Raw genomic sequence first — 56,305 nt, forward strand, 5'->3', positions numbered from 1 at the left:
CCTCGGCGGCCACGGTGGCGGTCCTGCCGGAGGTGGAGGACGTGGACATCGAGATCCGCGAGGCGGACCTGCGCATCGACACCTATCGGTCGTCGGGAGCCGGCGGCCAGCATGTCAACAAGACCGACTCCGCCGTGCGCATCACCCACATCCCCACCGGGATCGTCGTGACGTCGTCGGAAAAGTCGCAGCACCAGAACCGGGCCCGGGCGATGAAGGTCCTCCAGGCCCGCCTGTACGACCAGAAGCGCGAGGCCCTCGACGCCGCGAGGGCGGACTCCCGCCGCAGCCAGGTCGGGTCCGGCGACCGGTCCGAGCGCATCCGCACCTACAATTTCCCGCAGGGTCGGGTGACGGACCACCGGATCAACCTGACCCTCTACAACCTGGCCAAGGTGCTGGAAGGCGAGTCCCTGGACGACATCATCAACCCGCTGATCGCCGAGGACCAGGCGGCGCGGCTGGCCAGCCTGGAAGCGGAGTTCGCCTGATGGAAGCCCTCATCACCGGCCTCTTCCGGTATCCGATCAAGGGTTTCTCGGCGGAAGCCCTGGCCCAGGCCGACCTGGTTCCAGGACGCGCCATCGCACAGGACCGCCGCTGGGTGGTGGAGAACGGACCCTCCGGCTTCGACCCGGAAGCGCCAAGATACGTCCCGAAGATGAAGTTCGCCGTCCTGGCGGCCCACCCCGTCGTGGCGGCGGCCCGCACCCGCGTCGTCGGGACCGCCCTGTCCGCCTCGGCCCCGGGCCGGCCCGATTTCCATGGCGACCTCGGCGCCGACGCCGGCCGTGCAGGTTTCGCCGGCTGGGTCCGGGACCTCCTTGGCGAGGACGCCCGGGAGGGGGTGCGGGTGCTTCAGGCTCCGGACTATCAGTTCCTTGACCACCCCGCCGGGCACGTCTCCATCGTCAACTTGGCGAGTGTCCGCGACCTGGAGGCGCGGATTGGCCGTCCGGTGGATCCCCTGCGTTTCCGCGCGAACCTCTATGTGGAGGGCTGGCCGCCCTGGGTCGAGAACGGCTGGAAGGGCCGGAACCTGCTGCTCGGCTTCGCCCGGGCGACGGTCTTCGCCCCCATCGTCCGCTGCGCCGCCACCGAGGTGGACCCGGAAACCGCCGAGAGGGACATGCCCCTGGTGGAGCACCTCTTCGAGCAGTACGGCCACCGGGACTGCGGGATCTATGTCCAGGTCACCCACGGGGGGACCGTGCGGGTGGGCGACGCCTGCAGTACGCCCGGCGAACCGGAGTGAGCCGCAACCTCCTCCAGGCCTGGCAGGGCGCGCGGGCCCGCCTGGAGGCGGCGGGCATCCCGGGGCCGGTCATCGACGCCCGGGTCCTGGTGGAGGCCGCCTGCGGCGTCACCCGGGCGGATATCGTCGGGGATCCCTACCGCGAACTGGACGCCGGACAGGTCGAGCGTCTGGATGACTACCTCGAGCGGCGCATCCGCCGGGAGCCGGTCAGCCACATTCTGGGCCGACGCGGCTTCTGGAACATCATGCTGGGCGTAACTCCGGATGTCCTGACGCCCCGGCCCGAGACCGAGGTCATCGTCGACCATGCCCTGCGCCTGTTTCCCGAGGGCCGCCCCTTCAGCCTCCTCGACCTGGGCGTCGGCTCGGGCGCCATCCTTCTGGCGATCCTGGCTGAGCGCCCGGCGGCCCGCGGCCTGGGTGTGGACGCCTCGGAGGAGGCGCTCGCCGTCGCGCGCGACAACGCCGCCCGCCTGGGCATGGGCGGCCGGGTCGCCCTCCTGCGCGGCGACTGGACGTCCGGCCTTGGTGACGCGGGCTTTGACCTGGTGGTCTCCAACCCGCCCTACATCGCCACCCACGTGATCGAGACCCTGGACCCCGAAGTGCGGGTCTACGAACCCCGGCTGGCCCTGGACGGGGGCCCTGACGGGCTGGACGCCTACCGGACCCTGGCCCCCGAGATCCTCCGCGTGCTGAAGCCCGGCGGGAGGTTCCTGGTGGAAATCGGCTTTGACCAGAGGGTGGCGGTCGAGGCCCTGTTCCGGCAGGCGGGGGCCCTTGAGGTCGAGACCCTGCCCGACCTGTCGACCCACGACCGCGTTGTGACGGGCGTGAAAAACCCCTTGGAAACTCACGACTGAGCCGCTAGACGGAGTCCCGGTCTCCACCCAAACCGTCGACGCCATGGACCGCCTGACCCTCAGGATCGGGCCCCAGGCCGGCAGGCCGTTCGTCGCAGGCGAAACGCCAGGCTCGGGGTGGGACGACGGGAACCTTTTCAACTTCGGATGATCCACGCCGGGACGAGCCCTGCGGACAGACCAGAAGAACAGCCCTAGCCCGCCCAATGGCGGCGGGTCGGCGGAACGGCAGGACATGAGAGATTTCAAGGGCATGAAGCGTCAGCGCGGTCGCAATCGCAGCGCCGGTGGCAAGCCTCAGCAGCACAATGCGAACCGGGCCCTGGAGTCCAACGGCCCCGAGGGGGTCAAGGTCCGCGGGAACGCCCAGACCGTCTTCGAGCGCTACCAGCAGCTGGCCCGCGACGCCGCCTCCGCCGGCGACCGGGTCCTGGCCGAGAACTTCCTGCAACACGCCGAGCACTATTTCCGCCTGATCCGGGCCATGCAGCCCACCCGGCCGGCCTCGGAGATCATCGGGCGCGACCAATACAATTCGGGCTTCGACGTCGACTTCGAGGAAGAGCCCGGCGAGGGCGCCGCCGAAGCCGAACCGGCCGAAGCCGAAACCGAATCCCGCGACCGGGGAACCTGGCGCGACCGTGACGACCGCCGGGAACGCTTCCGCGACCGCGATGACCGCCAAAGGGACGACCGGCCCCGCGAGGAGCGACAGCGTGACGAGCGTCCAAGGGAAGACAGGCCCCGTGACGATAGGCCCCGTGACGACAGGCCCCGGGGCGAGCGCTTCGAGGGCGGGCGCCGGGACCGCTGGCGCGACCGTGAGGACCGCCCGGAGCGGAACCGCGAGGACCGTCCGGAGCGCGACCCCATGGCCGTGGTCGAGCCCAGCGGCGGCGCCATTGCCGCCCCGGCCGACGACAGGCCGCCCTCGCCCACCCTCCGCAGCGAGGATGGCGCCGAGAGCCAGGCGCCGGACTTCCTGCGCCCCCGCCGTCCGCGGGCCGAGGCGGATACCGAGGAGGCGCGCCCCCCGCGCCGTCGTCGGGCGCCCCGCAGTTTCGAGGGTGACGAGGGCCAGGGCGGCGGTTCGGGCGGCGAAGGCTGACCACGGCGCAGTTGCGCCCGCCCGGCTTCAGGGCTAGCCCTTGGCCATGGCGCACGATTGCGGACACGACGACGGCCCCGGACAGGGCCTGGCCGGACGGGGGCTTGCAGAGGCCCTGGCCGACGCTGAGGTGCGCTGCACCGCGGCGCGCGAGCGCCTGACCGCGCCCCGCCGCCGGGTCCTGGAACTGCTGCTTTCGGCGGACGCCCCGCTCAAGGCGTACGACATGATCGCGACCTTCGGCGGCGATGGCGCGCCGGCCAAGCCACCCACCGTCTACCGGGCCCTCGATTTCCTGGAGAAGCAGGGCTTCGCCCACCGAATCGAAAGCCTGAACGCCTATGTGCCATGCCGGATGCGGGGCGACGCCCACCGCGCCGCCTTCCTGATCTGCGACTGTTGTGGCGCGGCGCAGGAGTTCGAGCCTGGCCTCGACGCTGGGTTCGCGGCGGCGGCGGCGGCCGGCTACTCGGTGCGCAGCCTCACCCTCGAAGCCCGCGGGCTCTGCCCCGCCTGCCGCGCCGCCTGAGCCCTGGCGCCCGCCATGATCGAGGTGACCCCCGAAATCCTCATCTCCGAGGACGAGATCACCGAGCGCTTCATCCGCGCGGCGGGACCAGGCGGCCAGAACGTCAACAAGGTCTCCACCGCCGTCGAGCTGCGCTTCGATGTCCGCCGGTCCCCGTCCCTGCCCAATGACGTGGCCGTCCGCCTGATGAAGCTTGCGGGCCGGCGGCTGACCCAGGACGGCGTGCTGGTGCTCAGCGTCATGACCCACCGCAGCCAGGAGCGGAACCGCGCCGAAGCCCTGCAGCGCTTGGTGGAACTCATCCGCAAGGCCGCCGAGCCGCCGCCGCCGCCGCGCAAGCGCACCCGCCCCACACTGGCCTCGAAGGTCCGGCGTGTGGAGGGCAAGGTGCGTCGTGGCGGCGTGAAGTCCCTTCGGGGGAAGGTGCGGGGCGAGGACTGAGCCCCGCCCCGCCTCCGGGTCAGTGGACCTGGGGCCGGCCGATCACCAGGCCATCGGCGCCCGTCGTCACGGCGATCACCGAGCCATCCACCAAGTCGCCCTGCAGCAGCTTGCGCGCCACGGGGTCGACGAGGTCCTTCTGGATCACCCGCTTGAGCGGCCGGGCGCCGTAGACCGGGTCGTAGCCCTTGTCGGCCAGCCAGATCATGGCGGCGTCGTCCAGGGACAAGGTCATCCGCCGGTCGGCCAACAGCTTCTCAAGGCGCTTCAGCTGGATGCGGACGATGTTGTCCATCTCCGCCCGGCCAAGCCTGCGGAACAGGATGATCTCGTCCACCCGGTTCAGGAACTCGGGCCGGAAGTGGCCGCGGACCACGCCCATGACGTCGCCCCGCACCGCCTCGACATCCTCGCCTTCCTTCTGGCCGGCCAGGAATTCCGAGCCGAGGTTGGAGGTCATGATCAGGAGGGTGTTGCGGAAGTCCACGGTCCGGCCCTGGCCGTCGGTCAGGCGACCGTCGTCCAACACCTGGAGGAGGACGTTGAAGACGTCCGGATGGGCCTTCTCGACCTCGTCGAACAGCACCACCTGGTAGGGCCGGCGGCGCACCGCCTCCGTCAGGGCCCCGCCCTCGTCGTAGCCGACATAGCCGGGAGGCGCCCCGATCATGCGGCTGACCGAGTGCTTCTCCATGTACTCGCTCATGTCGAGGCGGGTGATGGCGGACTCATCGTCAAACAGGAACTCAGCCAGGGCCTTGGTCAGCTCGGTCTTGCCCACGCCCGTCGGGCCGAGGAAGAGGAAGGAGCCGATCGGCCGGGCGGGGTCCTGCAGTCCGGCGCGGGCCCGGCGAACGGCGTCAGAGACAGCCTCCAGAGCCTCCTCCTGGCCGACCACCCGGCCGCGCAGGGAGTCCTCCATGCGCAGCAGTTTCTCGCGCTCACCCTCCAGCATCCTGTCGACGGGCACGCCCGTCCAGCGGGAGACGACCGCGGCGATCTGGGCGGCGTCCACCACCTCGGGGCTGACGGCGTCGCCGGCGGCCTTCTGCTCGGCCGCGGCGAGCTGCTTCTCCAGGGGCGGGATCTCGCCGTAGGCGATCTCGGAGGCCCGCTGCAGGTCGCCCCGGCGCTGGGCGGCGACCAGTTCGGCGCGCAGCCGGTCGAGGGCCTCGCGCACCTGGGCGGCGGACGAGACCTTCTCCTTCTCGGCCTTCCAGCGGGCGGTCATCTCGGCGGACTGGCCCTCGAGGTCGTCGAGCTCGTCCTCCAGCTTCTCGAGACGCTGGCGGGAGGCCTCGTCGCTTTCCTTGGTCAGGGCCTCGCGCTCGATCTTCAGCTGGACGACCCGGCGATCGATCTCGTCGAGTTCCTCGGGCTTGGAGTCCACGGCCATGCGCACCCGGCTGCCGGCCTCGTCGACCAGGTCGATGGCCTTGTCGGGCAGGAAGCGGTCGGTGATGTAGCGGTTGGACAGGGTGGCGGCGGCCACGATGGCGCTGTCGGTGATCCGCACCCCGTGGTGCACCTCGTACTTCTCCTTCAGGCCGCGCAGGATGGAGACCGTGTCCTCCACCGTCGGCTCGGAGACAAAGACGGGCTGGAAGCGCCGCGCCAGGGCGGCGTCCTTCTCCACGTGCTTGCGGTACTCATCCAGGGTCGTGGCGCCCACGCAGTGCAGTTCGCCCCGGGCCAGGGCCGGCTTGAGCAGGTTGGAGGCGTCCATGGCGCCCTCGGTCTTCCCGGCGCCGACCAGGGTGTGCATCTCGTCGATGAACAGGATGACCGAGCCCTCGGCGGCGGTGACCTCGTTCAGCACCGCCTTGAGGCGCTCCTCGAACTCGCCGCGATACTTCGCCCCGGCGATCAGGGCGCCCATGTCGAGGGCCAGCAGCTTCTTGTCCTTCAGACTCTCGGGCACGTCGCCGTTGACGATGCGCTGGGCCAGGCCCTCGACAATGGCCGTCTTGCCGACACCGGGCTCGCCAATCAGGACGGGGTTATTCTTGGTCCGGCGCGACAGGACCTGGATGGTGCGGCGGATCTCCTCGTCCCGGCCAATGACCGGGTCGACCTTTCCGTCCCGGGCGGCCTGGGTCAGGTCGCGGGCATAGCGGTTCAGGGCGTCGTATCCCTCCTCCGCAGAGGCGCTGTCGGCGGTCTTGCCCTTGCGCAGGGCCTTGGCGGCGGCCTCCAGGGCGGCCTCGGTCGCGCCGGCGTCGCGCAGGGCGCGGGCGGCCTCCCCGCCTTCCTTGGCGATGGCGATCAGGAGGCGCTCGGTGGTGACGAAGGCGTCGCCCGCGGCCTTGGCGCCGGCCTCGGCCGCGGCGAAGACGCTGGCGGATTCAGGGGCCAGGTAGATCTGGCCGGACCCGCCCTCGACGCGCGGGCGCTTTGTCAGGAGGGCGTCCACCGCCTGGTCGACGGCGTCCGGCCGTCCGCCGGCGCTCTGGATCAGGGCGCGGGAGAGCCCGTCCTTCTCCTCAAGCAGGATCTTGAGCAGGTGCTCAGGCGCGAATTGCTGGTGACGGCGGGCCAGGGCGAGACTCTGGGCCGACTGGACCGCCTGTTTGGCGCGGTCGGAGTACTGTTCGATGTTCATGTGTCCCCTCGTAAGGCGGATGGAGGACGGTCGCCTTGATCAAGCGCAACCGCCGTCCCGGGATGTAGTGTTGCCCTTGCGCAACACAAGTCCTGACCGCCCCGCGAGGACGCGCGGATCAGTTCCGCGCGTAGAGCTTGACGACCTCGTAGAGGTAGTCCCGGCCCTCATACAGCGCCTGGACGCCGATACGCTCGTTCAGGCCATGGGCGCCGCTGTCGCCGGGCGGACTGAACATGCCCGAGAGGCCGTAGGTCGGGGTTCCCGCCGCCAGCAGGAAGCGGCCGTCCGTGGCCCCGGTCGCCATGGCCGGCACGATCGGCACGCCGGGCCACATGGCCGCAGCCACCTTGGTCGCGGGGCCCATGATGCGGGCGTTCAGCGGGGGCGGGGGCGAGACCGGGCTGGGCTTGCCGACCGTTTCCACGGAGATCCCGGGATCGTTGATGACGGAGGCCAGGGTCTGGCGGACATCCTCGACCTTCTCGCCGGGCAGGATGCGGCAGTTGACGTTGGCCTCGGCCCTCTGGGGCAGGGCGTTCGGCGCATGGCCCGCCTTGACCTGGGTGGGCACGCAGGTGGTCCGCATCATGGAATTGCGACCCGGCGAACGCGCCAGGTAGGCGGCGGCGGCGACGTCCGAGGGATTCGCCGCCAGGGCCTTCATGGCCGCGCCGGTCTCGCCGCCCTCGATCTCGGCCATCCGGGCGTAGTGGTTGCGGGTGGCCTCGTTCAGGGCGATCGGGAAGTCATGGGCGCCGATCCGGGCCAGGCCCTGGGACAGGCGGACGATGGCGTTGTCCTTGACGGGACGCGAGGAGTGGCCGCCCGGGTTGGTGATCCGAAGGGTGAAGTCCTGATAGACCTTCTCGCCGGCCTGGATGCCCAGGAAGACCTTTTTGCCATTGGCGTCGATCTGGCCGCCTGCGCCCTCGTTCAGGGCGAACTCGGCATCCAGAAGCTGGGGCCGGTTGGCGATCATCCACTCCACCCCGTTGAAATGATCCGGCGTCTCCTCGCCGCAGGTCAGGGCCAGGCGGAGGCTGCGCTTCGGCTTCAGGCCCTCGCGCTTGTAGCGGATCATGTTGTCGGCGAAGGCGGCGGCCATCGCCTTGTCGTCGCTGGCGCCCCGCGCATAGAAGTAGCCGTTCTCCTCCACCAGGGTGAAGGGATCGCGCTCCCAGTCCGCCCGGTTCGCCTCGACCACGTCGATGTGGGCCAGCAGCAGGATGGGCTTCAGCTTGGGGTTCGTCCCCGCAAGGGTGGCGACCAGGGCGCCCTGCTTGGGCTGCTCCGGCGGAACCACGATCTCCATCTCCCGGTCCGTGTAGCCGGCCGCCTTCAGGCGCACGGCCAGTTTCTCGGCGGCCAGGGTGCAACTGCCGGAGGACAGGGTTGTGTTGGTCTCGATCAGCTCCCGGTAGAGCTCGCGGAAGGCGACCTGGTCCGGTCTCAGCCCCGCCGGGGCGGGCGGCGCGGCGAGGGCGGGCGCGGCGGCCATCAGGGCGACGCCGGCGATCAGCAGGGAACGGAACATGTGGCCTCCTTGTAAGGCGGCCATCCTAGACCCCCGCGCCCCCCGGCGCCTATGGCTTGAAGGGGCTTTTCAACCCCGGGAGGGAGAGGCATAAAGTTTTTGCTTTCTTTCAGTTGGGAGGCTGAAAATGAAAACCGCTGCACTCGCCCTGGCGTCCGCCATGTCCCTCGCCCTGGCCCCGGTGGCGGAGGCCTGTTCCCGGGCAACCTGGCTGGGGGACGACGGCTCGGTGATCACCGGCCGGTCCATGGACTGGCCCTATGACTTCAACACCCATTTCTACGTCATTCCGCGGGGGTTCCAGAACGAGGGGATCAAGGGCGGACTGACCTGGGCCAGCAAGTACGGGACCGTGGTGGCGGCGGGCTCCATGACCCCCGGCGGTCCGATCGACGGGGCCTTCGACGGCGTCAACGAGAAGGGACTCGGCGCCAACCTGCTCTACCTCGCCGAAGCCGACTTCGGCCCCGCGCCCGGCTCGGCCAAGCCGCGGATCTCCATGGGCGCCTGGGTGCAGTACGTCCTGTCGAACTACGCGACGGTCTCGGAGGTGGTCGAGGCCCTGAAGTCGGACCCGATCTACATCGTCCCGTCGAACTTCGGCCCGGGCGGCGCGGGACACCCCACCGTCCACCTGTCGATCAGCGACGCGACCGGGGACTCCGCGGTGATCGAGTACATCAAGGGCAAGCCGGTCATCCACCACAACCGGGCCTACCAGGTCATGACCAACAGCCCGACCTTCGATCGCCAGCTGACCCTGAACGACTACTGGAGCCGGATGGACGGCTCAAAGGTCCTGCCCGGCTCGCACCAGTCCGAGGACCGCTTCGTGCGGGCCAGCTACTACCTTAAGCGCCTGGGCACGAGCGAGACTGACACCCGAAAGCAGGTGGCCGGGGTCTTCTCGGTGATGCGCAATGTTTCGGTGCCCTGGGGCGCCCCGGACCCCGACCATCCGAACATCGCCCCCACCTACTGGCGGACAGTCATCGACCACACCCGCGGGGTCTACTACTTCGAGTCCGCTCTCAGCCCCTACGTGGTGGCCCTGGACCTCAAGTCCCTCGACTTCTCGCCCAGGGCAGGGGTGCGAAGCGTGGCCCTCGAGGGCAAGGACAGCTATTCCCTGGTCGGCCTGATCAACAAGTCCCTGAAGCCAACGGCGCCCATCGCCTACCTGGCGCCCTGAGGCTGGATCAGTTGAGGTCCTGTCGGTCCGGCGGGACCTGCGGCAGGGGCGCGACGGGAACCCCGTCCTCGACGAGGGCGCGGGCCTCCTCGGGCGTGGCCTCGCCGTAGATCCCGCGTTCCTCAGACCGGCCCTCATGGATGGCCCGGGCCTCGCGGGCGAAGGTGTCGCCCACATAGTCGAAGTTGTCCTCGACGTGCCGGCGGACCCGGCTGGCCATCTCCATCATCACCTCGCGCGAGGGGCCCGGCGCCCGCTTGGCCCTGCCCTTCGAGGTGACCACGGAGGGGGCCATGATCTGCTTGCGCACCTCAGCGGAGCCGCACATCGGGCAGGAGACAAGACCGCGGGCGGACTGGTCGTCGAAATCGACAGAGCTTCCGAACCAGCCCTCGAAGTCATGGCCGGCGGCGCAGGCCAGGGCGTAGCGGATCACGCCAGGGACTCCGGGCCGGAGAAGGCGCGGGCGTTGGCCAGGGCCGGGATGGCGCGCCGGGCGCGGGCGGCGGCCGTAAGGTCAAGGTCCACCACCAAGACGCCGGGCTCATCATGGTCGAGGACGCCCAGCACCTCGCCCCAGGGCCCGACCGCAAGGCTCCGTCCCCAGGTCCCGCGCCGGTCTTCGTGGAAGCCGCCCTGGGCCGCGGCCAGGACGAAGCTGCCGGTCTCGATGGCCCGGGAACGGAGAAGGATCTCCCAGTGCGCCTCGCCCGTCGGCCGGGTGAAGGCGGCGGGCACAGTCATCACCTCCGCCCCGGCCAGGGCCAGGGCCCGATAGAGGGCGGGGAACCGCATGTCGTAGCAGATCGACAGGCCCAGCCGGGCCTCTCCGGCCCGCGCCGTGACCGCGCGGTCGCCGGGGGCGTAGGCGGCGCTCTCGCGCGCCGTCTCGCCATTGGGCAGGTCGACATCGAACATGTGCAGCTTGTCGTACCAGGCCGAGACCTCGCCGTCGGGGCCGACGAGCAGGCTGCGGTTGGCCGCCTTCTCGCCGCCGGCGTCGACCAGGGCCGAGCCGACCAGGACGTGAACGCCCCGCTCCCGGGCGAAGCCTCGCAGGCCGCAGACCACCGGATCGGCGTCCACCGTCGTCAGGGCCGCGTTCAGGAGGTTTCGGTCCTTCTGCAGGATGTTGGTTCCTTCGGGAGTGAGTATCAGCTCCGCGCCGGCCTCCGCCGCCTGGCGAACCAGGGGCAGGACGTGATCCAGGGCGGCGACCTGGGTCGCCGGCGTCCGGGTCTGGACCAGGGCGACGCGCACGCGCCTCAGCCCGCCAGCAGGGCGTCGAGGCGACCCTGCGCCTCCAGGTCATGCAGGTCATCACAGCCGCCGACGTGCTGGCCGCCGATGAAAATCTGCGGATAGGTGGCCGCCCCTCCTGATTTCTTCAGCATTTCCTCACGCCGGGCCGGATCGAAGGCCGCCTCGATCTCGGTCACCTCCGCGCCCTTGCGCTCCAGGAGGCCCAGGGCCCGGACGCAGTAGGGGCAAAAGGGCTTGGTGTAGATGGTCACGGCGGCCATGCGCGTCTCCCTAGGCTCTCAGGGTGAAGTCTATATGGTGAGGCTTGCCGGGTCTTTAACCCTGGCGATGACGGCGGCGTCCACCCCCGCCGCGCCGGCGGCCTTCAGGGCCCGGGCGCAGGCCTCGAGGGTCGCGCCGGTGGTCATGACGTCGTCGATGAGGAGGATGCGCCGTCCTTCCACCTGGCGACGGCGACTGTCAGGGACCCGGAAGGCCGCGGCCACGTTCCGCCGCCGGCCGGTTCCTGAGCGTCCCGCCTGCGCGCCGGTGTCCCGCCGGCGGACCAGGGCGTCGGCCAGGTAGGCCCGCGACCAGAGGCGGGCCAGGGGCCGGGCGATCTCTGCCGCCTGGTTGTAGCGCCGCCGGAACAGGCGCGAGGGATGCAGGGGCACGGGGGCGACGGCGTCCGCCTCCGCCAGCAGGTCCCGGGACGAGCGCGAGATCCAGGCGGCGAACAGGCGTGAGAGGTCCGTCCGGTCGGCGTACTTGAGCTGGAGGACCAGGCCCCGGGAGGCGTCGTCGTAGAGACAGGCGGCGCGAGCGCGGTCGAAGGCCCGGGGCTTGGCCAGGCAGGCCGCGCAGCGGGCGCCGGGTCCCAGGCTGAACTCGAAGGGCGTACCGCAGCCGTCACAGGCCGGATCGTCCAGGAAGGTGATGCGGCTCCAGGCCTCGGCGGAGAGCCCGGGGGTCTGGACCGGTCGGTCATCATCCAGGGACCTGTGGGGATAGATGACGTCCAGCGCGGCCCGGCCCATCCGGGCGAGGGGCCCGGCGGGTTCCCAGGCCCGGCCGAAAGGTTCATTGTCGCGGCCCATGCCGCCCTCCGCCTCGCCCCCGCGAATCTTCGACCGCGATCTCCTGCGCCGGCGGCTGGACCGGGCCGCCCCGGGATACGCCGGGGCCGACTTCCTGAAACGCCGCGCCGCAGGCGACATCGTGATGCGCCTGGAAGCCATCATGCGCGACTTCCCCCGCGCCGTCGACCTCGGGGCCCGCAACGGCGCCTTCGCCGAAGCCCTGGCGGCCAGCGATGCGGCCCCCCGGGTGGGCCTGCTGGTCGAGGCGGACCTGTCCGGGGCCATGCTGGCGGGACGGGCGGGGATGCGCGCCGTCGCAGACGAGGAGCGCCTGCCCTTCGCCCCTGCCAGCCTGGACCTCATCGTCTCCAGCCTGTCCCTGCACTGGGCCAACGACGTGGTGGGCGCCCTCGTGCAGGCCCGGCTGGCGCTCAAGCCTGACGGCCTCTTCATCGGGGCCCTGTTCGGCGGGGCGACCCTGACCGAGCTGCGCCAGGCCCTGACCGCCGCCGAGCTGGAGCTGACGGGCGGAGCCGGGCCCCGGGTCTCGCCCTTCGCCGACCCCTCGGACGCGGCGGGCCTCCTGCAGAGGGCCGGCTTCGCCCTGCCCGTGGCCGACGTCGACCGGGTGACCGTGCGCTACGACCATCCCCTGAAGCTGATGGCGGACCTGCGGCGGATGGGGGAGACCTCGGTCCTGGCTGAGCGGCACCCGCGCCCCCTGACCCGCAAGGTCCTGGCCCGGGCCTTCGAGATCTACCAGAGGGACTTCGCCGGCCCGGACGGGCGGATCGCCGCCACCTTCGAGATCCTGACCCTGACCGGCTGGTCGCCCTCGGAGATCCAGCAGAAGCCCCTGCGCCCGGGTTCGGCCAAGATGCGGCTGGCCGAGGCCCTGGGCGGGGAGGAGCACAGCGTCCCCGGGACCCGGCCTCAGCGGCGCTGAAGCGGGCCCGGCGTCCGGTCGGGGGCGAGGTCGACCACGATGTCGCCCGGCGGGTCGGCGATCAGCCGCCGCGTGATCCGCTCGTAGCGGGCCAGGAAATCGTCCAGTTCAGCCGCGTCCATGGCCCGGCCGGGCCGGCCGGCCGCGATGGCTCGGGCCAGATCGGCCTCCTGCTCCCCCCGCCAGCGGCGGACGGTCGGAAAGTCCGGCGCGCGAAGGAAGACCGTCAGGTCCGGGGCCTTGAAGAGATCCGCATATCGTCCCGCCAGCGCCGCCTCCACCGCCCCGCGCCAGGTCCCGTCCGCGTCGTGCTCGCGTTCGAGGGCGTTGATGGGCGCAGAGGCCGCCGCCGAGGGATCGGGCCGGGCGCCCAGGCACCAGCCTTCCAGGATCACGACGTCGGCGGGCCCCTCAAAGACCGGCCGACCGGCCTCCGGGACGGGGGCGTCGCGTCCCTTGTCGAAGCGCGGCAGGCGGACGGGCCCGGGACGGCCGAGGGCCTCCAGGACGGACAGGGCCAGGGCTGGGTCATGCGTGCCCGGCGGCCCGCGCACGGCGAAGAGAGGGTGGACCCGGCGGGCCAGGTCCGCCCTGGCCTCCGGACCAAGATAGACGTCGTCCAGGGACAGGACGGCGCAGGACCGGCCCTCCGCCTCCAGGATCGAGGCGAGTTTCGCCGTCAGTGTCGACTTGCCAGAACCCTGCGCCCCGGAGAGGCCCAGCACCCAGCCTGGCCGGTCGGAGCGGGACAGGACGAGATCAGCCAGGGCGTCGACCAGCCCCGCCACAGGCTCAGACCAGGTCCCGGAGCCAGGCCACCAGGGGCGCATCCGCCGGCGGCATGGGATAATCGCCCAGCCGGTTCGGCTTCACCCAGGCCAGGCCCGCGTGCTCCTTCGCCGTCACAACCCCGCTCCATCGGCGCACCAGGTAGAGCGGCATGAGCAGGTGGAAATCCTCATAGGCGTGGCTGGCGAAGACGAAGGGGGCGAGGCAGGCTTCGGTGACTTCGATGCCCAGCTCTTCGGACAGTTCGCGGATCAGGCAGGCCTCGGGCGATTCGCCCGCCTCCACCTTGCCCCCGGGAAACTCCCAGAGGCCCGCCAGGGCCTTGCCCTCCGGGCGCTGGCAGATGAGGACGCGGCCATCGACATCGATCAGGGCGGCGGCGGCCACGAGCAGCAGGCGTTGGGTTTCGGACATGACGTCTTGATCGCCCCGGCGGGCCGGGTTGGCAAGCCGGCCTTGACTTCCGGGGCCCGGAAGGCCACTTCCCCCCTGCGCACCGGCTCCTCCGGGGCGACATCGGCGTTCCAGTCGCGTGAGGGTTGCCCCGGCAACTCGCCTGTCGAGCGCCTTGAAGCGACATCGCAGATCGCCCCGCCACGCGGGGGCATCCCCACAAGACACGCCGAACGGCGCCCCAGAGACGGGCCGCCCGATTCCGCGCACCGAAAGACACCTTCACTTGACCCAGTTTTCCGACCTCGGCCTCGATCGCGGCCTCCTCAAGGCCCTTTCCGACGAGGGCTATTCCACGCCGACGCCCATCCAGGCCCAGGCCATTCCCCCCGTCCTCGAGGGCCGCGACATCCTGGGCATCGCCCAGACCGGCACCGGCAAGACCGCCGCCTTCGCCCTGCCCATCCTTCACCGCCTAGCCGCCGACCGCCGACCGGCCCCCCGGCGCGGCTGCCGCGTCCTGGTCCTGTCCCCCACCCGCGAACTGGCCACCCAGATCGGCGAGAGCTTCAAGGCCTATGGCCGGCATCTCGGCGTCTCCGTGACCGTGATCTTCGGCGGCGTGAAGTATGGCGGCCAGATGCGCGCCATGGCGCCCGGCGTCGACGTCCTGGTGGCCACTCCCGGCCGCCTGATCGACCACCTGGGCGAGAAGACCGTGACCCTGCAGGGGGTCGAGACCTTCGTCCTGGACGAGGCCGACCAGATGCTGGACATGGGCTTCATCGTCCCGATCCGCAGGATCGTGAAATACCTGCCCAAGGCCCGCCAGAACCTCTTCTTCTCGGCGACCATGCCCACCGAGATCGGCCAGCTGGCCGGCGAACTCCTGAACCCCAACCCCGTCAAGGTCTCGGTCACCCCCCAGGCCACGACAGTCGAGAAGGTCCGGCAAAAGGTCATCTTCGTAGAGCAGGACCGCAAGCGCGCCCTGCTGGCCGAGTTGTTCGAGGCCAAGGACTTCCGCCGGGTGATCGTCTTCACCCGGACCAAGCGCGGCGCCGACCGCGTGGCCCGCGCCCTGGAGCAATCCGGGGTCGAGGCGGCGGCCATCCACGGCGACAAGAGCCAGGGCCAGCGCGAGCGCGCCCTGGCGGCCTTCAAGGCCGGCGAGGTCCGCGCCCTGGTGGCCACCGACATCGCCGCCCGGGGGATCGACATCGACGCGGTCAGCCATGTCGTCCAGTACGAGCTGCCCAATGTGCCGGAGTCCTACGTCCACCGGATCGGCCGGACGGCCCGGGCCGGGGCGGACGGCACCGCCGTGGCCTTCTGCGCCGATGACGAGCGCAACCTCCTCAAGGACATCCAGAAGGTCACTCGCCAGACGATCCCGAACGAGGATCGCCGGCGGGATGCGGGCCTGTCGGTGATGAGCGCCCACCTGCCCGACGGCGCCAAGGAACCCTCGGCGCCCAAGGGCCGGCAGGGCCAGGGCGGCCACCGCAAGGGCGGCTCGCCCCGCAATGGCGGCGGCGCCCGGGCGGCGGACGGCTCGTCCCGTCCCGAAGGTCGCTCCGACCTGCCCGGCGGCCTGCGCAAGCAGAGGAACCGCCCGTCGTCGGCCAAGCCCGCGGGCGGCAAGCCCGGGGACTTCGCCTCCACCCGCCCCATCGACCAGTCCGCGTTCCGCGGTCCGAAGCGCGAGAGCGCCGGGGCGAAGTGGAGCCCGGTGGACTAGGACGGCCCGACCCCCGGCTGACCCCCTCCGGCCCGCATTCGCGGTCCACCTCCCCCTGGGGGGAGGAATTAGAGCGCCCAATTGCTCCCCCAAGGGGGAGCTGTCGGCGAAGCCGACTGAGGGGGTCAATTCCCGTCTCCGTAGACCCCCTCCGGCCCGCATTCGCGGTCCACCTCCCCCTTGGGGGAGGAATGACTGAGCCTATTGCTCCCCCAAGGGGGAGCTCCCGGCGAAGCCGGGTGAGGGGGTCAGCGACGTCGCAGGACCTAGCTCCGGTAATCCCCGTTGATGGCGACATACTGTTTGGTCAAATCGCAGGTCCAGATGCTGGCCGAGCCGCGGCCAACGCCGACATCGACGCTGACCTCAAGCTCATCCTTCTTCATGTAGGCGCTCATCTTCGCCTCGTCGTAGGTCGGCGAGATGAGGCCGTCCTGGGCGGCGACCAGGGGTCCGAACTGGACCTTGAGGCGAGTCCGGTCGATAGGCTCGTCCGCCCGGCCGACCGCCATGACGATCCGGCCCCAGTTGGCGTCCTCGCCCGCGAAGGCGGTCTTCACCAGGGGACTCTCGGCGATGGTCCGGGCGATCTTGCGCGCCGAGGCGGGGCTTTCCGCGCCCGAGACGTTGATCCGCACGAACTTGGTCGCCCCCTCCCCGTCCCGCACCAGCTGAAGGGCCAGGTCCAGCAGGACCGCCTCGAGCTTTTCCCGGAAGTCCGCAAGGCGCCGGTCGCCGGCGCGGCTGATGCGCGGGGCTTCGGACTGGCCGGTGGCGAAGAGCAGGAGGGTGTCGTTCGTCGAGCGGTCGCCGTCCACAGTCACGCAGTTGAAGGTCGAGCGCGTGTAGAGGCTGGCCAGGTTCTGCAGGGCCTTGGGCGCGATGTCGGCGTCGGTGGCGACGAAGGCCAGCATGGTGGCCATGTCGGGCGCGATCATGCCCGAGCCCTTGCAGATACCGGCGATGCGAACCGTTTTTCCGTCGATCTCGGCCTCGGCGAAGGCGCCTTTGGGAAAAGTGTCCGTCGTCATGATCGCCCGGGCCGCGCCGGCCCAGGCGTCGGCCGACAGGGCGGCCTCGGCCTCGGGCAGGCGCTGGGTGATCTTCGCATCGTCGAGCAACACGCCGATGACCCCCGTCGAGGCCAGCATGACGTCGCGCTGGCGGCAGTCGAACCGCTTGGCCACCGCCGAGGCGACCCGGCGGGCGGCGTCGGCCCCGGGCTTGCCCGTGAAGGCGTTGGCGCAGCCGGCATTGACCACCAGGGCCCGGGCGTCCTCGCCCTGGGACTGGGCCAGGGCCCGCCGGCACCAGTCGACCGGCGCGGAGCCGACGCCGTGCCGGGTGAAGACCCCGGCGACGCTTGTGCCCTCGGCGAAGCGCATGACCAGGAGGTCCTCGCGCTCGTGCTTGTAGAACCCGGCCCGGCCGGTGGCGATCTCCACGCCGTCGATGGGCGGGATGCGCGGGAAGGGAACGGCCAGGGGCGAAACCGGCAGGGCGCCCTTGGCGGGGGCTGCGGGCGCGTCCGCCGGCTCGTCGAAGGCCCGCGACTGGCGGTCGGCCCGCCGCAGGGCGGCGCGCTTCAGGGCCGAGGCCAGGGGATCCAGGGCGCGCTCGATCGTCTGGCCCACGGCCTCCACCGGCTTGGTCGCAGGCTTGCGGCGCGAGGGCCCGGACCCGGGCGAGGTCGGCTTGCGGCTCATGGCTTGGTCCCCTCCGTCTTGCCTTCGGGCTCGTCTTGCGGTGCGGGCGGCCCCGTGGCGGGTTCACGGGGCTGGCCGGGCACGTCAGGCGTGGTCTTCAGGAAGGTCTGGACCTTGGCCTGCCCGCGCAGCTTTTCCAGCAGGTCCCGGACCTGGTCGTAGGTCAGGAAGCGGACGATCTGGGGACGCGCCGCCTCCAGGGTGATGGGCTGCTCCGGGCGCCGGTCCTCGACCTTGACCAGGGCCCAGCCCCCCTCGACCTGGAAGGGACCGATGGTCTGCCCCGCCTTTGCCGGCTTGAGCGCGGCCTCGTAGGAGTCCGGCATGATATCGACGGTGAAATAGCCCAGGTCGCCCCCGTTGAATCGGGTCGCCGCATCCAGAGACCGCTCCATGGCAAGGGCCTCGAAGGAGCCGCCCGAGGCCAGCAGCTTGCGGATCGCCTCGGCCTCGGCCTGGGTGGCGACCAGGATCTGGCGGGCGCGGATCTCCTCGCTCGCCCGGGAGAGCCGGACCTGTTCCTGGTAGAGCGTGCGGATGGCCTGCTCGCTGATCGCCCCGGTGACGGTGGCGTCCACCACGAGGTCGGCCAGGATGCGCTCCCGGGCCGCGGCGAGGCGGCGCTGGACCGCCGGGTCCTTGTCGAGCTTGCGGCGCGCGGCCTCGGCCGCCAGCAGGCGCCGGTCGATGACCTCATCGGTCGTGCGCCGGAAGGGTTCCGAGGCGGGGTCCAGGGGCTCACCTTCGCCGATCAGACCCTGGGCGACGGCCTCACGCTTGACGTCCGAGGTCCAGACGGGAACGCCATCGACCCGCGCCACCACGACATCCCCGGCCTCTGGCGGGGTTTCCGAGCGCTCACGGCCCTGGCAGCCGGCCAGCGCCAGGGAAGCGGCGGCGAGCACCGCGAGAAGGGGCCCAGGAGGGCGGAATCGGGCAACGACCAGCGACATGCCGTCGGACATCCTTGCGGGAGCGAACCGGGAACTGTCCCTAGACCTTCCCGCGCGCCCTGCAAAGCTTGGGGGCGGATCAGACCCCGGCGGCGGCCTGCGTTGACAGTCAGGGGGGGCCTGCTTAAGTCACCCCCACCCCGGGGGAAGCGGGTTTTCCGGGCGCCAGGCCGGCCGCTCGAAGCGCCGCCCCCTCACCCCGCACAGGTCCGGACCCATCCCGTGAGCATCTTCAAGCGTCTCTTCGGCTCGTCAAACGACCGCAAGGTCAAGGCCCTTCAGGCCAAGGTGGCCAAGATCAAGAGCCTGGAACCTGCGATCCAGGCTCTCAGCGACGAGGCCCTCCGCGCCAAGACTTCAGAGTTCCGCGAGCGCCTGGGCCGGGGCGAGACCCTGGACCAGATCCTTGAGGAGGCCTTCGCCGTGGTCCGCGAGGCCTCGCGGCGGGTCCTTGGCCAGCGCCACTTCGACGTCCAGCTGGTCGGCGGCATGGTCCTGCACCAGGGCGGCATCGCCGAGATGCGGACCGGCGAGGGCAAGACCCTCGTGGCGACGGCGCCCGTCTATCTCAACGCCCTGCCCGGCGACGGCGTCCACGTCATCACCGTGAACGACTACCTGGCCCAGCTGCATGGCGACTGGATGGGCCAGGTCTACCGGTTCCTCGGCCTGTCGGTGGGCGTGATCGTCCACGGCCTGAGCCAGGGCCAGCGCAAGGCCGCCTACGCCGCCGACATCACCTACGGCACCAACAACGAGTTCGGCTTCGACTACCTGCGGGACAACCTCGTCTACGACACCGAGGAGATGGTCCAGCGGGGCCACAACTTCGTCATCGTCGACGAGGTGGATTCCATCCTGATCGACGAGGCCCGCACCCCCCTCATCATCTCGGGGCCGACCGACGACCGGTCCGAGTTCTACCGGACGGTGGACGCCCTGGTGAAGGAGCTGATCAAGGATCGCTCGACCTTCGACCACGACGAAAAGCAGCGGCAGGTCATCCTGACCGAGGACGGCGCCGAGATCGTCGAGGAAATGCTGAGGGCCGGCGGGCACCTGGAGGAGGACACGACGGGCCTCTACGACGGGGCCAACGTCTCGGTGGTCCACCACGTCAACCAGGCCCTGAAGGCCAACGTGCTCTACACCCGCGAGAAGGATTACATCGTCCGGGGCGGCGAGGTGATCCTGATCGACGAGTTCACCGGCCGGATGATGCAGGGCCGGCGCCTGTCCGAGGGCCTTCACCAGGCCATCGAGGCCAAGGAAGGCGCCCACGTCCAGCCCGAGAACCAGACCCTGGCCTCGGTGACCATCCAGAACTACTTCCGCCTCTACCGGAAGCTGTCGGGCATGACCGGGACCGCGGCCACCGAGGCCCAGGAGTTCGCGGACATCTACAAGATGGACGTGATGGAGATCCCGACCAATCGGCCCGTCGCCCGGATCGACGACGACGATGAGGTCTACCGGACCGAAGCCGAGAAGAACCGGGCCATCCTGAAGCAGGTCGAGGACTGCTATGTCCGCGGCCAGCCCATCCTGGTGGGCACGGTCTCCATCGAGAAGTCCGAAGCCCTCTCGGCCATCCTGAACGCCCACGCCTTCGAGGTCGATGGCCAGGCGCGCAAGGGCATCCCCCACAACGTCCTGAACGCCCGTTACCATGAGCAGGAGGCGATGATCGTCGCCGATGCCGGCATCCCCGGCGCGGTGACCATCGCCACCAACATGGCTGGCCGGGGCACCGACATCCAGCTTGGCGGCAACATCGACATGCGGGTCCTGCGCTGGCAGGACGAGCAGCGCGGACTGGGAATCGAGGTCACGCCCGAACAGGTCATCGCCCGCAAGGCCGAGCTGGAGACGGAGATCGCGGACCTCAAGGCCCAGGCCCTGGCCGCTGGCGGCCTGTTCGTCCTGGGTACGGAGCGCCACGAGAGCCGGCGGATCGACAACCAGCTGCGCGGCCGGACCGGCCGCCAGGGCGACCCGGGTCGGTCCAAGTTCTTCCTGTCCTGCGAGGACGACCTGCTGCGCATCTTCGCCGGCGAGCGGCTGGACGCCATCATGCGCACCTTCGGCGTCCAGGACGGCGAGGCCATCACCCACAAGTGGCTGAACAACGCCATCGCCACCGCCCAGAAGCGGGTGGAGCAGCGCAACTACGAGATCCGCAAGAACCTCCTGAAGTACGACGACGTGGTCAACGACCAGCGCAAGGCTGTCTTCGAGCAGCGGGCCGAGTTCATGGGCGAGGAGGACCTCGCCGACGTCGTTGCCGAAATGCGGCGTGACACCATCTCCGACATCGTCCGCAAGCACCTGCCGCCCAAGGCCTATGCCGAGCAGTGGGACATCGAGGGCCTGGAGGAGCAGACCCGCTCGGTCCTCGGCCTGGACGCGCCCGTGGCCGAGTGGGCGGCCGAGGAAGGCATCGCCAATGAGGAGATCGAGGAGCGCCTGCTCGCTGCGGCCCAAGCCCGGGTCGAGGCGCGGGAAGCGGCGATCAGTCCCGCCCAGATGCGGATGATCGAGAAGAGCTTCCTTCTCCAGACCATCGACATGCAGTGGCGCGAGCACCTGACTCACCTCGACCACCTGCGCAACGTGATCGGCCTGCGCGGCTACGGCCAGCGGGACCCGCTGAACGAGTACAAGACCGAGGCCTTCTCCCTCTTCGAGAAGCTGCTGGTGGACCTGCGCCACAATGTCACCCGCTGGCACTTGACGGTGGAGTTCCAGTTCGCCGAGCCGGAACCCCCGCCCTTCGCCTTCCAGGAGGTCCACCTCGACCCCCTGACCGGCGAGAACGCCGCCCAGATGGGCGTCCTGCCGGACGGCCTGTCGGTGGAGCAGAGGCAGGCCCTGCCCTTCTCGGCCCTGCCCGAGGGCTGGCAGGCGACCGGCCGGAACCAGGCGTGCCCCTGCGGCTCGGGAAAGAAGTTCAAGCACTGCCACGGGGCGCTGGTCTGACCGGACTGTCGCCGCTGGCGCCGTCAGCGGCCCTGCTGGACCTGAACAACGCCCACGCCGTGGAACTGTCCTTCCTGACGGGAGCGGCGTTCGCCCGGCTGGCCGGCTTGGCATTCCATGCGCGCCAGGCGGGCGAGGCGGACGCCTTCCTCATCGCCCTCGACCAGGACGCGGACTACGACAATCCGAACTTCCGCTGGATGCGAAGCCGCTTCGAGCGCTTCGTCTACATCGACCGTGTGGTGGTCGCGCCGGAGGCTCGGGGCCGGGGCCTTGCCGGGGCCCTGTATGCAGACCTCTTCACAGCCGCCCAGGCCGCCGGCCACACGCGGATTGTCTGCGAGGTGAACTCGGACCCGCCCAACCCCGCCTCCGACGCCTTCCACGCAAGGCTGGGCTTCGCAGAGGTGGGCGCCGCCACCCTACCGGGAGGCGCCAAGACGGTGCGCTATCTTTCAAGGACAATTGCGTTGTGAGGCGTCACTGCCGGTCCTAGCCTGATCTGAACCGGTCCTGGTGGGAGCCCCTGTCCCGTGCGGGATCCCAGGACGACGCAAGGCGGGGAGAAACACCGTGCTCGGGCCCACCGACTTCCTGCCGCTGACGCCGGCCCTTTCGGCAATCCTCTGGGTCGAGGTGATCGTCTACCTGGGCCTCGGCCTCTTCGGACTCTTCGACGACTACTTCGAACGACACCCTGCCTGGACGATCCGGGACGGGCGGCCCAACGGCTATCTCCGGATGACCGCCAAGACCGCGCACAAGCTGCATGCGGCGATCTGCCTGATCCTGGGCTGGATCGCCCTCAACGGCCTTCTGGAGCAGAGGGTCAGCCGCTTCGAGATCGAGACCCTCTTCCTCAGCCTGGCCGTCCTGATGTCGGGGGTGTGGTCAATGAAGCTGCCCGGCAGGATGGGCGTCCTGGGCATCGTCCTGAAGCCGGAGTTCTGGATCCAGATCGCCATGTTCGCGATGTTCCTGCCCTTCATCCGACCCCAGGTCGCCTTGATCTGCGTTGCGATCAATCTCTGGGGGATCGTATTCTTCTTGCTGAGGGGCAAGACGGCGCTTTTCGTTCCCTACACCTCGGAGACCCTTGTGCGGGACGTGGAGGATGCCCTGGGTGAGGAGAGGGCCAACAGGGTTCGGCGGATCCTCGGGCACAAGGGGCCTGCTCAGGCAGAGGGTTCGACACCGCCGAACGCCGCCGCATAGAGCTCTGGCCGGAAGCCGAGGACCCGCCGGTCGCCGAGGTCCAGCAGGGGCCGCTTGATCATGGAGGGCTGGGCCAGCATCAGGGCGATGGCGCGGCCGGCGTCGAGGCCGGTCCGGTCCGCCTCGGGCAGCTTGCGGAAGGTGGTCCCGGCGCGGTTCAGGACCCGCTCCCAGCCGAACTCGTCCACCCAGGCCGAGAGGCGCCCGGCGTCAATCCCCGAGGCCTTGTAGTCGTGGAAAACGTAGTCGCGGCCGTGGGCGGCCAGCCAGGCGCGGGCCTTGGCCACCGTGTCACAGGCCTTGATGCCATAGAGGGTCGCGGTCATCAGGCTCCTCCTCAGCCGCCAACCCGGACCAGTCGGGTCTGGTTGCGGAACGCCCAGGGCGCATCCGGGGGAGACAGGGGACGGACCTCCTTCACCGAAAGAAGGGTGGCGCCGTCGCGGGTCTCGGTGATGCGGATGCGGGCCTCGGCGTCCCCGTCCACGCCGGTTCGCTGGTAGACAATCGTCCAGTGGGTCGGGTCGCGATAGTCCGGAACCGTCACAGTCTCCGTGAAGACTTCTGCAGGCCGGCCCTTGCGCAGGCTGGCCGAGGTGACCGCGCCGGCGGCCGGGTCGAAGAGGCTGGCGGTCGTGATCCTCACGGCGCCCGCAGAGGGACCATCGTCGAAGACCGAGGTCCTCAGGACCGTGACGCCATCGCCCATAGCGGTGATCCGGGTCTGCACCGGAAGCTCCATCAGCTTGTCGTCCTGGTAGTTCCGGTAACCCAGGGCGCCCTTCCAGTCGCCGGCGAGCCCAGCCTGGAGCTCCGCGGCGGACGGGGCGGCGATGGTGGGTCCGGCCAGGAAGAGGAAGGCGGCGAAGATGGCGGTCGGCAGGCGCATTGGGGCTCCGGAAAGGGCGCGTCAGGACAGGGTCACGAAGGTCTCGGACTCGATCATCCACTGTCCCGTAACGCGACGCCAGACCGCAAGGTAGGCACCGGACTGGGCCGGGGCGTCCTTCCAGCCCGCCGTCCAGCGGCCGTGCTCCGCGGCGCGCGCGCCCGCGGCGTCGACCTCGATGCGCTCCGGCGTCCGGACATAGCCGCCGAAGCCCGGGTCGGCGAACTGGCTGGTGAAGGCGGAGAGGATGGCCTCGCGGCCGGTGATGACCGAACCGTCTCCGGCGATCACCACCGCCGTAGGCAGGAAGACCGGACCCAGCCGCGCAGCCTCCCGGCCGGCGATGAACCGGTTGGTCAGCCGCCGGCGGGCGCGGATGGCGTCCGCGGGGTCGATCATCGCCGTTGGACCTCTGGCTAGTAGGCCGTCCAGCCGCCGTCGGTGGCGTAAACGCCGCCGGTGAAGTTGGACGCCTCCGGCGAGAGGAGGAACAGCATCATGGAGACCTGTTCGCCCACCGTGGCCGGCCGCTTGTTGGAGTCCGTGTATGAGAGCAGGCTGTCGATCTTCAGCCGGCCCATGGTCGGACCCTTCTGGTCCTTCATCGAGGCGGCCACCAGGATGCCGGCGCGCTCGACCATCGGGGTGTCAGTGGCCGCCATGTTCACCGAGTTCACCCGGATCCCGTAGGGCGCATAGTCGATGGCGGCGTTACGGGTCAGGCCGGTGACGGCGTGCTTGCTGGCCACATAGGCCGGGTTACCCGACAGGCCCGTCAAGCCGGCGATGGAGCCGACATTGACGATGGCGCCCCCGCGGCCCTGGGCCAGCAGTTGGCGCAGTTCGGAGCGCATGCTGCGGAAGACCCCGGCGGTGTTGATCCGCACTACGTTGTCGAAATACTCGTCCGAGGCTTCGTGGATGGGGGCGAAGACCAGCTTCTTCTGGCGGGCGTAGTCTACGGGGTCGCCCGAGAACACCCCGTCCATCACGCCGGCGTTGTTAAGGGCCAGGTCCAGGCCCCCGAACTTGTCGACCGCCGCCTTCACCATGGCGTCACAGACCGAGCTCTCCGAGACATCGCCGTAGACAAAAACCGCCTTGCCGCCCGCGGCGTTGATCTTGTCGACCACGGCCTGACCTTGGTCCTTGATCCAGTCGACGCCGACGACGTTGGCGCCTTCCTTGGCGGCGCGGATGGCCGCCGCGGCTCCCATGCCACGGGCGCAGCCGGTCACGATCAGGGTCTTGCCCTTGAACCGACCCGGGATGACGTACTCCGGATCAACCGGCGTCATGTCCTTGACCCCGATGCCCTTGGCGCCCTTCGGCCCCACCTGGGCGGCGGCGGGCGGGGCGGTCGCCGCGGCGGTCGCGGCGGCGCCGGCGATCGCTATGCCCTTCAGGATATCCCTGCGTTCCATCTGCAATTTCCCCTTCCCGGGATTGGCCAGAAACTCACAACTGTATCTTTTGGGACTATTCCTTCATCTTACCGCTACCTCAAGTTGAAACGCGGACGCCGGGGGAGAACAGGCCCGGTGGGTCGCAGCAAGAAGGTCCCAAGCCGATGATTTCGCACCCGAAATCCCGGAATATCGGGCGTTCAGGCGCCGTCGCTTTGGCCTTCCTGGCCCTCGCCGCTGCGCCGCAGGCAGCCCGCGCTCAGGCGGCGGGCGTGTCGGATCCCCTGAATGGGTCGGCGATCGAGACGCTCCGGGTCGTGGTGGTCAATCCCGGTCCGGATGCGGCCGTGGCCGAGCGGGTCGCGGACTCAGTGCGCCGGTCCCTGGCCCTGTTCCCAGGGGCGCGCTTCTCCAAGGAGACCTTCGACCTGCAGCTGGCGCGCGCCCGCCGGACCGCTGAGGTGGGGGCCATTGATTACGGCGTGAAACTGGGATCGGCGGGCGGCGTGGACGTCGAGGTGCGCGTCACCCTGGGCGAGTCCGCCGCAACACGGGAAGGCCGAGGGCGCCTCGCAGGCGATCCCAACGCCGGCTCCCTCCTGCTTGACCGGAACGGGACCTACATCGTCGGCAAGTTCGACACCCTCGGCCTCTACTACGCCAACAACAACTCCTGGTACGGCCAGCCCGGGCCCCTGCTGGCGGGTAACCCGCTTGTCCAGGGCCAGCCCTCGGGGGCAGGCTACCGCGACTGGGCGGAGGCCTATGTCCACTATGGGGTCTACGGGATCACGCCCCTGTCCAAGCAGGTCTACCTGTATGGCGGCCTGAGCGGCATCACCGCGGCCTCCAGCGGTGATGAACTGTTCAGCAGCAAGACCCGTACCCACACCGGCCTAGAGGACGCCTATGTCGGCCTCGTCGGCGGCTCCACGGACGCCTCCGGGAACCGGCTGGTCTACAACCTCTCCGCCGGCCGCCAGAAGTTCACCCTGGCGAACGCTTTCCTGATCGCCAACACGGCGGCCAACGGACACGACCGGGCCGCCCTTCAGGCGAACGCCCGCTGGGCCGCCGATAACCTCGTGCTTGCCCAGGTCGCCTACAATCGCCTCCGCCTGGAGGCCTTCTACCTCGACCCCGACGAACTCCCGATACTCGACTCGGGAACGCGGCTGGCCGGGATAAACGCCGAGTTCCGCCCCTCCCCCGACTGGATGGTCGGCGTCAGCTATGTCCAGGCCAGGGACGGCAAGACGGCCTACTACGGCCCAACGGGTACGCTGGCAGGCGTGCGCAAGGGCCTCCGGGTCTACGACGCCCGGTTCTCCTATGCGCCGGCGGAGTCCCGGCAGGGTCCCTTTGGCGGCGCGGAGATCGCCCTGCAGGAAAATGCTGACTTCTCGATGAAGGCCAGGGCCGGCTGGGCCGAGCTCGGCTACCGCTGGCCTGCGGCGACCTGGTCGCCCTCCGTAAGCTACCGCTACTCCTACTTCTCAGGGGATGACCCGGCCACCTCCGCCTTCGAGCGTTGGGACCCCCTGTTCTCGGGCGGGAACGGCGAACAGTGGGTCCAGGGCGCCAACCACTTCAAGGTGGTGCAGGACAGCAATGTCATCGCCAACCGGATCCAGGCCCGGCTGAAGCCCGACCCTCGGGTCGAGATCGTACCCCAGCTCTGGACCTTCCGGGCCGCCGAAGCGAACAACATCGGCGGCAACCCCGCCCTGTCCTTCCTGAACAGCCGCGACTACGGGCGCGAGGCGAACGTCACCGCAAAGTGGTTCGTTTCCCGGAAGATCTACGTGCACGGCCACCTCGCCTACACCCAGCCCGGCGATGCGGTCAGGCGGGCCCTCCCGGACAAGCCGGACGGCTGGCTCAGCGTCCTGATGTTCCTGCGCTACGCCTACTGACGGCGGGGGGCGGGGCCCAGCCGGGCGGCGCCTTCCTCGAAAGTCCTGCGGGCGTTGCCGCAGAAGTCCTGGCCGAGGAGGGGCGTCTCCGACGAGGTGGAGACAGCCGCAGAAGCGATCCCGTGGCCGAAGGCGGCGGCAAAGTCGAAGGCCGCGTCAGGGCCAAGCTGGCGCTGGACCTCTCCCGCCATGCCGCGGACCCGGGCGTCGAAGGCGTCCCTCTGGGTGCCGGGCGTGCACTGGTGCACAACGCCCGCAAAGAAGCCGAGCCTGGGGACATCCGTTCGGGGGAGCGCAGGTTGGGCGGCTACAGCGGCGGCGAGGATCACGGCGAGCATGTCGGGAACTCCCTAAGGGGACTTAAGGCTGCAAGTCTGGCAGGCGCCCCCACCAGGGCGCAACCCCCCGCCGGGGATCAGCTCGCCAGGGGCTCCACCACCACCGTGCCGGCCTTGGTCCCGGACTCCACCTGCTCGTGGGCGGCGGCGCAGTTGGCCAGGGCATGGCGGCCGGCCACGGGCAGGATCCGGGCGCCGGTGGAGATCCACTGCAGGATGTCGGCCTGGGCCCGGCGGCGCGCCTCATGCGGGCTGACCGGCAGGTAGACCCCGTGGATGTTGAGGTTGAGGCGCATGAGGTCGCCCGCAGGCACGAGGGGACGGGGCTCACCCTTGGTGGCGTAGAAGGCGATGGAGCCGTTCCCCTTCACGCAGGCCAGGGTGACGGGAAGGTTCCCCCCGAAGTCGACGTCGACCACATGGTCCACGCCGGTCCCGGCGGTGAAGTCGCGGACCCGGGCGGCGACATCCTCGCGCCGGTAGTCCACCACGAGGTCGGCGCCGGCGGCGCGCGCCCGGGCGGCCTTGGCCTCGCTGCTGGCCGTGGCGATGACGGTGGCGCCCGCCCACTTGGCCAGCTGGACGGCGTAGAGCCCCACAGCGCCAGCGCCCCCCGTGACCAGGACCGTCCGGCCCTGGACGGGGCCGGCGACGAACAGGCTGCGGTGCGCCGTCATGCAGGGAATGCCCAGGGTGGCGCCCTCGGCGAAGGACACGGCCTCCGGAAGGGGCGTGACGAGGTCGGCGTCGAGCTCGATGTACTCCGCCGCCGAACCAAAGGCCCGGCCATTCCTCTGGCCGTTGTAGAACCAGACCCGCCGGCCCAGCCACCGGTCGGGGGTCTCCGGACCCACCGCCTCAACCACCCCGGCGCCGTCGCTGTTGGGGATAATGCGCGGATAGGCCATGGGCGCCGGGCCCGCCCGCATTCCGGCGTCGGACGGGTTGACCCCCGAGGCGTGGATTCGGATCAGCACCTGGCCCCGGCCAGGCGTCGGGGTGGGAACCTCGCCGAACTGCAGGACCTCGCGGGCCGGGCCCGTGCGTTCGTACCAGACCGCCTTCATGACCGGCCCTGGCGCCCCATGTCTGTCATCACCGCCTCCTGGGCCCTCTACCGGGCGAACCTAGCCGAGCCATCAAGGCTGTGCGAGCCCCCGAGGCGCCCTGGCTCTGGCCTTGCCCTGGGGGTCTGATGCTAAGGTGACGAAAAGACCGCAACAGACGGTCGCCCCCGGAGAAACGAGCCCATGCCCAAGCGTCTCCTGATCGCCAATCGCGGCGAGATCGCCATCCGGATCGCGCGGACCGCCGCCGACCTCGGGGTAGGGTCAGTCGCAGTCTACGCCGACGATGATGCGGCCTCGCTGCATGTCCGGGCGGCCGATGAGGCGGTGAGCCTCGGGCGCACAGGCGTTCCGGCCTATCTCGACATTGCGGGGATGATTGGAGCGGCACGGTCAGCCGATTGCGACGCCATTCACCCCGGCTACGGCTTCCTGAGCGAGAACGCCGACTTCGCCCGGGCCTGCGAAGCCGCGGGCCTGGTCTTCGTAGGGCCCCGCCCGGAGAGCCTCAGCGTCTTTGGCGACAAGGCCGCCGCCCGGGCCCTGGCGGAGTCCTGCGGGGTTCCCCTGCTCGCCGGGATCAGCCGGCCGGTCACCCTGCACGAGGCCCAGGCCTTCCTGGCGTCTCTCGGCGCGGGTGGGGCGGTGATGCTGAAGGCGGTGGCCGGCGGCGGCGGGCGCGGCATGCGCCCCGTCAGCGACCCGGCGGACCTCGCCGCCGCCTTCGAACGGGCGACCTCGGAGGCGAAGACCGCCTTCGGCTCCGGCGACCTCTATGTGGAGGAGCTGATGCCCCGGGCCCGGCACGTCGAGGTCCAGATTCTGGGAGACGGCGAGGGCGGGGTCATCCACCTTTGGGACCGCGAGTGCTCGCTGCAGCGCCAGAGGCAGAAGGTGATCGAGATCGCCCCGGCCTTCGGCCTACCCGAACCCCTGAGGGCGGACATGCTGTCGGCGGCTGTCGCCCTCGGCCATGCGGCGGGATACCGGGGCCTGGGCACCATTGAGTTCCTGGTGGACGCCCGGCCGGGCGCGCCGCCCCGCTTCGCCTTCATCGAGGCCAACGCCCGGCTGCAGGTCGAGCACACGGTCACGGAGATGGTCCTCGGCCTCGACCTGGTGGAACTCCAGCTACGCATCGCCGACGGCGCCCGCCTGTCGGACCTGGGTCTCGCCGGGGGCGCCCCTGCGCCCCAGGGCGCGGCGATCCAGGCCCGGGTGAACCTGGAGACCATGACGGCCGACGGCGGCTCGCGGCCCTCGGGCGGCGTCCTGAGCGCCTATGATCCGCCCTCGGGGCCCGGGGTCCGGGTCGACGGCTACGGCTATGCCGGCTACGCCACCCCGACCCGCTACGACTCCCTGCTGGCCAAGGTCATCACCCACGGCCGTGACCTGGGGGCCGCCACGGCCCGGGCCCGGCGCGCCCTGTCGGAGTTCAAGATCGGCGGCGTGAAGACCAACATCGACTTCCTGGACGCCCTGCTGGCCAGCGACGCCCTGCCGGCGGGGACCCTGCACACGCGCTATGTTGAGGAACACGCGGCGGACCTGCTGGCCGCCGAGGCCGCGCGCGCGCGCTACTTCGAGCCGGCCGGCGGCGCGGTGCGAAAGGCCGGGGCCAAGATCGACCTGGTCGATCCCCTGGCGGTCCTGTCCGTGAAGGCGGGCGACGGCGGTGCAGGGCCGGCGCCAGACCTCGCCGCCCCCCGCGAGGTCGCCCAGGGCCCCGCCGGGACCTTGGCGGTCCTCACCCCCCTCCAGGGGCTGGTCATCAGCCTCTCCGCCGCCGTGGGCGACATCGTCCGCGCCGGCCAGCCCGTGGCGGTGATGGAGGCCCTGAAGATGGAGCACGTGATCGTCTCCGAGGTCTCGGGCGTGGTCCGCGAGGTGACGCTGGAGCCCGGCGACACGGTCTTCGAGGACACCCCTCTCCTCTTCGTCGAGCCCGCCGAGGTGGAGGGCGACTATGTCGGCGCCCGGGCGCCGGACCCTGACGAGATCCGTCCCGACCTCGCCGAGGTCCAGCGCCTGCACTTCCTGGCCAGCGATGCCGGGCGACCGCAAGCCGTAGGCCGCCGGCGGGCCCAGAACCGCCGCACCGCCCGGGAGAACGTGGCCGACCTCTGCGACCCGGACAGCTTCATCGAGTACGGCCCCCTGGTCACCGCCGGCCGGATGCGTTCGGACACGCAGGAGGTGCTTGAGGAGCGCCTTGTGCGCACCTCGGCCGACGGCATGGTCATCGGGGTCGGCCAGGTCAACGGCGACCTGTTCGGGCCGGAAGCCTCCCGCTGCGCCGTCGTGGCCTACGACTACACGGTGCTGGCCGGGACCCAGGGGACCAAGAGCCACCAGAAGACCGACCGGATGCTGCGCGTCGCCCAGCACAGCAAGCTGCCGGTGGTGCTCTTCTCGGAAGGCGGCGGCGGTCGCACGGGCGGCGGGTCCGGCCCGCCCATCGGCTCGTCCGGGGTCACCTCGCTCGGCGGGCTGTCGACCCGGACCTGGCGCGAGTTGGGCAAGCTGTCCGGGCTCGTGCCCATCGTCGGGGTGAATTCCGGCTACTGCTTCGCCGGCAATGTGGTGCTGCTGGGCGCCTGCGACGTCATCATCGCGACCAAGGACTCCTCGATGGGGATCGGCGGCCCGGCCATGATCGAGGGCGGCGGCCTGGGCGCCTACTCGCCCGACGAGGTGGGCCCGGTCAGCATCCAGGAGCCGAACGGGGTCATCGACCTGCTGGCGGAGGACGAAGCGGAGGCCGTCGCCCTGGCCAAGACCTACCTGTCCTATTTCCAGGGGCCCGTTTCGGACTGGACCGCCCACGACCAGAGGCCCCTGAGGCACATCGTCCCGGAGAACCGCCGGGCGGTCTACGACATCCGCAAGGTCATCGAGACCCTGGCTGATGTCGGCTCCATGCTGGAGCTGAGGCCGCGCTGGGCGACCTCCATGATCACCGCCCTGATCCGCATCGAGGGGCGGACCGTCGGGGTGATCGCCAACAACTGCAACTCCACCTCCGGGGGCGCCATCGAGAGCGTAGGGGCCGACAAGGCCAGCCGGTTCATGCAGCTGTGCGACGCCTTCGACATCCCCCTCCTGTCCCTGATCGACACCCCCGGGAACATGGTGGGGCCCGAGGCCGAGAAGACCGCCCTGATCCGCCACTGCGCCCGGATGTACGTGGCCGGAGCCAACATCACGACCCCGGTCTTCAACGTCGTCCTGCGCAAGGCCTATGGCCTGGGCGCCATCGCCATGGCGGCGGGAAGCTTCGACGAGACCTTCTTCTCGGTCGCCTGGCCGACGGGCGAGTTCGCCGGCATGGGGCTGGAAGGCCAGATCAAGCTTGGCCGGCGCGGCGAACTCCAGGCCATCGAGGACATCCCGGCCCGCCGCGCCCTCTACGACAAGTGGGTGGCCGACGCTTACGACTGGGCGCGGGCGGTGAACGCCGGCACGGTCTTCGAGGTCGACGACGTCATCGACCCGGCCGACTCCCGCAGGTGGCTGGCCATGGGCCTTAAGGCCAATCCCCAGCCGACGCGGACCGGCAAGAAGCGGGCCTGGATCGACACCTGGTAGTGTGAACCGGCTCCGGAACGACAGGATCGGTCGTAGGTTCCCGCGGGAGGCCCGGCGGGGCCTTGAACTCCAGCGGCCCGCAGGGACAGGGTCCGGCTCCCATCCACGGTCCGGAGCCCTTCATGCGTCTCGACAAGGCCACCGCCCTCCTCCACCTCGCCCGCCGCCTGGCGGGATCTGCGGAGGGCCTCGCCCTGGAGGAGATCGCGGCGGAGTTCGGCGTCGACCGGCGCACGGCGGAGCGGATGCGGGACGCAGTGCGCGACCTCTTCCCGCAGATGGAGGAAATCCGCGAGGGCCGGGCCAAGCGATTCCGGATCCCGGGCGGCCTGGACCCCTTCTTCGAGACCCCCACCGTGGAGGAACTGGCCGATCTCGCCCTCGCCGCGGGGGCGGCGCGCCGGGACGGTCTGGAGGGGCGGGCCGGGAACCTGCTCAGCCTGGCGGGTAAGGTGGAGTCCCGCATCCGGCCCGGGCTGAGGGTGCGTTACGCCGCAGACGTGGAGGCCCTGGCCCTGACGGAGCGCATCGCCCTGCGCCCCGGGCCACGGCCGGCCTGCGACCCCGAGGTGCTGAGACGTCTGAGGACGGCCCTGCTGGCCATGAAGCAGGTCCGCTTTGCCTATTCGGCGCGGGGCGGCGCCGAGGCCGTCCAGCGGACCGTCGACCCCTGCGGCCTGCTCTTCGGCTCGGTCTACTACCTGGTCGCCCGCCGGACCGGCGCTCCTGACCCGGTTCTCTGGCGACTGGACCGCATGGCTGGCGTGGAGGTGCTGGAGACCCCCGCCCAGGTCCCTGAGGGCTTTGACATGGACGCCTTCGCCCGCCAGTCCTTCGGCGTCTTCCAGGAGCCGGCGGAGGACATCGTCCTGCGCGTCCGGCCCGGCTCGGCCGACCTCGCCCGGTCCTTCCTCTTCCACCCCACCCAGACCTTCGAGCCCCAGCCCGACGGCGGCCTTCTGCTACGCCTTAGGACAGGGGGCCTCCTGGAGCTGTGCTGGCACCTCTTCACCTGGCGCGGCGAGGTGGAGATCCTGGGACCGGACAGGCTGAAGGCGCTGATGGCGGAGGAACTTGTGCGGTTCCTTTCCCCGGGACCTGCCGGCCCGAACGACCAGTCCTGACGGATGGGCCGCCTAGGGTGCCCTCCGGAGGCGCCCAGGTGGGCGCCGGGAGGGACCCATGAGAACCATCGTCACCGCAGCGCTCTGCGCATCCATCCTGGCCGGCTGCGCCTCGTCGCCGGACAAGATCTCCGCGTCCTACGTCTCACCGATCCAGTATTCGGGATACGAGTGCGACCAGATCCGGGCTGAGCTGCTGCGGGTGTCCGGCAAGGTCCGGGAGGTCGCGGGCGCGCAGAAACAACAGGCCACCAACGACGCCATCGCCATGGGGGTCGGCCTCGTCCTCTTCTGGCCGGCCCTGTTCTTCCTCGCCGGAGGCAATGACCGGAAGGAAGAGCTCTCCCGACTGAAGGGCGAGTACGACGCCCTTGAGCAGGCCGCCATCCAGAAGAACTGCCCCGTGGCGTCCGAGCTCAAGGCGGGCCGCGGCGGCTGACCCCTTAACGGTCCTCGTCGACAGCGTCCCCTTTATCAAGCACGGCGCCTCTAGGTCCTCCCCCCTGGGGGAGTAAATGGCGCGGTGATTTCTCCCCCGCAGGAGGCTCCACCCCTTGGGAGGGGCTCGCCATCAGTCGCCGGAGACTTTAGGCGTGTGGTCATGACCACCCTGCACGCCCTCGGCCAGCAGTCCCTGTTCGCCCTGGAAATGATGGCCGTCCTCGCCGGCGCCCTGTCCGGGGTGCTGGGCGCCCTGCGCCAGAAGATGGATCTGGTCGGGATCTGCGTGTGCGGCTTCCTGACCGCCTTCGGCGGCGGGGTGGTGAGGGACATACTGATCGACCGGCGCCCCTTCTTCTTCGTCGAGCACCAGGGCGTCCTCATCGCCGTCCTGGCGATCAGCGCCGGCAGCGCCATCCTGGTGGGGCGCCGGGGCCTGGAAAGTGGTGAGCGCTGGCTGCAGGTTCCCGACGCCATCGGCCTGGGCCTCTTCAGCGCCACCGGCGCGCACCTTTCCCTGACCCTCGGCCAGCCACCCCTGGTGGCGGTGATGATGGGCGTAATCACCGGCAGCTTCGGCGGGGTGCTGCGGGACCTGATCTGCAACCAGATCCCGGTCCTGTTCAGCGACCACAGGCCCTACGCCATCTGCGCGGCGGCAGGCGCGGCGGCCTATGTCGTCCTGTCGACATCAGGAGCCGCGGCCGAACTGTCGATCGCCGCCTGCGTGCTCGTCGCGACGGGCCTCCGGCTACCGGCCATTCGCCTCGACTGGCGCCTGCCGCCAACCGGGACGGCCTGACCCCCTTGTTGGCGCCCTGGCCGCCTTGCCGGGATGGAGCGGGATTGGTAAATCGGACCACCGGGGTCCAGCAACCTCCCGTCCAGGCCCTGCGGCCCAAGCGTTGCCCTCTCCGCCCGCGCGACTGCGGGCGCTTGGGCATGAGGCGCACGTGACGACAGACACCCAGGTTCCGGACTTCCAGACCTTCCTTGGGGCCTTCGCCCGGATCGGCTGCCTGAGCTTTGGCGGCCCGGCCGGCCAGGTCGCCCTGATGCACCGCGAGATCGTCGACGAGCGACGCTGGCTGACCGACGAGCAGTTCCTGAACGCCCTCAACTTCTGCCACCTGCTGCCCGGGCCGGAGGCCCAGCAGATGGCCACCTGGATCGGCTGGAAGCTTCATGGCTGGCGGGGCGGCCTTGCGGCCGGGCTCCTGTTCATCCTGCCCGGCGCCCTGGTGATCCTGGCCCTGACCCTGGCCTATGTGCTGGCGGCCCAGGCGACCTGGTTCGCCGCAATCTTCCTGGGGGTGAAGGCGGCGGTGCTCGCCATCGTCCTGCAGGCGCTGATCCGGATAGGCCGCCGGGCCCTGGACACCCCCTTGAGGCAGGGGCTGGCGGGGGCGGCCTTCCTGGCCCTCTTCGCCCTGGACCTGCCCTTTCCCTGGGTGGTCGGCATGGCGGCGGTGCTGGGCGCGCTCGTTGCGCGGGTGCGCCCCGGCTGGCTGGGACTGTCGCCGCCCACCGATGTCGGCGGCCAGGCCGCCCCGCCCTGGAAAGCCTCTGTGCAGAGCCTCGTCCTCTGGGGGCTGGTCTGGGCCGCACCCATGGCGGCGGTGATCCTGACGCTGGGCCCCGACCATGTGCTCTGGCGGATCGGCGTCTTCTTCTCGCAGCTGGCCGTCGTGACCTTTGGCGGGGCCTACGCCGTTCTGGCCTACATGGCCCAGGAGGCGGTGCAGGGGTTTGGCTGGCTCTCCACGCCGGAGATGGCCGACGGCCTCGGCCTGGCCGAGACCACGCCGGGCCCCCTGATCCTTGTGACCCAGTTCGTCGGCTTCCTGGCGGCCTTCCGGGCGCCCGAGCCCTTCACCCCCCTGGTGGCGGGCCTCCTCGGCGCAGGCCTGACCACCTGGGTGACCTTTACCCCCTGCTTCCTCTGGATCTTCACCTTCGCGCCCTGGATCGAGCGCCTGCAGGCGTCGGTCTTCCTGCGGGGGGCCCTGTCGGCCCTGACCGCGGCGGTGGTCGGGGTTATCGCCAGCCTTTCCCTGTGGTTCGCCCTGCATGTCCTGTTCTCCCGGGTCGGGACCCTGCAGGCGGGGCCCGTGCGCCTTCCGGCCCCTGCGGCGGAGAGCCTGGATCTCAGCGCCCTGGTCCTGACGATCCTGGCGCTGGTCCTGGTCTTCGGCGCCCGGTGGGGCGTCCTGCGGGTGCTGGCCGTCTGCGCCGGCGGGGGGCTCGTCCTGTCGGTCTTCGCCTGAGGCCCCCGCGTCGGGGGTGACAGGCCAGCCTCTGAGAACCTGGAGCCTGCTCCCTTCAGACGGAACGTCTCAAGGGGATAAACAGGCACTAAATTCAGTATGTTAGATCATGTTTCGATCCGATAACCGGTTCCCACTTATCGGAACATGATCTAGGACAGGTGCGGCATGTCCCACGCCTTCACACCCGCATTCCGAGAACGCCTTGCCGGCGCCTGCGCGGCCTTCCCGCGGATTGCCCATGAAGGCGGGAACCTGAAGCGGGCGGCGGTGGCCCTGACCCTGACGGCGGCGGACGATGGATCGGGGCAGACCGCCTTCGTCCTGACCCGCCGCGCGGCCAGCCTGCGGGCCCACTCCGGCCAGTGGGCCCTGCCCGGCGGACGGCTGGACCCCGGCGAGACCCTCGAGGAGGCCGCCCTGAGGGAGCTTTCCGAAGAGGTCGGGCTGGACCTGCCGCAGAGCGAGATCCTCGGCCTCCTGGACGACTACCCCACCCGGTCAGGCTATGTGATCACCCCGGTGGTCGCCTGGCTGAGGGACCCGGCGGCCCTGCGGCCGAACCCGGCGGAGGTGGCCTCGACCCACCTGATCCGGCTCGACTACATCGCCGCACCCGACGCCGTGGACTTCGAGACGATACCGGAGAGCGACCGGCCGCTGATCCGGCTGAGGATCTCGGAGGAACACCGGATCCACGCGCCCACGGCGGCGGTGGTCTACCAGCTGCGGGAGCTGGTGGCCGGCCGGGTGACCCGGGTGACGGACCTGGAGCAACCGGTCTTCGCCTGGCGCTAGGGGGCGGCCGGCGGACCGTGCGAATGGCCGGGACGCCCGCCCATGCAGTGTGCGAGAACAGGGCGTGACCGCGAGGACATGTCAGGTGCAGGAAGGCCCCTGGACCTTGCCTGGCGCCAGGCCAGGACAGGAGACGAGCTCATGAGGGCGCAGGCGGCGTCCCGACGCACCCGGCTGGCGCCCGAGGCCCGCCGGAACCTGATCCTCGACGCCACCGCCGCACTCATCCTCGAGGGCGGACTCTCCGCCGTGAGCATGGAGCGCGTGGCGGTCCGGGTCGCGGTGAGCAAGGGGCTGATCTACAACTATTTCCCGACCCGGGACGCCCTCCTGGCGGCCCTGCTCCGCCGGGAGCAGACCGAGCTTCGCGAGCGCGGCATGGCCTCGGCCCTGGAAGCCCGGTCCTTCGAGGCCCTGATCCGCCAGACCACCCGGCTGTACCTGGAACAGACCCGGGACCGGGGCGCCATGATCTCGGCCCTCCTGTCGGACCCGTCCGTGGCGGCCCTGATGCAGGACGACATCCGCACCGACAGGGACAAGACCTTCCGCTATTTCGTCCAAGCCGCCCGGCGGGAGTTCCACCTACCCCTGGAACTGACGATCGCTGCGGTCGACCTCCTGTCCACGGTGACAGGACAGGCCGGCCTGCAGGTCGCGCGGAAGCAGATGGATGTCGGCCCTGCGACTGAGATCTGCGTCGATCTCATTCTCGGCGGGCTGTCCCGGCTCGATCCCGGCAGGCCCCTCAGGGACTAGGATACGCCCGGGAAGCAGAAGGCGGGAAGGTCACCACGCATAGGCTTCGGGCGCGGCGCCACAGGCGGGGAAGATCTCGTCCAGTTGGCGCAGGACCGTCTCGTCCAGGTCCAGACCCGGCGCCTCCAGGAGGGCGGCGAACTGGTCGCGGCGCCGCGGCCCGACGATCGCCGAGGTGATCCCCGGCTGGTGCAGGAGCCAGGCGATGGCGACCAGGCCCGGCGCCTGGCCCAGCCTGGCGCAGAGGGCGGTGAAGGCGGCCAGGCGTCCGGCGTTGATTCCCGCCGCATCGCGGACCTGGGCGCCGCTCCGGCGGCCGGACGGGTCCGTGGACGCCCCGGCCAGGAGACCGCCAGCGAGCGGGCTCCAGGCGATCACGCCGATGCCGTAGGCCTGGCAGGCGGGAAGCACCTCGAGCTCGGCCCGGCGCTCGACGAGGTTGTAGAGGCTCTGCTCGCAGACCAGGCCGAGCCGCTGGCCAGCCATGGCCCTCTCGTTGAGCCGGGCGATGGCCCAGCCGGGGAAGTTGCTGGAACCCACATAGGTGATCTTGCCCTGGGCGATGAGCCGGTCCATCGCCTGCCAGATCTCCTCAGGCGGCGCCGCGCGGTCGATGTGGTGCATCTGGTAGAGGTCGATGTGATCGACGCCCAGGCGCCTCAGGCTGGCGTCGCAGGCGTTCTGGATATGGCGGGCCGACAGACCGCGGTCGTTGACGTCCGCCGACATGGGCTCGTGGACCTTGGTGGCCAGGACAACCCGGTCGCGGCGGGACGGGTCCTCGGTCAGCCATTCCCCCAGAAGGCGCTCCGTCGCCCCCACCCCGAGACGGCCGCCGTACTGGTCGGCGGTATCGATGAAATTCACCCCCGCCTCGAGGGCGTCGTTCAGGATGTCGAAGCTCTCCGCCTGCGAGGTCAGGGGACCGAAATTCATGGTCCCCAGGCAGATCTCGCTGACCTGGAGGGCGGTGCGTCCCAGGCGGCGATATCTCATGGCGCCCTCAGGGTGGGGCCGGTCACCAGGGTCTCGCTGGAGTCGAGAACGCAATGCCGGACCCGCTTCTGGGCGGTTTCAGACAGGGTCCGGTAGTCCGCGTAGCTGATCCCGGGGACGATGGGCTCGCGGAACCAGGGGGCATAGAACTCCAGGTTCGGGATGGCGCGCATGGCGTCCGAGAGGTTCGGCGTTCCCCCGTGCCAGGCCCGCACGTCGCGGATCATCACGGCGCCGGCGGGCGCCGGGCAGACCGTGCTCAGCCGCATCCACTCGGGCTCCTCCTCGAGGGAGGGGATAGGGTGCCGTGAGTTCTGGGTGCCCGGAATCTGCCGCGTCGGGCCGTTCAGCCGGGTCACGTCCTGGGGCAGGAAGTTGGCGCAGACATAGGGACAGGGCAGGTCGCGGATCGTCAGCTGCCGGCGCGGGTCGTGGAAGGCGCTGAAGGGAGTCGCGGCGCTGTCCTTCCAGTCCCGGACATCCGAGTGCAGGGGCTGATAACCCGTCGCGCCGGGCAGGCAGAAGTCGCCGCTGGCCGCCCGCAGGACGAAGTCCGGCGACTGGAAGATGGCCGTGACCACCGAATTGACGATGTCGTTGTCGAGCAGCATGCGCCACTCGGGCCGGTGAAGTTGGCTGCGCGTCAGGCTGGAGCCGCCGAAGGAATAGCGGTGCGAGCCCCGGTTGCCCTTGCGGTCGGTATCGAGGGCGAGGATCTCGTCGGCGACCTCGCGGCAGCCCCGGGCCAGGACCTCGACCTCTTCGCTGTCCAGAGCGTTGGCGATCACCACGAAGCCATCCCGACGGAAGAGTTCGGCCGCATGCGCAAGGTCCCCGCGCTCGAGAATCTCGAGCCCCCGGATGCCGTTGTTGGACTCGAGATAGGCGCGTTGGGCGTCCACGTCGGCAAGGTGGGAAGAGGTCGCCGCGTTGGGCGTGATCGCGTTCATTCCAGTCTCCACCTTGGGCGCTTCCGATTCCGCCAATGGCGCTATTGACTTTTCTTGCAATAATTTAGGCCCCGGGCAAGGCCTCAGGCCAGCTTGAGGAAGCCCGGGTCCCGAAAGGGGTCGCCCGCCTTCATGCGCTCATGGAAACCCGCCACCCGGGGACCAGCCCCGCCCTCTCGAGGATCGTAGACCGCATCCTCGCCAAAGAACCTGAGGGTCAGGGTGCGACGGCGGGTCCCGGGATGGGTGGGCGCCCCGCCATGCAGGACCTTGGGATGGAAGAGGACAACGTCGCCGGGCTCGACGGCGAAGCTCACGATCTCCCACCGGTCCCGCCCCGCCTCGATGTCCGGCAGGACCGGCAGGGATGATCGCGGATGGGTCGGCAGGGTGTCGTCGTCGATGTCGAAGCGCGAGCCATTGTAGAGCCGGCCCCGGTGCGATCCAGGAATGAACTCCAGGGAGTCCGCCTGGGCGCAGGCATCGAAGGTGATCCAGGCCACGGCCAGCTGGTCGCCCGCAACGGCCAGGTAGGAGCTGTCCTGGTGCCAGGGGGTGCGACGCGCCTCCCCGCCCTCCTTCAGGAAGACCTGCTCGTACATGAACCAGCAGGCCCCACCGCCCCAGAGGCGGGCGATCTCGGCTGGCAGGGGCGAGGCCTCCAGCATGGCCCGGTAGCCCTTGAGGACATCGGGGTTGTAGAGATCCTGATAGAAGAGAGCGTCCGAGTTCCTTGAGGGGATCCGCGACGCCAGTGGGCCGGGGTTGGCGAGGCTCCAGCTCCAGGCGGCTTCCGCCTCAGCCAGGGACCGGGCGTCCAGGGCGCCGGGCAGGAGGACGACCCCGTCCCGGGCGTAGGCCTGTGCAAGGTCAGGGCTCACGGCGCATTCATTCGGAAGAGGTCCAGGGCGGTCTTGCCGACGATCTTCTGGGCGTCCTCTACGCTGCAGGCCCGGAAGACGGCCTCGAGGGCCCCTCGCGTGTAGCCGAATGTGCTTTCCTGGTGGGGGTAGTCGGAAGACCAGAGGCAGGTCTCCGGCCCGATGCGATGCAAGAGCTCGAGCCCGACCGGGTCGGTCATGAAGGTCGCATAGCAGTTGGTCCGCCAGTACCAGCTGGGCGGATGCGCAAGCCTGGGCGACACCGAGGTCGGGAAGCTGTTGTAGATCATGTCGGCGTCGTGGAGCATGGAGGCCACCCAGGCCAGGCCCGCCTCCACGAACACCGCCTTCAGGCCCGGGAAACGGTCGAAGACCCCGCCAAAGGTCAGCTGGGCCCAGTTCTGGCGGAAGCCCTGCATCTGGGTGAGGACCGAGACCCCGACCGCGCCCGCCTCGGCCGTGGGGATCGCCTCGCCGATGTGGAAGGCGAGCGGCAGGCCGGAGCCCTGGATCGCCTCCCACAGGGGGTCCATCCGCGGATGGTTGTACTGGATGGTGCGGCCGTCTGCGAACTTTCCAGGCTTGATGGGGATCATCAGGCAGCGCGCACCCAGCTCCAGGCACCGGGCCACGCTGTCCCGCGCAGCCTCTGGGTCCCAGTAGCTTGGCACCATCACCGAATAGAGCCTGCCGGGCGCCTGGGCGCACATCTCGCTGATGTGCGTGTTGTAGGCGCCGAACACGTGCTCCTTGTGCTCGATCTCGCCGAACATCATCAGGCCGAAGAGCCGCTGCGGGAAGATCAGCTCCTTCTCGACGCCCTCGATGTCGAGGTCCTTCAAACGGGCCTCGACGCTGGTCAGGCCGGGATAGCACTCCAGCGCATCGCACAGGTGGCGGGCGACGGGGTTGGGCGTCATGGAGCGGCCGTTGATGGACAGGTCCCAGCCGCCATCCTTGAAGATCATCCGGGGCGCGGCGTCGCGCAGGTGCGGCGGGAAGCGGTCGACCCAGAGGTCGGATTCCAGCATGTGGCTGTCCGCGGAAATGATGCGCGTGCCCGCCGGCCACTCGCGGGTCTTGGCCTGCGGCGTGCGCCGGGCCGCCACCGGCTGACCCACCTGCTCCGGAATCTCGAGGATGAAGCCCTCGGCCATGGCGTCGCCTCCCGTTCTTTTCCGGAAGGCTAGGTCTGGCGCAGGCGTGAGTCGAGACCGGACCGCCGAAGCAGGTCCACCAAAAAAGTTCGGCCGGGTTCACCGCTTGTTGATCGCGATGGTGGTTTCTTGGGAGCCAGAGGGGCCGGTGACGAGGATCCAGGCCCTGAAAAGTCGGAACGACAGTGGCTGAGAGAGGCGGCGAACGGGACCGCCCGGACTGGAGGATTGCACATGGATCGGAAACTCATCTGGCTTGGCGCGGCGGCGGCCTTAGCCCTTGGCGGGGCCTATCTCGCCTCCCCCCTCCTGGCTCTGAAGTCCCTGCAGGGCGCCATCGGGTCCGGAGATGCAAAGAAGCTGGAGACCCTGGTGGACTTCCCGGAGGTCCGCGAGAACCTCAAGACCCAGGTGAACGCCATGATGGGGGCCAAGGCGGGCGAGGATCCCAAGATGGCCGCCTTCGCCTCCATCCTGATCGGCGGCCTTGTGGAGACCATGGTGACGCCCGATGGAATGCTGAAGATCCTGGCGGCCGGCGACATCTCCCTGGAGGACAAGGACGGCGCCAAGCCCGCGACCAGCGATCCTGAAAAACCCCGGACACCGGCCACGGTGACCGGCATGTCCTATCTCGACTTCTCCCATTTCCGCGCCCAGCTCGCCCCGGAGAAGGGCGAGGCCGAGGGCATGGGGCTGGTGCTGGAGCGACGCGGCCTCTTTGGCTGGAAACTGACCCGTCTTGAGCTGCCCAAGGAGGCCGACGCCAAGGCCTCCGCCGTCTCCGCCCCGGTCGCCGCCGGGCCCGCGGCGCCGGTGTCCGATGCCGACCTCGAGGCCAAGCTGCCGGACGCCTTCGCCGCGGCCTTCCCCGGTTCGCCGGTCAAGTCCGTCGGCAAGGGCGACCAGGCGCGCACGCTCACCTTCAAGCCGCTGAAGCTGCTCAAGACAGCGACCGGCTACGCCCTTCTGGCGAACGGCGCGAAGGCGGAAGGCAGCCATGCCGAGACCGGCGCCCTCTCCATCTCCTACCTGCGCTGGGGCCCCAAGGGCTTCGAGCTTTCCGGCCAATGGCTGGAGGCCGCCGCCGGCGAGACCTTCGGCGCGCCGCCCGAGACCACCGTCCGGACCGACCTCCTGGCCGAGCCCGTCATCCTGGCCAAGGCCGGGGGGATGTGGGGCGGCTGCGCCATGTCCTTCACGGACGTGCTGACCTTTGGGCCCAACGGTCCAAGGACCCTCGCGTCGGTCCAGACGGGATACGAGACGGAGGAGGGAAGCCTCTCCGCCGTCATCACCCCGACCGACGGGCGCTCCGGCTTCGCCGCCAGCTACAAGGGCGACGATGTGAAGGTCCCCAAGGTCACCTACACGGTGCGCGGCGACAAGGCCGTCCCCGATGTCGAGGCCGGTCTTCCCACCTGCTGAACGGACAGACTGTCCCGTCCCGCTAAGGGACGGGACAGCGCCGGATCAGGCCGTCAGGGCGGTGACGACAGATTCGAAGACCTCCCGGGCCTTCTGGCGCATTTCCTCGTCGTTGGCGTCCTGGATCGGGTGATCGACCAGCAGGTAGCGCGCACCCTCCATGCCCAGCGCCTTGCGCTGGACCTCGGCGGCCTCGGCGAACTCGCTGGAGGCGATGGAGACGGCGGGAAGCCCCTGGATCTCGAACCACACAGTGTCGTGCAGACTGCACGTCGTGCATGATCCTCAATCGGCGAGGGCTTCCACCAGGACGCTGCATTCCGACTTGATCTTCAGCCGCAGGTCCGAGGGACAGGGCTTGGTGAAGGTCGGCTTGGCGTAGCGCCGGATCTCGTTGTCCGGGAAGCGGTCGGCCAGCAGGCGCTCCAGCTCGTCGAGGAGCACGTTGCCCCGGGGCTTGCTGATGTCCAGGAGGCCGATCACCCCCTCGATGGTTCCCGTTCGCGGGGTGATCTGACGGGCGACGGGCACGCGCTCGTCGGTCGGATCCAGGATGGTGGTCATGACTTTCCTCCGAAGTCCGGAAACGAGGCTATCAGCAGTCGATCTTCCTGGAAACGACCGTTGAGCCCATGGCCCCGGTGACCCAGCCGTGGAAGGCGGCCGAGAACTTGCCTGCCTCCGAACCGGCCACGACGATGTGGATATACTTGCCGTCGGCGAACTTGGGCGTGGGCGTCTCCAGCATCTCGGGCGTCATTCGCGCGGCGGAGGCGACGGGAATGCCCGCGCCGGAGATGTCGTTCGACACCATCTCGCGCAGGGGCCGGGCGGTGACCTCCTGGATCCGGGCCCGCAGCCGGTCCTTGGGATAGTCGCCGTCCACCATCAGGGTGTTGATGTGTTCGGGGCAGACCACCAGCAGGGCGTCCACCGGCATGCGCCGGATCTTGGGCAGGAACATGCCCTCCAGCCCCAGGCCCAGGGTCCCGGCGATCTGGTCCGGGCGGCGGGATTCCTGGTCGACGATCTGGACTGGCCCGCTGGTCATGGCGAAGGCCGTGACCACCGAGTCCTCGCGCGCAAAGCCGCGCTCGACGTGCAGGGGATCCCAGGGCGAGCCCTCCTCCCACTCGGCGAAGCACATGGTGAACTTCATGGGACTGGACAGGGTGGAACGGTCCACGCCGCCCGGCCTAGCGCCGCCGAGGTTGCGGATGATGAGCCGCACCGCCCGGCCGATGGTGGCGTTGGCGCGGTTGCCGGTCCCAAGGGCGCCCAGCTTCATGTTCATGCCGATCCGGTGGCGGATCGGCCCGTTGACGACCAGGACGGGCGAGGCGCCCATGGTGGTGGCGTTGACCCCATGGATGTTGAATTCGTCGGTGCAGACCGCCTCCAGGGCGGCGATGACCACAGGCAGGTATTCCGGCCGGCAGCCGGCCATCACGGCGTTGATGGCGACCTTCTCCACCGTGGCCGGGGCCATGTTCGGCGGGACGATGGCGACGACGTCCTGGGGGTCGCGGGTCGTCCCCGCCAGCATCCGGACCACCCGCTCCGGGGTGGGGGGACCAGGGGCAGGCCGTCGCTGAAGCCCTGGTCAAACAGGAATTCGTCGATGTCGTCGGAGGCGGCGATCTCGATCCGGCGGGCGCGGATCGGGCTGCCCTCGGCCTCGGCGACCAGACGGTCGTGGATGTCGGGGTCCAGGTGCTTGGAGCCGCAGCCCGGGCGCCAGTCCGGCAGCTCGGCCCAGGCGATCTCTGGCCCGGAGCCGCCCAGGGCCGAAGTGACGCCCTGGACCAGGGCCTCCCACTCCGCCTTGACGAAGCCCTCCATCCCCGGCGACGCCGCGCCCCTGGCGTCGGTCCAGAAGACCGCAGGCACGCTCTCGAAGTCCCAGCCCAGGGAGGTGCGCAGGGCGCCGTCGTCCAGGATGGGCAGGGTCAGGCCGTGCCGGTCGCGGAGGATCTCGGCGCCGTCCCGGGCCTGGGCGACCATCCAGATGTCGGCCCTGTCGCCCCAGGCCTGGTGGAAGGCCTCCAGCAGGGGGGCGACCAGGTTGCAGGTGGCGCAGTCCTCCTTGGCGAAGACAACCAGGCTGGGACGGCCCGTGGGATAGCTGTGCGGGGTTCCCTCCAGGTCCTGGAGGGTGAAGGCGGGCGGGGTCGGGCTCATGTTTCCGTCCTCTTCCTTGTCGTTGGCCCCAGGGGTTCCTTGTCGTACCGCGGGCGGAGTTGGCGGAGGTGGATGGGAATCGAACCCACCACACGCCTCAGAGACGTGTCACCGGTTTTGAAGACCGGGGAAGCCACCAGACTCCAGTCACCTCCAGCGTGGGAGACACTAGTGCGGGACCGGCGCGGGACCGAAGCGGTTTCTTGGCGCCGTGACCTGGCGGACATCGCCCCTGCGGGCCGTATCGCCCCGGGAGTCCAGGAACTCCAGGGCCGGGACGATGAACTTGCGGGAGGTGGACAGGGCCGCCCGGGCCTCGCCCGTGGTGAACGCCATCGGCGGGGGAAAGGCCGCGTGCAGGGCCCCGACCGCGGCATCCAGGGCGTTGAGGTGGAAGACCAGGGTCTGCCGCAGGGCGTGGTTGCGCAGGGCGACCAGCCGACCGGACGCCAGCAGGAGTTCCATCAGGTCCGCCTCGAAGGCCGAAGGGTCCGGCGGGCTCAGGCCCCCGGCCCGGAAGTCGGACTCGATCCCGGCCAGCCGGGACAACTGGTCGGCGGAGAGGGTGGCGAAGGGGTCATGTCCGGCGAGGGCGATCCGGCCCCGCTCAAGGCGGATCTCCCCGGCGTCAGCCAGACGGTTCTCGGCCCAGGCGATCAGGGCGGGGGAAAGGGCGCGCGAAAGTCCGTTCCGGAAAGCGGCCAGGGGAATGAAGGCCTGCAGGGGCTGGCGGCCGTGGGCCTCGGCCAGCCGGTCCAGATAGGCCTGCCTCGCCGCCGCGAGGGCGGCCTCAGGAGCGAAGACGCCCTCGTCCAGGCGAATGAGGGACAGGGAGAGCGCAGCCTCGACCTCCGCCGGCGACCGCCGGGCGAGCCGGGCCGCCTCGGCCAGCGACACCGCGCCGCCGTCCCGACCTGCAAGGCCTGCTGCAATCCCGTCGAGGTCCCCGGCGAGGGTCGCCGCCAGGAGCCCGCGGCGGGCCTCGAGGGTCCGGGCCCTCAGCTCGGGAGCCACCGGGTCCAGCACACGGCCTCCGCCCAGGGTGGCGGCAGGCGAGGGACGGCGCAGGAGAAGGCGCTGGCCGGCATGGACCGGCGCGGGCGCCGCCAGGCGCAGCTGGGCCAGCCCCTCCGCCCCGGGCGCAAGGGCGGCGTCCCCGATCAGGCGGACGCGGGCGATGTCCTGCCGGGCGCCCCAGAGGACCCGGACCTCGTCCCCCGACCGGAGGGGGCGCGGGGCTTCCGGGGAGAGTGTCAGGGCGATGTCGATGCGGGCGGTGGCCGGAAAGATCCCCGGCGTGCAGAGGACCTCCCCCGGGCGGACCTCGTCCGGCGCCACGCCGCGCAGGGCCGCCGCCGCCCGGCCGCCGGCCCGGGCCGAGGCCACCTGCCGGCCGTGGACCTGGAGCTGGCGCACCTGCACCCGGCGGCCAGAGGGTTCCAGGACCCCCTCGTCACCCGCACCAAGGTCCGCACCCTGCAGGGAGCCGGTGACGACGGTCCCGGCTCCCGCGAGGCTGAACACCCGGTCCATGGGCAGGAAGACCCCCGGCAGGGGGTCGGGCGGCGGGGCCTGCGCGGCCAGGGCCCGGATCCCCCCGTGAAGGGCCTCCAGCCCCTCGCCGGTCACGGCCGAGCAGAAGACGAGGGGCGCAGAAGCCAGGAAGCTGTCCTCCATCTCGCGACGCAGGCGGGCCTCGAGGCCTGGGCGGGCGTCCGGCGGGACCAGGTCGGCCTTGGTCACCGCCACCAGGCCCAGGTTGAGGCCCATGAGGCCGGCGATCTGCAGATGCTCGCGGGTCTGGCGGGCGAAGCCCTCGACAGCGGAGACGACCAGCAGGGCCGCCCGGGCGCCCGCCGTTCCCATGACCATGGCGCGCAGGAAGTCCTCGTGGCCCGGGGCGTCCAGGAAGTCGATATCGCCGGCGGGATCCTCGCGGAAGGCGAAGCCCAGGGCGATGGACATCCCCCTCGACTTCTCCTCTGGCAGGCGGTCGGTCTCCATGCCGGTCAGGGCCCGGACCAGGGCCGTCTTGCCGTGGTTGACGTGGCCGATCACCGCCAGGCCAAGGGGCGGAGGCGGGGCGCCGGTCACCGGAACTGTCCCTGGCGAGGGCGATGCATGGAGACTCCCTACGTCGAACCGGCGGCGAGGTCATCCGCCTCGCTTGCCGGGGCTCGGAAGGCCTCCCTATAGTCCGGCCCCAAGAGGAACCGCCCCCGTGACCCTGAAGCCCCCCAAGGCCGCCCGAACCGATCCCCGGCGTCAACTTCCGGCGGTCGGAGTTGTCTGCGAGGCGCCTGAAGCGGCGTCGCTTAAGGCCCGGTTCGGCGGTGCGGCCCTGACAGCTGCGGTGAGGTCAGTCCTGGCCGAGGCCCGGATGCGGCTGGCCGCCGAACCCCTCGCCCTTCCCACCGTCACGGACCTGCTGCAGGCGGTGGAAGCCCGCCTGTCCGAGGGTGTCCGCGAGACCCTGTTCCCGGTGATCAACGCCACGGGCGTGGTGATCCACACCAACCTCGGGCGGGCGCCCCTGGCGCCGGAGGCGGTGGCGGCGATCCAGGCCGTCGCCGGCTACGCCAACCTCGAGATGGACCTGGACACGGGCCGACGGTCTTCGCGGCAGGCGCACCTCGCCCCGCTGATCGCCGAGCGGACGGGGGCCGAGGCGGGCCTGGCGGTCAACAACTGCGCCGGCGCCGTCCTGCTGGCCCTGGCCGCCCTGGCGGAGGGAGCGCCGGTCATCGTGTCGCGCGGCGAGCTGGTCGAGATCGGCGGCGGCTTCCGCATCCCGGACGTGGTGGCCCAGAGCGGCTCGCGCCTGGTGGAGGTGGGAACCACCAACCGGACCCACCTGCGCGATTACGAAAGGGCCCTCGCCGAGCATCCGGACGCCCGGGTCATCCTGCGGACCCATCCCAGCAATTTCCGGATTTCAGGCTTCACCAGCGCCCCGTCCCTTGAGAGCCTGGCCCACTTCACCCACGCCCACGGCCTCCTCCTGGTCGAGGACCTGGGCGGGGGCGCCCTCGTGGACCTCTCGCCCTTCGGCATGGCGGACGAACCGACGGTGCAGTCCAGCCTCAAGGCGGGGGCCGACCTGGTGATCTTCAGCGGCGACAAGCTGCTGGGAGGTCCCCAGGCGGGCCTGGCCGCCGGGCGCAAGGCCCTTGTGGACCGGCTGGAAGGCCATCCCCTGGCCAGGGCGCTCAGGCTGGACAAGCTGTCGGCGGCGGCCCTGGCGGCCACCCTGCGGCTCTACCGCCCGCCCTCGGACCCCTTCGCCCGGATCCCCGTCCTGAGGAGCCTGGCCCAGGACGCCCAGGCCCTGGACGCCCGCGCCCAGGACCTGCTTGCGCGGATCGAAGGCCTGCCGGGGCTCACCGCAGAGGTCATCGCGACCGAGGGCTTCGCCGGCGGCGGGGCCCTGCCCATGCGCCCACTGCCCGGCCGCGCCCTGGCCCTGTCCTGCGAGAGCCTCGGCGACGAGGACCTGGCCCTGCGCCTGCGTACAGGCCCGACCCGCGTGCTGGGACGCATCGAGCAGGATCGGGTGCTCCTCGAGATGCGGACGGTCGGGGACGCTGAGGTCCCGGCCCTGGCTGAAGCGATTGTTGCGGCGGCGGGGGAAATCGGCGGCGTGCCGCGACGTCATCCGGAGACGCCCCCTTCCCTCGCCTGATGTACGGCGACATATGGCCGGCACAGGGACCGGTGCAGGCCGCTCCACATCCATGACGGGACCAGAGGGACGCCGTGCCAGACCCCGGGATGTTCCCGCCGATCCGCCAGGCCGCCCTGGAGCGCCTCACAGGGTTTGTCCCGGCGGCGGGGCGCGCCTATGCGGAAGGCCGCAACCTGGACCCGGGGCCCGGCGAACCGACCGCCGTCTCACGGCTCTCCCCCTATCTTCGCCACAGGGTGCTCTCGGAAGCCGAGGTGGTCGATGCGGTGGTGCAGGCCCACGGGGTCGCCGGCGCGGACAAGTTCATCCAGGAGGTGCTCTGGCGCACCTACTGGAAGGGTTGGCTGGAAATGCGGCCTTCCACCTGGTCGCGGTTCCTGGAGACGCGCGACCGCCAGCGGGACGGCCTGGCCGATGTGCGGGCCCTCGCCGACGCAGAGGCGGGCCGTACGGGCATAGAAGGCTTCGACGACTGGGCCTGCGAACTCGCCCGGACCGGCTACCTGCACAACCACGCGCGCATGTGGTTCGCCTCGATCTGGATCTTCACCCTGCGCCTGCCCTGGGCCCTGGGGGCGGATCTCTTTCTTCGCCGGCTCATCGACGCCGACCCGGCCAGCAACACCCTGTCCTGGCGCTGGGTGGCGGGCCTGCAGACACCGGGGAAGACCTACCTGGCGACCCGGGAGAACATCGCCCGCTTCACGGGGGGCCGCTTCGCCCCTTCGGGCCTCGCGACGGACGCCTTTTCCCTGGTGGAGGCGCCGCCTGAACCCCCGGCGGGCCTGCCGCCGGCCGCAGGCTCACCGCCGCCCGGGCCCTTCCTGCTGCTGGCGACGCCGGAGGACCTGACCCCCGAACTTGGAGGCATTGAGCCGTCGGCGGCCGCCGCGGCGATGGTCACGGCGGATCCCAGGCTGTCCTTCGGGGAGGCCGCCCGGCGGTTCACGGCCGGCGCGGCAAGGGACGCCGCCGATCGCCTCGCCGGGCGAATGGAAGGGCCGGTGACGATCCTGGCCCGGCTCGACGCCGACGCCCTGGTCGCGGCAGCCCAGGCGGCGCAGGTGAAGACCCTTGTCACCCCCTTCGCGCCCGTGGGCCCCACGGCGGACGCCCTGGCGCAGGCCGCGCGGACGCTTGAAGCCGAGGGCCTGCGGCTCATCCAGATCCGCCGCGACTGGGACTCCCGCTTCTGGCCCCACGCCACTGCGGGCTTCGTCGCCTTCCGCAAGCAGATCCCGGCCCTGCTGGAACCGGGGATGTCCCGGTGAGGCGTCCCCTGCAGGTGGTCTGGTTCAAGCGCGACCTGCGCATCGTTGACCACCGCCCCCTTGCCCTGGCCGCCGAAGCCGGGCCGGTGCTGCCCCTCTACATCGTCGAGCCCGGGCTCTGGGCCCAGCCGGACGCCTCGGGAAGGCAGTGGGCCTTCGCCGCGGAGTGCCTCGAAGAGCTGGCGGTTTCGCTGGCTGGGCTGGGCCAGCCCCTGTGCGTCGAGGTCGGGGAGGCGGTGGAGGTGCTGGACCGAATCCACGAGGGCCATGGCGTCGCCGGCCTCTGGAGCCACGAGGAGACCGGGAATGGATGGACCTACGCCCGGGACCTGGCCGTCGGGGCCTGGGCGAAGGCGGCGGGCGTCCCCTGGCGCGAGGAACGCCAGTTCGGCGTGATCCGCCGCCTGAAATCCAGGAACGGCTGGGCCCAGGCCTGGGACCGGGACATGGCCAGGCCGACGACGCCGCCGCCCGAAGGGCTTGTTCCCCTTGGCGGGGACTGGCCGGCGCAGCTTCCGTCGGCGGACGACCTCGGCCTGGCGCCCGACCCCTGTCCCCATCGCCAGACGGGCGGACGCACGGCCGCAATGGAGATGCTGGAGAGCTTCCTGTCCGGGCGCGGGCGCGACTACCGCCGGGAGATGTCGAGCCCGCTTACGGCCTACGGCTCCAGTTCGCGGCTCTCGCCCCACCTGACCTGGGGGTCGATCTCTATGCGGGAGGTCGCCCAGGCCACCTGGGCGCGCCAGCGCGGGCTCCGGACTTCGGGCGCGCCCGACGCCGGACGTTGGCGGGGGTCCCTCGCCTCCTTCTCGGGACGCCAGCACTGGCGCTGCCACTTCGTCCAGAAGCTGGAGGACGAGCCGCGGATCGAGTTCGAGAACCTCCACCGCGCCTACGACGGCGTCCGCCCGGATGCGCCCGATCCGGACCGCCTGGAGGCCTGGAGCCAGGGCCTGACCGGCTATCCCTTCCTGGACGCCTGCATGCGGGCGCTGGACGCCCATGGCTGGATCAACTTCCGCATGCGCGCCATGCTGATGTCCTTCGCCAGCTACCACCTCTGGCTTCCCTGGCGGGAAAGCGGCCTGCACCTGGCGCGCAAGTTCGTGGACTACGAGGCGGGAATCCACTGGCCGCAGGTGCAGATGCAGTCAGGCACGACGGGCATCAACACGCTCAGGATCTACAACCCCGTGAAGCAGGGTCACGACCAGGATCCCGACGGCGCCTTCGTCCGGGCCTGGGTTCCCGAACTCGCGGCTGTCCCCGACGCCTTCCTCCATGAGCCCTGGCGCTGGGAGGGGGCGGCCAGCCTCGACTATCCCGCCCCGGTCGTCGACAACGCCGAGGCCATGCGGGCGGCCCGCGAAACCCTCCACGCCCTGCGCCGCGACAGCGGCCACAAGGGCGCCGCCCGGGTCATCGCCACCAAGCATGGAAGCCGCAAGTCCGGTCTGACCGGAACGGGCGATCGCCGGCGAGGCCGGGCAAAGCCCACGGACAGCGTCCAGCTGACCCTGGACTTCGGCTAGCGGAGACCGCGAGGGGGGCAAGGCGAGGATCCCGCCCCAGAGGCTGCCGCCCGGGACTTGACGCCCGCACCCCGGCAGCACATTTGTGTTGAGAATGCTTCTCAATACAATTTCCCGGTGGAACCTCGCCACCGACCGAAAGGCGCGATCCGTGAAAACCCTCCTTCAGATCCTCTCCGTCTCACTCCTCGGGATGGCGGCCTGCTCCGCCCCGAAACCCGCGGAGAAGGTGGTGAACGTCTACACCGCCCGGCACTACGACAGCGACCTGGCCCTCTATGAGCAGTTCGCCCGGGAGACGGGGATCAAGGTCAACAGGATCGAGGGCAAGGCCGACGAGCTTGTCGCCCGCCTCAAGGCGGAGGGCGCCAACAGCCCCGCCGACGTCTTCATCGCCGCCGACGCCGGCGCGCTCTGGAGGGCCCAGGAGGCCGGGCTCTTCCAGGCGCTCAAGTCTCAAACCCTGGAGGCCCGCATACCCGCCGCCCTCCGGGAACCCGATGGCGCCTGGTTCGGCTTCTCCCGACGGGCGCGGGTGGTCGCCTACGACGCGGCCAAGGTGAAGCCCGAGGAAGTCGACGACTATGCCGAACTGTCGGGCCCGCGTTTCCGCGGCAAGATCTGCGTCCGGTCCTCGGACAGCATCTACAACCTGTCCCTGGTGGGCGCCCTGATCGAGGCCTGGGGCCCGCAGAAGGCCGAGGCCTGGGCGAAGGGCGTCGTCGCCAACATGGCCCGGCCTCCTGAAGGCGGGGACCGCGACCAGATCCGCGCCGTCGCCTCGGGGGTCTGCGAGGTCGCGATCACCAACAGCTACTACTACCTGCGCATGGCGTCCGGGACGGACGAGGCGGACCGGGCCGTCACGGAGAAGGTCAAGCTGGCCTTCCCCAGCCTCGACGGCCAGGGATCCCACGTGAACATCGCCGGACTGGGCCTTGCGAAGGCATCGCCCAACCGGGAGAACGCGGTCCGGCTCATGGAGTTCCTGACCTCTCCTGCAGCCCAGGCCCACATCGCGGCGAACAATTCCGAATTCCCGGTCTCGCCCGAAGTTGAGGCCCCAGAGGCGGTGCGGGCCTATGCCGGCTTCAAGGCGCACCCGATGAGCGCTTCGGCCTTCGCCCGCCGCCAGCCGGAGGCCCAGTCGATCATGAGCGCGGCGGGCTGGCGCTGAGCCCCCGCCCGACTTTCGGGACCGCAGGCTCCCGGGTGATCGGCGTCCTGGCCGCCTGCGCGGCGGCCGTGGTCCTTCTGCCCCTGTCCGGAGTCCTCGCAGCGGCCTTCGGCGAGGGGGCTGCAAGGATTCCCCTGTCCGACGTCCTCAGATACGCCGCGACCACGGCCGTCCTGGCCGTATCCGTCGGGGTGCTGACCGCCGTCGCCGGCGCGGCGGCGGCATGGCTGGTGGTGATGCACAGGTTCCCGGGGCGTTCAGTCTTTGCATGGGCGCTCGCCCTACCCCTGGCCATGCCCGCCTTCGCCCTGGCCTACGGATACGCCGACCTGTTGGATGTGGCGGGACCCCTCAGGAGCGCGATCCGGGACCTCACCGGCCGGGACCTGCCTTTCGAGATCCGAAGCCCCGGAGGCGCGGTCTTTGTCCTCTCGGCGGCCTTCTATCCCTATGTCTTCCTCGCCATGCGCGCCGCCTTCCTGAACCTGCCGGGTTCGGCCATGGACGCCGCCCGGATGCTGGGGTTCGGGAGCGCCGCGGCCTTCTTCAAGGTCGCCCTGCCGCTGACCCGCCCGGCCCTGGGAGCCGGTGTCGCCCTGGCCGTGATGGAGACGCTGGCGGACTATGGAGCCGTTCACTTCCTCAGTGTCCAGACCCTGACCACCGGCGTGGTCCGGGCCTGGTCGGTCTATGGCTCCACCGTCAGCGCCGCCCGCTTCGCCCTGCCCCTCCTGGCGGCGGCCGCCGTGCTGCTCTGGATCGAACGGGCGGGACGACGGGGCCGTATCCACGAGACGGGAAAGACCCGCTGGCGGTCCCCGGAGCCCGTCCCCCTCGGCCGGGGACCGGGCCTGGCCGCCGCCGCCTTTTGCCTCTTCCTGCTCTGCGCCGGCCTCCTGGTCCCGGCGGGATGGCTGGTCGCCCACCTCGGGGCGCAGTCCCCCGACTGGGGCCGTCTTGCGCTCGCCGCGCGCAACAGTCTGGGCCTGGCCCTTGCCGGGGCGCTGGTGACCGTGGGGCTCGCCACCCTCCTGGCCCTGGGATCCGAGCAGCGCCCACGCCTCGTCCGGCTGGCCAGCCTGGGCTACGCAACGCCAGGCGCCGTCATGGCCATCGGCCTCCTCGCCCCCGCAGGGGCGATCTGGAGCCTCTTCCCCGGGTCGGGAACGGCCCTGGCCCTGGTCCTGTTGGTCCTGGCCTACGCGGCGAGGCTCATGGCCTCCGCCCTGGAGCCCATCGACGCCGGGCTCACCCGCATCCGCCCCTCCCTGCCGCAGGCGGCGCGGACCCTGGGACGCAGCGAGTTCGCCAGCGCCCTGTCGGTCCGGCTTCCCCTTGCCGGCGGCTCGCTCCTCACCGCCGGGCTGATCGTGCTGGTGGATATCCTCAAGGAGCTTCCGGCCACCCTCATCCTGAGGCCCTTCAATTTCGACACCCTGGCGGTGATCGCCAACAACTACGCCCTGGACGAGCGGCTGGGGCAGGCCGGGGCGCCGTCGCTGATGATCCTGTTCCTCTCCCTGCCCGCCGTGATCTGGCTGACGGGGCGTATCGCCGCAGCGGCCCCGCCGACCGGAAGGGAAACGCGCCCATGACTCCCCTGCTTGAACTCCTGCAGCTCTCCCGCCGGTTCGGATCCCGCGATGTGGTCGACTCCGTCAGCCTGGAGCTGCACCCGGGACGGATCGCCTGCCTCCTGGGCCCGTCAGGCTGCGGCAAGAGCACACTTCTGCGCCTGGTCGCCGGCCTCGATCGCCCGGACGAGGGAGAGATCCGTATCGGCGGCCAAACCGTCGCCTCGCCGGCGGGCGCGCTGCCCCCGGAGGCGCGCGGGGTGGGCCTCGTGTTCCAGGACAATGCGCTGTTCCCGCACCTCGACGTCGAGGCCAACGTCGGCTTTGGCCTTGCCGGCCTGTCGCGGGCGGACCGACGGCGGGAGGTGCATCGCCTGCTGGACCAGTTCCAGATCGCACCGCTGGCGTCGGCTTGGCCGCACAGCCTGTCCGGTGGGGAACAGCAGAGGGTGGCGATCGCCCGGGCGCTGGCGCGGGCGCCCTCGGTCCTCCTGCTCGACGAACCCTTCTCGGGACTGGACGGGGTCCTGAAGGAAGCCGTCCGCAGCGCCCTGCTGGACGACCTGCGACGGCTGGGCGCGACGGTCCTGGTGGTCACCCACGACCCCGAGGAGGCCATGGCCATCGCCGACGATCTCTTCCTGATGTCGGACGGGCGGATCCTCCAGGCCGGGGCCCCGGAAGCCCTCTACCGGCGCCCTGTCAGCCTGGTGGCGGCCCGGCTGCTTGGGGAGATGGTCGCCATCCCAGGGATGGCGAAGGGCGGCCGCGTCGAGACGATCCTGGGCGACCTTGTCGCGCCGGACGTGAGGGACGGTCCGGTCCAGGTCGGACTGCGCCCTGAAGCCCTGCAGCCCGCCGGCGATGGCGCAGAGGTCAATGTGCTGGCTCGACGGTTCGCCGGAGATGGCCACCGGCTTACCCTGGACCTTGGGGGCGTTCCGGCGCCGCTCCGCTGGCGGGAAGCGCCGCCGACGCCGGGCGGGACCGTAAAGGTCCGGCTGGATCTCGCCGGCGCCGTCGTGTTCGGCGACGCCGGCGAGCCGGTTGTCAGCGGGCGTCCTCGCGCAGGTTGATGAACGGCGCGCCGCCGGATCCGGTCACCTGGGGCATCTTGCCGTCCCACTTCTCAACGGCCTTCAGGTCCACGTAACGCGGGTTCGCCGCCAGGGCCTCGTTGATGATCCGGATGGATTCCGCCTCGCCTCGGGCCGCGGCGATCTGAGCCTCGGCCTGGGCCTGGGCCTTGGCCACCTGGGCTCGGGCGGTCAGGGTCTCCTGGTCGGTCCGGGTCTTGGCCTGGATGGCCTGGAGGATGACGTCCGGGTAGCGGATCGTGCCGATCCAGTCGAGCTGGCTCACCACCACGCCGTGCCGCGCCCACTTGGTGGCGACCCGTGCGAGGGCGCGCTGGATCACCACCTGGCGACCACCGGAGTAGAGGGCGTCGACGTTCACCTTCTCGGCCTCGGCGGCGATGGCCGAGCGCACGTCATTGCGGATCGGCCCATCGAGCAGCTGGTCGAAGGTGAGGCGATAGGTCTCGTAAAGCTTGGGCGCCGAACCGCGGGTGACCTGCAGGGTGATGGCCACGTCGGCGGTCATCGGCAGGCCGGTATTGTCGGCAAAGGCGATCTCTTCGTTCTCGGGACCGCGCTCGTCCGGCTCGCGGTTGTAGCTGTAGGTTCGCTGGATCACCGGGAACTCGACGATCCGCTCTCCCACGCCCCGGAAATGCCAACCTGAGGACAGGGGCTGGGCGTCCACACCGGCCGAAGGCCCGAGGGTGCGGATCTTGACCCCGACATTGCCGGGTTCGACGGTCTTGCCAGCGATTATGAGGATCACCAGCACCAGGATCAGGGCGGATAGCGCGACGGACACCCGGCGGATGAAGGCAGGATCAGGAATTGGAATCGGAGCACCCCTTTGGTTTTCCCCCCTCCGCAGATGTGTGTCGGAGCGGCTATCTTCAAGCCGTGAAGGTGGAAGAACACCGCAAACCGGCCCTCGAGGGGCGATGCCGAGGATCTGAGTAAGGTCAATTCCACTGGGTTTCAGCACGCCCCTGGGCCATCATGGCGATGGGGGATGTTTCCGGAGATTCCATTCCATGCCGTCGTCTGAGACCGCTGTGCTTCCTGGCCGTACGGAGGGCGCGCCGTCGCGCCTGACCCTCCGCCGCCCCGATGACTGGCACGTCCACCTCCGCGACGACGCCATGCTGGCCTCGGTGGTCAACTACACCGCCCGGCAGTTCGGGCGCGCCATCGTCATGCCCAACCTCAAGCCGCCGGTGAC

General features: G+C 70.4%; 53 protein-coding genes and 1 tRNA gene (2 of these 54 cut by a window edge). 28 read left to right on the plus strand and 26 right to left on the minus strand.

The features are described 5' to 3' along the window. From prfA to arfB, 6 genes are all read left to right on the plus strand, one after another. Positions 1–491 carry the 3' end of a peptide chain release factor 1 gene (prfA, locus tag HYN04_RS09555; RefSeq protein WP_110450548.1) on the plus strand. It extends 586 nt beyond the left edge of the window, so 491 of the gene's 1,077 nt are visible here — the last part of the coding sequence; its start codon lies beyond the left edge, outside the window; the stop codon is at positions 489–491. Next, positions 491–1,255: an MOSC domain-containing protein gene (locus HYN04_RS09560; RefSeq protein WP_110450549.1), complete on the plus strand. Its 765-nt coding sequence runs from the start codon at positions 491–493 to the stop codon at positions 1,253–1,255. The genes prfA and HYN04_RS09560 overlap by 1 nt, the downstream gene beginning before the upstream one ends. Next, positions 1,252–2,121, plus strand: coding sequence for a peptide chain release factor N(5)-glutamine methyltransferase (gene prmC, locus HYN04_RS09565; protein ID WP_110450550.1), 870 nt, complete (start codon positions 1,252–1,254; stop codon positions 2,119–2,121). Before HYN04_RS09560 ends, prmC begins: the two co-directional genes overlap by 4 nt. Positions 2,122–2,356: 235 nt before the next feature. Continuing rightward, positions 2,357–3,229, plus strand: a complete 873-nt coding sequence (locus tag HYN04_RS09570; RefSeq protein ID WP_110450551.1) for a DUF4167 domain-containing protein — start codon at positions 2,357–2,359, stop codon at positions 3,227–3,229. A 46-nt stretch (positions 3,230–3,275) separates the two neighbouring features. Continuing rightward, the gene (locus HYN04_RS09575) at positions 3,276–3,758 is read left to right on the plus strand and encodes a Fur family transcriptional regulator (protein ID WP_110450552.1); all 483 of its coding nucleotides are present in this window, start codon (positions 3,276–3,278) and stop codon (positions 3,756–3,758) included. Positions 3,759–3,773: 15 nt separating this feature from the next. Beyond that, positions 3,774–4,199 carry an alternative ribosome rescue aminoacyl-tRNA hydrolase ArfB gene (gene arfB, locus HYN04_RS09580; RefSeq protein WP_110450553.1) on the plus strand — a complete coding sequence of 142 codons (426 nt, stop codon included), beginning with the start codon at positions 3,774–3,776 and terminating at the stop codon, positions 4,197–4,199. Positions 4,200–4,218: 19 nt separating this feature from the next. Here arfB and clpB read toward each other — a convergent pair whose 3' ends face one another. Continuing rightward, positions 4,219–6,801: an ATP-dependent chaperone ClpB gene (gene clpB, locus HYN04_RS09585; protein ID WP_110450554.1), complete on the minus strand. Its 2,583-nt coding sequence runs from the start codon at positions 6,799–6,801 to the stop codon at positions 4,219–4,221. A gap of 118 nt (positions 6,802–6,919) precedes the next feature. Then, a complete protein-coding gene (locus HYN04_RS09590) occupies positions 6,920–8,338 on the minus strand; it encodes a M20/M25/M40 family metallo-hydrolase (protein ID WP_110450555.1) in 1,419 nt (472 codons plus the stop codon). Between the two features lie 127 nt (positions 8,339–8,465). On the opposite strand from HYN04_RS09590, the gene HYN04_RS09595 reads away from it, so the two are divergent. Further along, complete coding sequence (locus tag HYN04_RS09595; RefSeq protein ID WP_110450556.1) at positions 8,466–9,530, plus strand: linear amide C-N hydrolase; 1,065 nt, start codon at positions 8,466–8,468, stop codon at positions 9,528–9,530. Positions 9,531–9,537: 7 nt separating this feature from the next. Here HYN04_RS09595 and HYN04_RS09600 read toward each other — a convergent pair whose 3' ends face one another. Genes HYN04_RS09600 through HYN04_RS09615 form a run of 4 tightly spaced genes read right to left on the minus strand, consistent with a single transcriptional unit; the run spans position 9,538 to position 11,869 of the window. Next, positions 9,538–9,966, minus strand: coding sequence for a DUF1178 family protein (locus HYN04_RS09600; protein WP_110450557.1), 429 nt, complete (start codon positions 9,964–9,966; stop codon positions 9,538–9,540). Then, on the minus strand, positions 9,963–10,790 hold the full coding sequence (locus tag HYN04_RS09605; protein WP_110450558.1) for a carbon-nitrogen hydrolase family protein: 828 nt from the start codon (positions 10,788–10,790) through the stop codon (positions 9,963–9,965). Before HYN04_RS09605 ends, HYN04_RS09600 begins: the two co-directional genes overlap by 4 nt. A 5-nt stretch (positions 10,791–10,795) precedes the next feature. Next, a complete protein-coding gene (gene grxC, locus HYN04_RS09610) occupies positions 10,796–11,053 on the minus strand; it encodes a glutaredoxin 3 (protein ID WP_110450559.1) in 258 nt (85 codons plus the stop codon). Between the two features lie 30 nt (positions 11,054–11,083). After that, complete coding sequence (locus tag HYN04_RS09615; RefSeq protein ID WP_110450560.1) at positions 11,084–11,869, minus strand: ComF family protein; 786 nt, start codon at positions 11,867–11,869, stop codon at positions 11,084–11,086. Here HYN04_RS09615 and HYN04_RS09620 point away from each other — a divergent pair. Further along, complete coding sequence (locus tag HYN04_RS09620; RefSeq protein WP_110450561.1) at positions 11,868–12,797, plus strand: methyltransferase domain-containing protein; 930 nt, start codon at positions 11,868–11,870, stop codon at positions 12,795–12,797. The genes HYN04_RS09615 and HYN04_RS09620 overlap by 2 nt on opposite strands. On the opposite strand, the gene HYN04_RS09625 is transcribed toward HYN04_RS09620, so the two are convergent. Both HYN04_RS09625 and HYN04_RS09630 read right to left on the minus strand, forming a co-directional pair. Beyond that, positions 12,785–13,627 (minus strand): kinase, encoded by an 843-nt coding sequence (locus tag HYN04_RS09625; RefSeq protein WP_199285944.1) that lies wholly within the window; start codon positions 13,625–13,627, stop codon positions 12,785–12,787. The genes HYN04_RS09620 and HYN04_RS09625 overlap by 13 nt on opposite strands. Then, positions 13,590–14,000 carry a (deoxy)nucleoside triphosphate pyrophosphohydrolase gene (locus tag HYN04_RS09630; protein ID WP_110450562.1) on the minus strand — a complete coding sequence of 137 codons (411 nt, stop codon included), beginning with the start codon at positions 13,998–14,000 and terminating at the stop codon, positions 13,590–13,592. The genes HYN04_RS09625 and HYN04_RS09630 overlap by 38 nt, the downstream gene beginning before the upstream one ends. 265 nt (positions 14,001–14,265) lie before the next feature. Between HYN04_RS09630 and HYN04_RS09635 the strand changes: the two genes are divergently transcribed. Next, entirely contained in the window at positions 14,266–15,720 is a 1,455-nt protein-coding gene (locus HYN04_RS09635) for a DEAD/DEAH box helicase (RefSeq protein ID WP_110450563.1), read from the plus strand. 266 nt (positions 15,721–15,986) lie between these two features. On the opposite strand, the gene argJ is transcribed toward HYN04_RS09635, so the two are convergent. Beyond that, positions 15,987–17,426 (minus strand): bifunctional glutamate N-acetyltransferase/amino-acid acetyltransferase ArgJ, encoded by a 1,440-nt coding sequence (argJ, locus tag HYN04_RS09640; protein WP_162599616.1) that lies wholly within the window; start codon positions 17,424–17,426, stop codon positions 15,987–15,989. Further along, positions 17,423–18,379 (minus strand): peptidyl-prolyl cis-trans isomerase, encoded by a 957-nt coding sequence (locus tag HYN04_RS09645; protein WP_110451376.1) that lies wholly within the window; start codon positions 18,377–18,379, stop codon positions 17,423–17,425. Before HYN04_RS09645 ends, argJ begins: the two co-directional genes overlap by 4 nt. Positions 18,380–18,601: 222 nt before the next feature. Between HYN04_RS09645 and secA the strand changes: the two genes are divergently transcribed. From secA to HYN04_RS09660, 3 genes are all read left to right on the plus strand, one after another. Beyond that, a complete protein-coding gene (secA, locus tag HYN04_RS09650; RefSeq protein WP_110450564.1) occupies positions 18,602–21,358 on the plus strand; it encodes a preprotein translocase subunit SecA in 2,757 nt (918 codons plus the stop codon). Between the two features lie 59 nt (positions 21,359–21,417). Continuing rightward, positions 21,418–21,834 carry a GNAT family N-acetyltransferase gene (locus HYN04_RS09655; RefSeq protein WP_338418723.1) on the plus strand — a complete coding sequence of 139 codons (417 nt, stop codon included), beginning with the start codon at positions 21,418–21,420 and terminating at the stop codon, positions 21,832–21,834. A 97-nt stretch (positions 21,835–21,931) separates the two neighbouring features. After that, positions 21,932–22,573, plus strand: coding sequence for a hypothetical protein (locus HYN04_RS09660; RefSeq protein WP_110450565.1), 642 nt, complete (start codon positions 21,932–21,934; stop codon positions 22,571–22,573). On the opposite strand, the gene HYN04_RS09665 is transcribed toward HYN04_RS09660, so the two are convergent. Genes HYN04_RS09665 through HYN04_RS09680 form a run of 4 tightly spaced genes read right to left on the minus strand, consistent with a single transcriptional unit; the run spans position 22,534 to position 24,886 of the window. After that, positions 22,534–22,899 carry an ArsC family reductase gene (locus HYN04_RS09665; protein WP_110450566.1) on the minus strand — a complete coding sequence of 122 codons (366 nt, stop codon included), beginning with the start codon at positions 22,897–22,899 and terminating at the stop codon, positions 22,534–22,536. The two genes, HYN04_RS09660 and HYN04_RS09665, sit on opposite strands and share 40 nt — an antisense overlap. An 11-nt stretch (positions 22,900–22,910) precedes the next feature. Next, positions 22,911–23,462 carry a hypothetical protein gene (locus tag HYN04_RS09670; protein WP_110450567.1) on the minus strand — a complete coding sequence of 184 codons (552 nt, stop codon included), beginning with the start codon at positions 23,460–23,462 and terminating at the stop codon, positions 22,911–22,913. A gap of 21 nt (positions 23,463–23,483) precedes the next feature. Next, positions 23,484–23,861, minus strand: coding sequence for a YybH family protein (locus tag HYN04_RS09675; protein ID WP_110450568.1), 378 nt, complete (start codon positions 23,859–23,861; stop codon positions 23,484–23,486). Between the two features lie 17 nt (positions 23,862–23,878). After that, a complete protein-coding gene (locus HYN04_RS09680) occupies positions 23,879–24,886 on the minus strand; it encodes an SDR family NAD(P)-dependent oxidoreductase (RefSeq protein ID WP_110450569.1) in 1,008 nt (335 codons plus the stop codon). Positions 24,887–25,140: 254 nt separating this feature from the next. Here HYN04_RS09680 and HYN04_RS09685 point away from each other — a divergent pair, with 254 nt between their 5' ends. Continuing rightward, the gene (locus HYN04_RS09685) at positions 25,141–26,784 is read left to right on the plus strand and encodes an alginate export family protein (RefSeq protein ID WP_162599617.1); all 1,644 of its coding nucleotides are present in this window, start codon (positions 25,141–25,143) and stop codon (positions 26,782–26,784) included. Here HYN04_RS09685 and HYN04_RS09690 read toward each other — a convergent pair. Continuing rightward, a complete protein-coding gene (locus HYN04_RS09690; protein WP_110450571.1) occupies positions 26,778–27,122 on the minus strand; it encodes a hypothetical protein in 345 nt (114 codons plus the stop codon). The genes HYN04_RS09685 and HYN04_RS09690 overlap by 7 nt on opposite strands. A 77-nt stretch (positions 27,123–27,199) precedes the next feature. Beyond that, positions 27,200–28,189 (minus strand): NADPH:quinone reductase, encoded by a 990-nt coding sequence (locus HYN04_RS09695; RefSeq protein ID WP_110450572.1) that lies wholly within the window; start codon positions 28,187–28,189, stop codon positions 27,200–27,202. 183 nt (positions 28,190–28,372) lie between these two features. Here HYN04_RS09695 and HYN04_RS09700 point away from each other — a divergent pair, with 183 nt between their 5' ends. The 7 genes from HYN04_RS09700 (at position 28,373) to HYN04_RS09730 (ending at position 37,169) form a co-directional block, all read left to right on the plus strand. Beyond that, on the plus strand, positions 28,373–31,780 hold the full coding sequence (locus HYN04_RS09700; protein WP_110450573.1) for a carboxyl transferase domain-containing protein: 3,408 nt from the start codon (positions 28,373–28,375) through the stop codon (positions 31,778–31,780). Positions 31,781–31,902: 122 nt separating this feature from the next. Beyond that, positions 31,903–32,904 (plus strand): helix-turn-helix transcriptional regulator, encoded by a 1,002-nt coding sequence (locus tag HYN04_RS09705; protein ID WP_110451378.1) that lies wholly within the window; start codon positions 31,903–31,905, stop codon positions 32,902–32,904. Positions 32,905–32,962: 58 nt separating this feature from the next. After that, positions 32,963–33,343 carry a hypothetical protein gene (locus HYN04_RS09710; RefSeq protein WP_110450574.1) on the plus strand — a complete coding sequence of 127 codons (381 nt, stop codon included), beginning with the start codon at positions 32,963–32,965 and terminating at the stop codon, positions 33,341–33,343. Positions 33,344–33,505: 162 nt separating this feature from the next. Then, positions 33,506–34,147: a trimeric intracellular cation channel family protein gene (locus tag HYN04_RS09715; protein ID WP_110451379.1), complete on the plus strand. Its 642-nt coding sequence runs from the start codon at positions 33,506–33,508 to the stop codon at positions 34,145–34,147. A gap of 151 nt (positions 34,148–34,298) precedes the next feature. Further along, positions 34,299–35,612, plus strand: a complete 1,314-nt coding sequence (gene chrA, locus HYN04_RS09720; protein ID WP_199286019.1) for a chromate efflux transporter — start codon at positions 34,299–34,301, stop codon at positions 35,610–35,612. Between the two features lie 168 nt (positions 35,613–35,780). Beyond that, positions 35,781–36,410 carry an NUDIX hydrolase gene (locus HYN04_RS09725; protein ID WP_110450576.1) on the plus strand — a complete coding sequence of 210 codons (630 nt, stop codon included), beginning with the start codon at positions 35,781–35,783 and terminating at the stop codon, positions 36,408–36,410. A 141-nt stretch (positions 36,411–36,551) separates the two neighbouring features. Beyond that, a complete protein-coding gene (locus tag HYN04_RS09730; RefSeq protein WP_162599618.1) occupies positions 36,552–37,169 on the plus strand; it encodes a TetR/AcrR family transcriptional regulator in 618 nt (205 codons plus the stop codon). A 30-nt stretch (positions 37,170–37,199) separates the two neighbouring features. On the opposite strand, the gene HYN04_RS09735 is transcribed toward HYN04_RS09730, so the two are convergent. The 4 genes from HYN04_RS09735 to HYN04_RS09750 form a co-directional block, all read right to left on the minus strand. Further along, the gene (locus HYN04_RS09735; RefSeq protein ID WP_110450578.1) at positions 37,200–38,165 is read right to left on the minus strand and encodes an aldo/keto reductase; all 966 of its coding nucleotides are present in this window, start codon (positions 38,163–38,165) and stop codon (positions 37,200–37,202) included. Next, the gene (locus HYN04_RS09740; protein WP_110450579.1) at positions 38,162–39,115 is read right to left on the minus strand and encodes a phytanoyl-CoA dioxygenase family protein; all 954 of its coding nucleotides are present in this window, start codon (positions 39,113–39,115) and stop codon (positions 38,162–38,164) included. The genes HYN04_RS09735 and HYN04_RS09740 overlap by 4 nt, the downstream gene beginning before the upstream one ends. Positions 39,116–39,198: 83 nt before the next feature. Then, a complete protein-coding gene (locus tag HYN04_RS09745) occupies positions 39,199–39,996 on the minus strand; it encodes a phytanoyl-CoA dioxygenase family protein (RefSeq protein ID WP_110450580.1) in 798 nt (265 codons plus the stop codon). Beyond that, a complete protein-coding gene (locus HYN04_RS09750) occupies positions 39,993–41,153 on the minus strand; it encodes an amidohydrolase family protein (RefSeq protein ID WP_110450581.1) in 1,161 nt (386 codons plus the stop codon). Before HYN04_RS09750 ends, HYN04_RS09745 begins: the two co-directional genes overlap by 4 nt. Positions 41,154–41,387: 234 nt before the next feature. Between HYN04_RS09750 and HYN04_RS09755 the strand changes: the two genes are divergently transcribed. Continuing rightward, the gene (locus HYN04_RS09755) at positions 41,388–42,581 is read left to right on the plus strand and encodes a DUF2939 domain-containing protein (RefSeq protein WP_110450582.1); all 1,194 of its coding nucleotides are present in this window, start codon (positions 41,388–41,390) and stop codon (positions 42,579–42,581) included. A gap of 45 nt (positions 42,582–42,626) precedes the next feature. Here the strand turns inward: HYN04_RS09755 and HYN04_RS13780 are convergent, their stop codons facing one another. The 5 genes from HYN04_RS13780 to selB form a co-directional block, all read right to left on the minus strand. After that, entirely contained in the window at positions 42,627–43,145 is a 519-nt protein-coding gene (locus HYN04_RS13780; protein ID WP_273701374.1) for a UGSC family (seleno)protein, read from the minus strand. Positions 43,146–43,176: 31 nt separating this feature from the next. Beyond that, positions 43,177–44,127, minus strand: a complete 951-nt coding sequence (locus tag HYN04_RS13595) for a hypothetical protein (protein WP_199285946.1) — start codon at positions 44,125–44,127, stop codon at positions 43,177–43,179. Continuing rightward, positions 44,028–44,762, minus strand: a complete 735-nt coding sequence (locus HYN04_RS13600) for a TlpA family protein disulfide reductase (protein WP_199285947.1) — start codon at positions 44,760–44,762, stop codon at positions 44,028–44,030. The genes HYN04_RS13595 and HYN04_RS13600 overlap by 100 nt, the downstream gene beginning before the upstream one ends. Positions 44,763–44,822: 60 nt before the next feature. Then, a tRNA-Sec gene (locus HYN04_RS09775) sits at positions 44,823–44,917 on the minus strand. A gap of 13 nt (positions 44,918–44,930) precedes the next feature. Then, a complete protein-coding gene (gene selB / locus HYN04_RS09780) occupies positions 44,931–46,856 on the minus strand; it encodes a selenocysteine-specific translation elongation factor (RefSeq protein ID WP_110450585.1) in 1,926 nt (641 codons plus the stop codon). A gap of 127 nt (positions 46,857–46,983) precedes the next feature. Here selB and selA point away from each other — a divergent pair, with 127 nt between their 5' ends. From selA to HYN04_RS09810, 6 genes are all read left to right on the plus strand, one after another. Then, entirely contained in the window at positions 46,984–48,444 is a 1,461-nt protein-coding gene (gene selA / locus HYN04_RS09785) for an L-seryl-tRNA(Sec) selenium transferase (RefSeq protein WP_199285948.1), read from the plus strand. Between the two features lie 89 nt (positions 48,445–48,533). Further along, a complete protein-coding gene (locus HYN04_RS09790) occupies positions 48,534–49,718 on the plus strand; it encodes an FAD-binding domain-containing protein (protein ID WP_110450586.1) in 1,185 nt (394 codons plus the stop codon). After that, positions 49,715–51,253 carry an FAD-binding domain-containing protein gene (locus tag HYN04_RS09795; protein WP_199285949.1) on the plus strand — a complete coding sequence of 513 codons (1,539 nt, stop codon included), beginning with the start codon at positions 49,715–49,717 and terminating at the stop codon, positions 51,251–51,253. Before HYN04_RS09790 ends, HYN04_RS09795 begins: the two co-directional genes overlap by 4 nt. A 151-nt stretch (positions 51,254–51,404) precedes the next feature. Continuing rightward, entirely contained in the window at positions 51,405–52,430 is a 1,026-nt protein-coding gene (locus HYN04_RS09800; protein ID WP_241962604.1) for an extracellular solute-binding protein, read from the plus strand. A gap of 35 nt (positions 52,431–52,465) precedes the next feature. Next, entirely contained in the window at positions 52,466–54,025 is a 1,560-nt protein-coding gene (locus tag HYN04_RS09805; RefSeq protein WP_110450588.1) for an ABC transporter permease, read from the plus strand. Continuing rightward, the gene (locus HYN04_RS09810; protein ID WP_110450589.1) at positions 54,022–55,080 is read left to right on the plus strand and encodes an ABC transporter ATP-binding protein; all 1,059 of its coding nucleotides are present in this window, start codon (positions 54,022–54,024) and stop codon (positions 55,078–55,080) included. The genes HYN04_RS09805 and HYN04_RS09810 overlap by 4 nt, the downstream gene beginning before the upstream one ends. On the opposite strand, the gene HYN04_RS13785 is transcribed toward HYN04_RS09810, so the two are convergent. After that, positions 55,055–55,888 (minus strand): SPFH domain-containing protein, encoded by an 834-nt coding sequence (locus tag HYN04_RS13785; RefSeq protein ID WP_277870382.1) that lies wholly within the window; start codon positions 55,886–55,888, stop codon positions 55,055–55,057. The genes HYN04_RS09810 and HYN04_RS13785 overlap by 26 nt on opposite strands. Before the next feature lie 229 nt (positions 55,889–56,117). Between HYN04_RS13785 and pyrC the strand changes: the two genes are divergently transcribed. Continuing rightward, on the plus strand, positions 56,118–56,305 hold the 5' portion of the coding sequence (pyrC, locus tag HYN04_RS09820; protein ID WP_110450590.1) for a dihydroorotase. Its footprint extends 901 nt past the window's final position; the window shows 188 of its 1,089 coding nt (coding positions 1–188); it begins with the start codon at positions 56,118–56,120; its stop codon lies off the right edge, out of view.

Source organism: Phenylobacterium parvum, from assembly GCF_003150835.1.
Lineage (GTDB): Bacteria > Pseudomonadota > Alphaproteobacteria > Caulobacterales > Caulobacteraceae > Phenylobacterium > Phenylobacterium parvum.

What these genes read in the sequence shown, in the direction of transcription:
- HYN04_RS09790 (WP_110450586.1), top strand. Translation starts at nt 48,534, where the DNA reads ATGTTCCCGCCGATCCGCCAGGCCGCCCTGGAGCGCCTCACAGGGTTT.
- HYN04_RS09740 (WP_110450579.1), bottom strand. Translation starts at nt 39,115, where the DNA reads ATGAACGCGATCACGCCCAACGCGGCGACCTCTTCCCACCTTGCCGAC.
- HYN04_RS09630 (WP_110450562.1), bottom strand. Translation starts at nt 14,000, where the DNA reads ATGTCCGAAACCCAACGCCTGCTGCTCGTGGCCGCCGCCGCCCTGATC.
- HYN04_RS09670 (WP_110450567.1), bottom strand. Translation starts at nt 23,462, where the DNA reads ATGCGCCTGCCGACCGCCATCTTCGCCGCCTTCCTCTTCCTGGCCGGA.
- HYN04_RS09595 (WP_110450556.1), top strand. Translation starts at nt 8,466, where the DNA reads ATGAAAACCGCTGCACTCGCCCTGGCGTCCGCCATGTCCCTCGCCCTG.
- HYN04_RS09570 (WP_110450551.1), top strand. Translation starts at nt 2,357, where the DNA reads ATGAGAGATTTCAAGGGCATGAAGCGTCAGCGCGGTCGCAATCGCAGC.
- HYN04_RS09665 (WP_110450566.1), bottom strand. Translation starts at nt 22,899, where the DNA reads ATGACCGCGACCCTCTATGGCATCAAGGCCTGTGACACGGTGGCCAAG.
- HYN04_RS09735 (WP_110450578.1), bottom strand. Translation starts at nt 38,165, where the DNA reads ATGAGATATCGCCGCCTGGGACGCACCGCCCTCCAGGTCAGCGAGATC.
- HYN04_RS09730 (WP_162599618.1), top strand. Translation starts at nt 36,552, where the DNA reads ATGAGGGCGCAGGCGGCGTCCCGACGCACCCGGCTGGCGCCCGAGGCC.
- HYN04_RS09675 (WP_110450568.1), bottom strand. Translation starts at nt 23,861, where the DNA reads ATGATCGACCCCGCGGACGCCATCCGCGCCCGCCGGCGGCTGACCAAC.
- grxC (WP_110450559.1), bottom strand. Translation starts at nt 11,053, where the DNA reads ATGGCCGCCGTGACCATCTACACCAAGCCCTTTTGCCCCTACTGCGTC.
- HYN04_RS09625 (WP_199285944.1), bottom strand. Translation starts at nt 13,627, where the DNA reads ATGCGCCCCTGGTGGCCTGGCTCCGGGACCTGGTCTGAGCCTGTGGCG.
- HYN04_RS09755 (WP_110450582.1), top strand. Translation starts at nt 41,388, where the DNA reads ATGGATCGGAAACTCATCTGGCTTGGCGCGGCGGCGGCCTTAGCCCTT.
- HYN04_RS13600 (WP_199285947.1), bottom strand. Translation starts at nt 44,762, where the DNA reads ATGAGCCCGACCCCGCCCGCCTTCACCCTCCAGGACCTGGAGGGAACC.
- HYN04_RS09715 (WP_110451379.1), top strand. Translation starts at nt 33,506, where the DNA reads ATGACCACCCTGCACGCCCTCGGCCAGCAGTCCCTGTTCGCCCTGGAA.
- HYN04_RS09705 (WP_110451378.1), top strand. Translation starts at nt 31,903, where the DNA reads ATGCGTCTCGACAAGGCCACCGCCCTCCTCCACCTCGCCCGCCGCCTG.
- HYN04_RS09615 (WP_110450560.1), bottom strand. Translation starts at nt 11,869, where the DNA reads ATGGGCCGCGACAATGAACCTTTCGGCCGGGCCTGGGAACCCGCCGGG.
- HYN04_RS09810 (WP_110450589.1), top strand. Translation starts at nt 54,022, where the DNA reads ATGACTCCCCTGCTTGAACTCCTGCAGCTCTCCCGCCGGTTCGGATCC.
- HYN04_RS09700 (WP_110450573.1), top strand. Translation starts at nt 28,373, where the DNA reads ATGCCCAAGCGTCTCCTGATCGCCAATCGCGGCGAGATCGCCATCCGG.
- HYN04_RS09680 (WP_110450569.1), bottom strand. Translation starts at nt 24,886, where the DNA reads ATGGAACGCAGGGATATCCTGAAGGGCATAGCGATCGCCGGCGCCGCC.
- clpB (WP_110450554.1), bottom strand. Translation starts at nt 6,801, where the DNA reads ATGAACATCGAACAGTACTCCGACCGCGCCAAACAGGCGGTCCAGTCG.
- HYN04_RS09620 (WP_110450561.1), top strand. Translation starts at nt 11,868, where the DNA reads ATGCCGCCCTCCGCCTCGCCCCCGCGAATCTTCGACCGCGATCTCCTG.
- HYN04_RS09725 (WP_110450576.1), top strand. Translation starts at nt 35,781, where the DNA reads ATGTCCCACGCCTTCACACCCGCATTCCGAGAACGCCTTGCCGGCGCC.
- HYN04_RS09690 (WP_110450571.1), bottom strand. Translation starts at nt 27,122, where the DNA reads ATGCTCGCCGTGATCCTCGCCGCCGCTGTAGCCGCCCAACCTGCGCTC.
- HYN04_RS13595 (WP_199285946.1), bottom strand. Translation starts at nt 44,127, where the DNA reads ATGCTGGCGGGGACGACCCGCGACCCCCAGGACGTCGTCGCCATCGTC.
- arfB (WP_110450553.1), top strand. Translation starts at nt 3,774, where the DNA reads ATGATCGAGGTGACCCCCGAAATCCTCATCTCCGAGGACGAGATCACC.
- HYN04_RS09590 (WP_110450555.1), bottom strand. Translation starts at nt 8,338, where the DNA reads ATGTTCCGTTCCCTGCTGATCGCCGGCGTCGCCCTGATGGCCGCCGCG.
- argJ (WP_162599616.1), bottom strand. Translation starts at nt 17,426, where the DNA reads ATGAGCCGCAAGCCGACCTCGCCCGGGTCCGGGCCCTCGCGCCGCAAG.
- HYN04_RS09645 (WP_110451376.1), bottom strand. Translation starts at nt 18,379, where the DNA reads ATGTCGCTGGTCGTTGCCCGATTCCGCCCTCCTGGGCCCCTTCTCGCG.
- HYN04_RS09695 (WP_110450572.1), bottom strand. Translation starts at nt 28,189, where the DNA reads ATGAAGGCGGTCTGGTACGAACGCACGGGCCCGGCCCGCGAGGTCCTG.
- HYN04_RS09560 (WP_110450549.1), top strand. Translation starts at nt 491, where the DNA reads ATGGAAGCCCTCATCACCGGCCTCTTCCGGTATCCGATCAAGGGTTTC.
- HYN04_RS09710 (WP_110450574.1), top strand. Translation starts at nt 32,963, where the DNA reads ATGAGAACCATCGTCACCGCAGCGCTCTGCGCATCCATCCTGGCCGGC.
- HYN04_RS09575 (WP_110450552.1), top strand. Translation starts at nt 3,276, where the DNA reads ATGGCGCACGATTGCGGACACGACGACGGCCCCGGACAGGGCCTGGCC.
- HYN04_RS09750 (WP_110450581.1), bottom strand. Translation starts at nt 41,153, where the DNA reads ATGGCCGAGGGCTTCATCCTCGAGATTCCGGAGCAGGTGGGTCAGCCG.